Here is a 55,913-nt window from a genome sequence, read left to right as displayed (position 1 = left end):
GGTCACCGATCAAGGCCCCGGCCAACAACTCGATCATCGCCGCCAGGGCCGAGCCTTTGTGCCCGCCAAAGGTCTGCATCGCCCCTTGCAAGGCCGCCTTGGCGTCGGTGGTGGGCAGCCCCTCTGCATCAATGGCCCAGTGGCTGGGAATCGGCTTGCCCTGGCGCGCATGCAGTTCGATATCACCGCGGGCAATGGCGCTGGTGGCGAAGTCGAAGACAAAAGGGTTGCCCGCCGGTCGTGGCCAGGCAAAGGCCAGGGGGTTGGTGCCGAATACCGGGTGGCGTCCCCCGGCCGGTGCCACCCAACTGTGACTGGGGTTCATCGCCAGGCCCACCAGGCCGGCGGCGGCAATTGCCTCGACCTCTGGCCACAGGGCAGAAAAATGGAAGCAGCGCTTGATCACCATGGCGGCGATCCCCTGGCTGCGAGCCTTCTCCAGCAGGATCGGCAAACCGGTGTGAAAGCCCAGCAAGGAGTAGCCGTAGTGAGCGTCCACTTCGAGCACGCCCGGGGAAATGTGGCGCAGGCTGGGCTCGGCCCGCGGATCGATCTTGCCTTCGCGCACCGAGCGCACGCAGCCCAACAGGCGGTACACACCGTGGGAGTGACACTCGTCACGCTGTCCCTGGGTGATGACATCGGCAATTGCCTGGCTGTGGGCTTCGGACAAGCCGTGCCGGGTAAGGACCTGGAACGAAAGGCTGCGGACTTCGTCCAGTGACAGGGTGATGTATTCAGACATGATGAGACCTTTATGGCTGTTGGGTAACGCTCCTGCGGGAGAGTTTCGGGGGAATGACGGTAAGGTCAGGGAAAGGCGGCTTGGGTACGCTGGCGGCAGCACCCGCTACCCCCTGGAAAAATTGAATATCACGTCGGCGAGGCCTTTCGACGCTTGCAGCACTGCTGCCTGGGCAGTGCGATTGTGCTGTTCCGAAATCGCCTTATAGGCCGACCTTCGGCAGGCTTGGGCGAGTGGCCAAGGCCTTGGCGCGAAAATCTGCGGCGGCCTCTTGGGGCTTGGCCGAGTACACCAAGGGTCGCCTTTTATCCCCGCCGCAGCTTGAGGCTTTTCCCCCATAAAGAGACGAAATCGGCACACTCGCCCGCACGCTTCGCCACCCTGGCTGGAGCCCCTGGTGATCATCTGCCTGGACCAGCAAGCATGGGAAGTGACCAGCGGCCTCAGTGTCGCCGTCGCCGTGGCGGGCAGTGGCGACCCGCGCACCCGCACCTCCCGCAGCGGTCGCCCGAGAACGCCGTTCTGCGGCAGGGGCATCTACCAGGAATGCCGCATGACCAGCGACGGTCGCCACCAGTTGGCCTGACATACCCTGTACCGGGTCTTTGTCGCGGACGAATGCACCGGCATCGGCGGCAGCGAGCTGGCCTTGCTCGAAGGCAAGATCGCCGGCTGTGTCGCCAGCGGCCAGCTGGACCGGGCCGCCGCGCTGATCCACTCGCGCCACCACTGGCAGCGCTTTGCCGAGCAACTGCGCGATAGCCTCGAGCTGCAAGCGGAGATTCTCAAACTGGCCCGAACTGATACTCTGCTGTGCCGTTGCGAGGATGTCCCTTAGGCCGCCGTAGCGGCTGCGCCCGACTGGCCAACGGCCAGGTTGCAGAGCCGTCGCGACATGGGTGGCCTGCCAAGGCTGGCGCGCCCCTGATGCTCGACAGCACACCGCAACAGCCTGAAAGCTGACGACCAGCCAGCGCCGGGCTGGCGCACTGGGCCCGGCCCCGGAAACACAACTGCCAACTGTTTCGACACTGATCCATCCCCCAGCCCCACAGAGAGGCCGACGATGATCGATAGCGCACAGCTCCACCGCTTGCCCGGGGCCATCGCCGCCCACGCTCCCCGGGACATCAACAGCCTGCTGGCCAACATAGCTCCACTCACACCGCTGCTGGACTGCATCCCCAACGCCGTGTTCTTCATCAAGGACCTGCAGGCACGCTACCTGATTGCCAACCTGACCCTGGCCCAGCGCTGTGGTTTCAAGAGCATCCGGCCGCTGCTGGGCAAGACCTCCGCCGAAGTCTTCCCGGCGGTGCTCGGCCCGGTCTACACCGAGCAGGACCAGCGCGTGCTATGCCAGGGCATCACCATCAAGGGCCAATTGGAGCTGCACCTGTACGGCAGTCGCGAACCCGGCTGGTGCCTGACCCACAAATTGCCATTGCACGGACGTGACGGGCAGATCATCGGCATGGCCGGTATCTCCCTCGACCTGCAGGCCCCCCAGGACACCCATCCGGCCTATGAACGCCTGGCGGCGGTGGACCAGCACATCCGCGAGCACTACAGCGAAGCGATTCGCCTGGAGGACCTGACCCGCATCGCCAACCTGTCCACCGCCCAACTGGAGCGCTACTGCAAGCGGATCTTCCACCTGACGCCCCGGCAGATGATCCACAAGGCGCGCCTGGAACAGGCCTCGCGCTTGCTGGTGACCGACGAGCCGATCACCGAAGTGGCACTGCGATGCGGCTATACCGATCACAGCGCCTTCAGCCGGCAGTTCAAGGCACTGACCGGACTCAGCCCGCGCCAGTTCCGCCAGAACGCCACACGCTAGCGGCGCATCATTGCTGGCAAAAAGTGCGGTAGTCGAACAGGCGACTGAAGCCGGCCTTGCGGTAGATCGACAGGCCATCGAAGGAAGCTTCGAGCACGCAGGTCCTTGCGCCCTGCGCCTGGGCGAACCTCAACACCGAATGGATCAGCGCCGTGGCATAGCCGCGCCCCTGGCATTCCTGCAGAGTGCCGATGTCATCCAGTCGCGCCACTCCCGGCCCCAGGGACAAGGTCAAGGCACTCACCGGACGCTGCTCCACATACAGGGTGAAATGGCGCAAGGCCCTGCCGGCCAGCAACGCCGCCCGATGCCGCGCCAAGTACTGCTCGATCGCCGCACCTTGCGACTCGAATGCGCTTGCCACGGGCTGCGCCCAATCCTCCAGGCGCTCGTCGGTGCAACGGATATCCGCCAGTTGCAGCGGCAGTTCCCGGGGCTCATAGGTCGCCATATCGAGGACCATGCAAGTGGTCTTGTCCGCCGGCAACAGTTGCTGCTGTTGCAACTGCTCGCACACCTGCGGCACTTGGGTGTCTGGCACCACCACACAGAACGGCATGCCGGTGCGCTGCACAAAGGCCACGCCTGCGGCCAACTGCAGCGCACTGTCGGTGCTGTAGCCCTTCATCATCAACAGATTCAGGCTACTGGCCTCGACCCCAGTGCAATAGGCACTGAGCTCGGTACCAAAACGTCGATAGAACTGGGAGATGGACACGAAGAAATAATCTTCTGCCCGGTGATACAGATCGATCACCGCAGCATTGGCTGAATCCGTCACCTGCAGCCTCCTTGAGCCTCGCGGCGCCCCATGCGCCACCCGACCCGGGTCACGTTAAGCTCGGAGCCCCCAGGGTTCCAGCCGCTTGCTGTTTTATTCTGCGAAGAAGTGTTTTCAGGTGTAAGCGCGGAGTGGGAAAAAGCGCTTTCGACACAGCAACGATGTCTGACATTCCGTCACCTACTCGATAAGGAATACGGCCATGAAGTTCTCGAAGACCTCGCAATCGCTGTCGAAGTGAACCGGCAGCCCGAAACCTTTCTGGGAGCCTTGCTGTTGATCGTGATCTGGGGGTTCAGCGGTCCGTTGTTTCATTTCAACGACACCTGGCAACTGATCATCAACACGTCCACCACCATCATCACTTTCCTGATGGTGTTCCTGCTCCAGAACAGCCAGAACCGCGACACTGACGTCCTGCACATCAAGATCGACGAGTTGCCGCGGGCCACCCTGGATGCTCACAACGCGACATTCAGCCTGGATGGGCTGGACCTCATGCAGCTGGAAAAACTGTGCAGCGAGTACCGTGCGATCGGTCAAGGCAGCAACGCTTCGGGTCCGTCGGCTTGGTCCTGCGAGCACTCGCTCAAGACCAACCTCAATCAATGTTGAAGCGTTCACACACAGCACCGCGCGCCCAAGGGCAAAGCCTGCGGTGACTCAACCGTCCTGGCGCGCGGGCTGGCGGCCGGCCTGCAGGGCCCTGGCTATCTGCAGGTGGTTTTCCAGCTTGGGCAGGGTTTCCTCGGCAAAGGCCTTGAGCTCCGGTACCTCGCTGGCTTGTGCCTGCTCCTGGATCTGCCGGATCGCCTCTTCGGTGGCCTGGACCTGGCTCGCGGCGTAGGCACGGTCGAAATCCTCGCCCTCGGGCACTGGCGGTATCAGGCGCTTGGCCTGGTCCATCATCTGCTCCCGGGACGCCACTGGCAGGTCCAGTTGCCGGGCGATTTTCGCCAGGTGTTGATTGGCCGTGGTGCGATCATTGATCACCTGGATGGCGTATTCCTTGACCGCCCTGGATGAGGTCTGCCGGTGCGCCAGCCGGCTGGCTTCGATATCGGCCATGCCCTTGGCCGAGGCATCGTCGATAAAAGCGCTGGGGGACTGGGCCAGGGCGCTGGTCGCACCAAGCCCCAGCAGCAGCGCCAGGCCGGCGCTGCGCATGACAGTGGCCATGGTGTTCATGGTGTGGCTCTCCTGTTGCAAATGAATCCGGCGGGAGCCACAGCCCCCGCCTGCATTGGGAAAAGCCAGAACGACAAAGGTTTAGAAAAAACTCGCCCGAACGACGAACGGCGAGTGAAAAAAACGCCCGAAGCGGGCCTCACAACATCCGCACAAGCACTGTCCGCTCAAGCGCTGGAACGGCTTTTATGCGCTCGCTTGACCGCGTACATCGCCTCATCGGCATGCTTGAACAGCTGTTTTTCTTCCAGGCCATGCTCGGGGTACAAGCCAATACCGATGCTCGACAAAATGCTCAACGAATGGCCGTCCAGGCGTAGCGGTTCGTTCAAGGCGCGACGGATCTTGTCCGCCACTCGCTGGGCATCTTCGGAGTGCTGCACGTTCTCCAGCAGGATCACGAACTCATCACCGCCGATGCGGGCCACGGTGTCGGTTTCTCGCACGCAGCCCTTGAGGCGGTTGGCCACTGCCTGCAACATCATGTCGCCCACTGCATGCCCACAGGTGTCGTTGACCTCCTTGAACTTGTCCAGGTCGACATACAGCAAGGCCATGCGTCCCGACTCGCGCCGGGCCCGGGCCAGGGCCGACTTGAGCCGCTCGCGCAGCAGTTCGCGGTTGGGCAGATGAGTCAGTTGGTCGTACTCGGCCATGTAGTGCAGCCGGGCGTGCAGTTGCTTGCGTTCGATGGCCGCGGCCAGTTGCGCGCTGACGTACTGCAACAGCTCCTGGTCCTGCTCGCCGTAGCCTTCGGTGCCGGGCGCGCTCTTGACCATCAGCACGCCGATGGTGCCCTTCTGCGCATTCAATGGCACCCCCAACCAGCAGCGCGGGCCCTGGATAGCCGCAAACTCGCGCCAAAGGGCCTGGGTCAGTGGGCATTCCGGCGCCAGTAACAAGGGTTGGCCGCGCAAGAGTACCTGGGCGCAAAAACGCCCGATCAGGGTCCCGGGCAGTTCCGGGCTGCGTTCACAGTCATCGACGTGGTAGGGAAAACTCAAGCTCTCGGCGCGCTCGTCATATAGCGCCAGGGAACAATTGAGCGCCGGCAACCACTCGCCGATGATCCGATGCACGTGCTTGAACAGCACCAGCAGATCCTCCGTGGCATGGGCCGCCTCGGAGATCGCATACAGCGCCGCCTGTTTCGATTCCGCTTGCTTGCGCTCGGTAATGTCCCGGGCCACGGCGATGCGCAGTTGGTCCACTTCCGACCAGCGCGCCGACCAGAGGATATGCGCCACACGCCCGTCCTTGCGCAGGTAGCGGTTCTCGAAATTGGGCTTGGGCACGCCGCCCATGATTTCCCGGGCGGCCTGCAGGGTGCGCTCGCGGTCGGCCGGGTGCACCAGCTCGATCATCGAGCGGCCGATCAGTTCATCGGCGGTATAACCGAAGATCCGCTCGCAGGCAGCGCTGACAAATACAAAGCGACCCTCGACATCCACCGCACACACGGCGTCCAGGAGCAGATCGATGAAGCTGGCCAGAGGCTCGGAGTTGTTGGTTGCCATCAGAGAAAGCTACTACCCATGAAAAATGCACTGAGTACCCATCCCTTGAGCCTGGTCAGCCGGTGGTGCCCACCGACTGCACGCCGTCGCAATCCGCGAGCGGCGTTATGCCTTGTTGCCGATCAATCCCGGCACCGCGTGCAACAGGGCATTGATCGCAAAACCGATGAACATCACACCGCAGACCCGGGTGATCGCCAGTTCGTGACGCTGATACCAACCGCGAACCTGACGTGCCCCGACAATGCCGATGAGAATAGCGTATGCACCGAGTCCGCCGAGGAAGCTCAGGGCAATCAGGCCAGGGAGCATCGACCAGGTGAGCAGCTCGGCACGGCTGGACAGCAGCGCAGTGAAGGTTGCCACCGCCACCGGATAAGCCTTGGGGTTGGTCAGGCCGAAGACAATCCCATGCCAGAACGGATTGCGCGCCGGCCCTTGGGGCGCATCGCCATTGCTACCACGGCTGCGGATCGCCCGCAGCCCCAGCCAGAACAGGTACAGGCCACTGAGCACGCCCAGGATGTTGAACGCATCACTGCCGATTTCCCGGGCGCCGACGATGGCGATCAGCGCGGTGCTGCACCAGAGCACATCCCCGAGCATATGCCCGCAGAGAAACCCGGCGCCGGCCTGTCGTCCACGGGAGGCGCCGATGCCGAACACCGCCAGCACCCCAGGTCCGGGGGTAATCGCGTAAATGAAACCCGAGGCGATAACGGCTAGCAACAGCGATGAGGTCATCAGCAAGACTCCAGAACGATGCACCTCACGGGAACGCCAGGCACAGGATCAACCTCGCGGATTCTGCACGATCAAGGCCCCTTGCCACCAGCGGCTTTCGTCAGCTGAAAAGCGCGACGCACAGCGTCAATCGTCTGGGTAGAAGCGCATTCCCGGGTAAGGAAGCTGGCGACAGGCTAGTAATCGCGAGGCCAAATCACCGACATGGGCCTCGAGTTGATGCCCGTCGGGGTCGAGGAAATAGAACGAGGCGCCTTCGCTGCGATTGTCGCGCCACTCCCGGACTCCCGCGTCGCGCAGGCGCTGGACGAAAGGGGCAAAATCGGCAGCGACGAGGCTGAAGGCATAATGGGTGTAGTCGGCTGCCGCCGACACATCCCGCTGCGGATCCAGGGACAGGCACAGCCACAAGCCAGGCAAGGACAGGTAGGCGCCGGCGTCCCAACTGGCTTCCAGGCGCAACTGCAACAGTGAGTGATAGAACCCCAGGCTGCGCGGCAAGTCACTGACCGCCAGGGTCAGGTGATTAAGGCCGGTGAGCATGCTTCACACTCCTTACGGGGACTTGGCCAGCGGGTAGCGCCGGCCATCATAGTGCAGGGTCACCACACCGAGCTTGGGCGGCAGGTCGCGACTCTCACAGCCATCCCGGCCCTGGAAATGATCGACTCCGAGCTCCCGGCTGCGGACAATCAGGTCGGCATAACCGTGGCGCTGGCGAGTACCGACCTCCAGGGTCCGATGCACGGTCCGGGAATGCCCCCCGCACTGGCCGTCCCAGCCGAACTCGCCAGAACTTTCATCCATCACCAGCCCCTCCAGCAGCGGCAGGATTTCCTTGCCATCGCGCTGGTACAAGGTCAGCACGCTCTTCTCATAGGGAATGGCGCTGGAGCCGTGGTGGTAAAGGACTCGCAGGCCAAAGGCCCGCACCTCTTCATTCAACCTGTAGCGTGCAGTGTCGATCTCCATCCCCTGCAGGGCCACGGCATCGGAAAACAGTGCCGATTCCTGGTAATTGCTGGCCACGGCCAGGCCTGGGTCGTCATACAGCAGCGCCACATCCAGGCTGTAGCTACGTGTATCGTCACTGTCATTCCCGGGCATCGGGATCGCCCGAGCACTGATGCTCATCCCCGGCTCCGCTGGCCAGGATTTACAAACGTGAAGCTCCCCGGGAATATCCACGCTGCTGTCACACTCCGCCTGCACTGCCGTAGCGACACCCAGCAAAGCGCACAGCAGCAGTGCATGGCCCCCTTGTTCAAATGACTTCATCAAGGCGCCTTCAGATACCGCTGAAACCATTGGGCAGCACATACCGCTGGCCGTCGTAATGCAGAGTCGTGAATACCGGTTTGGCGGTCACGGAACGGGACTGGCATTGCTCGCCCTGGCCTTCGCTGCGGGTGTCGATGCTCACCGAACGCACGATCAGGTCGGCATAGCCGTGGCTGCGGGTCTTGGCGATATCCAGGGTGCGGGTGGTTTCGCTGCGCTCCCCGGCGCACTGGCCATCCCACTCGCCACTGTAGGAATACGCCAGGAACTTCTCCATCACCGGACGCAACTGGCTGCCTTCGCGCACGTAGAGGCTGAGCCACACCTCATTCAGCGGATTGACCCGCGAGGAACCCTGGAAGGAGGCCCTGACCCCGAACGCCCGCACCTGCGGCGCCAACTGGAAGCGCCCGGTATCGAGCGTCACACTCTCCAGGCGGAACGCATCGGAGACAAAGGCCCGGGCCTGCTGATAGGAAGCCAGCGTCTGCCCGGTCGTGCGGTTCAACACTGCCAGTTGCAGGTTGTAGGTACCTTCTGCGAAGGCTACGGGGCTGCCAGAGTCCGGCGTCAGTTCGGACAGCAAGCTGATGCTCTGGTCGGCAAAGGCCGGCCAGTCCTTGCACAGGGAAAAGCCCGGCACGTCCGCGTTACGCGGGGGCGGCAGGCATTGGCCGAGGGCCGAGGCAGTGCCCAGCAGCAGCGCAAGGCTGCCCAGAGCGGCAATCAGCGAGGATGGACGGATCATTCACGGTTCCTTGTGACAGACAGGTGCGGCGTCATTCAAGGCCGCACTATCCTCCCCTACGCAAGGGCTTTCAACGCCGGCAGTCCTAGCCGGAATGGGCCTTGGTTGGGAACACCCCCCAGCCAGACGAATGGCCTGTCCTGCGCCACGGTGTTGCGAATGTTCCACTCTTGCCGCCTGCCCCCAGAAAACGCTTGAGCCATTTAACCTTGGAGCTGATTTGCCAGCGAAGGCAGCCCAGCCCCCCTGCCCTTTTTAGAACGCGTTGCGAAAGATCTCCTCGATCTGCCGCTGCTCCGCCGGACGCGGGTTGGTCAGGCCGCAGGCATCTTTCAGGGCATTGGCCGCGAGCAGCGGAATGTCCTGCAGCTTGGCGCCCAGTTCACGCAAACCGCCAGGAATTTCCACATCGCGGGCCAACGTGCGAATCGCGGCAATCGCGGACTGGGCGCCCTCTTCCGGGCTGAAACCACGAATGTCTGCTCCCAGGGCGTGGGCCACATCGGTCAGGCGCTCGGCGCAGACACTGGCATTGAAGCTCTGCACATGGGGCAGCAGCACCGCGTTGCACACACCATGGGGCAGGTCGTAGAAACCGCCCAGTTGGTGGGCCATGGCATGCACGAATCCCAGGGAAGCGTTGTTGAAGGCCATGCCGGCAAGGAACTGCGCATAGGCCATGTTCTCCCGCGCCAGCAAGTCGCTGCCATCGTGCACGGCCTGGCGCAGGTTGCTGCTGATCATACTGATGGCCTTCAACGCGCAGGCGTCAGTGATCGGGTTCGCCGCGGTGGAGACATAAGCCTCGACGGCGTGGGTCAGGGCATCCATGCCGGTAGCGGCCGTCAGGGCCTTGGGCATTGCCACCATCAGCGCCGGGTCGTTGACCGACAGCAGCGGCGTGACGTTGCGGTCGACGATGGCCATTTTCACGTGGCGCGACTCGTCGGTGATGATGCAGAAGCGGGTCATCTCACTGGCGGTACCGGCAGTGGTGTTGATGGCGACCAGCGGCAGTTGCGGCTTGGCCGACTGGTCGACCCCTTCGTAATCACGAATGTGCCCGCCGTTGGTCGCGCACAGGGCAATGCCCTTGGCGCAGTCGTGAGGCGAGCCACCCCCCAGGGAGATGACGAAGTCACACCGGTGCTCTTGCAACTGCACCAGCCCCTGTTCGACGTTGGCGATGCTCGGATTGGGCTTGGCGCCGTCGAAGATCACCGAGTCGATGTCCTGCATGGCCAGCTTCTCGGCGATCATGCTGGCCACTCCAGCCTTGGCCAGACCGGCATCGGTGACGATCAGCGCCTTGCGAAAAGCATAATTGCGAATGGCGCTCATGGCCTCGTCAAGACAGTCAGTGCCCATGATGTTGACGGCCGGAATAAAAAAGGTGCTGCTCATGAGGAGGTCTCCAGGCGAATGCCGATTGCACGGTGTCGATTCAATGTTTGTGAAACAGGATCGACCGATCGGTCACTGGCGATCTTGATCTGGCTCAAGGGTCGGTCGTGATAAAGTCGGCGCCCTGAATACCTTCTGCCTTGAGACCGATGACCGCGATGATGGATTTCCAGGAATTTGACGCCGAACTTGAAGACTGGAACGCCCTGGGCGCAAGCATTCCATTCACCGGCCTGTTGATCGGCAATGGCGCCAGCCGCGCCGTGTGGGAAGACTTTGCCTACGACTCGCTGTTCGAAAATGCTCGCACAGTGGAAGAAAAACCCCTCAGCCAATCCGAGCTCAGCGTGTTCGAGGCCTTGCAGACCCGCAGCTTCGAACAGGTGCTCGGCGCCCTGAAAACCACTAGCCGGGTCAACAAGGCCCTGGCGGTCAGTTCGGCGGCACCGCGCAATCGCCACTACGCGATCAAGGAAGCGCTGATCAACACCGTGCACGCGGTGCACATCCCTTGGCGCCTGGTGCAGGAGCCAAGCCTGGTAGCGATCAACCAGGAACTGCGGCGCTATCCCACGGTATTCACCAGCAACTACGACCTGCTCAACTACTGGGCGGTGCAACAGGATGCAGAAGGCCTCAGCGACCTGTTCCAGGGCGCTGACCCGACCTTCGAACTGAGCGCCGACAACACCGTGCAAACGCGCATTCTCTATCTGCACGGAGGCCTGCACCTGGTGCGCAACCTGGACGGCAGCGCGCGCAAGCTGACCTCCACCGAAGGCACCCTGCTGGGCAGCTTCGCCATCAACAACACCCTCAAGACCCTGGACGACGTGCCGCTATTCGTCAGCGAAGGGCCATTGGCGGACAAACTCAAGACCATCCGCAGCTCGGATTACCTGTCGTTCTGCTACCAGCAACTGTTGGACCACAGCGGTGCCTTGTGCATCTTCGGGCACAACCTCGGGCCCCAGGACAACCACCTGGTCCAGGCGATCCGCCAGTCGGCGGCGAAGACCCTGGCGATCTCCATTTTTCCGCGCAGCGCGGCGTTCATCCAGCACCAGAAGCGCCACTACAGCAAGCTGTTCGAAGGACTGGACCTGAGCCTGCGTTTCTTCAATGCCAAGACCCACGCCCTGGGCAACCCGGCCCTGTCAGTCCCCGTGGAACACTGATCAGCCCCGCAGATCTCACGACTGGCGTAGGAGCTGGCTTGCCAGCGAAGGCGGCCGCAGAAGCAACACAAGACTCCACCGCCGGCTGGCTCCTACAGCAGATGAATGCCTTCAGTCCTCGCTGCTGTGCACCACCACTAGCAACTGCGCCTGCTGATCCCCCAGGGAACGAATGCGGTGGGGTTTCTGTGCATTGAAATGCAGCGCGTCGCCCCGGTTGAGAATCACCCGTTCGTTGACAAAATCCACTTCCACCTGGCCTTCATGGACAAACAGGAACTCCTCCCCCAGGTGCTCCTTGAAGGTCTTGTCACTGAACTCCCTGGCCGGGTAGATGATGAACGGCAGCAGGTTGCGCTCGCTGACCTGGTGGGCCAGCACCGCATAACCCGGAGTCTGGTCGTTGGCCGCCAGTGACTGGCGCTCGTCGCTGCGCACCAGGCTGTAGCCATCGAGGTTGATGCTGTCCTCGGCGAACAATTCCTCGACCTTGACGTTCAGAGCCTTGGCCAGCTTCAAGGCCGCGGCAATCGACGGGGTGTTCAACCCACGCTCGACTTTCGACAGGTAACTCTTGGTCATCCCGGATTTTTCGGCCAGGGCCTCCAGGGTCACGCCCAGTTTTTTTCTCAGTAATTTCAAACGGATAGACATGTAGAGCGGTTAATCCATCTAGAAAGAAACGATTGGCGCTTGCCAATGACACAATGTGTCATATAGCCTCTTTAGTGTCATCAGCGCTCACCCAACGACCTCGCAAGCAGCAGGTGAGCCGCAGACCCGACGTCCATTGCACCTCTCAAAGGACCCCGATATGGCCAAGACATTAGCATTGCCCAAAGACCAACTGGTCAAGCAAGCCCTGACCCAGATGCACAATACCCTGGCGGATAATACGTGGACCGACCGGCAAAAGCTGGCCTTGACCTGCCGCATTCTGTTCGAGAACGGTCATGACTCCGGCCTCGCCGGGCAGATCACCGCCCGCGGCCCGCAGCCCGGCACCTATTACACCCAGCAACTGGGCCTGGGTTTCGATGAAATCAGCGCCAGCAACCTGCTGCTGGTCAACGAGGACCTGGAAGTCCTGGAAGGCCATGGCATGCCCAACCCGGCCAACCGCTTCCACAGCTGGGTGTACCGCGCCCGGCCGGACGTGAACTGCATCATCCATACCCACCCGACCCACGTCGCCGCATTGTCGATGCTCGAAGTGCCGCTGACGATCTCGCACATGGACCTCTGCCCATTGTATGAGGACTGCGCCTTTCTCGAAGCCTGGCCGGGAGTGCCGGTGGGCAACGAAGAAGGTGAAATCATCGCCGCGGCCCTGGGCGACAAGCGCGCGATCCTGCTCTCCCACCACGGCCAGCTGTCCACCGGGGCGAGCATCGAGGAAGCCTGCGTGATCGCCCAACTGATCGAGCGCGCGGCCAAGCTGCAACTGTTGGCCATGGCCGCCGGCAGCATCAAGCCGATCCTCCCCGAGCTGGGCCGCGAAGCCCACGACTGGATCTCCAAGCCCAAGCGCCACGGCGCCGCCTTCAACTACTACGCTCGGCAAAACCTCAAACAACACGCCGACTGCCTGAACTGATCTCCCCTCTTATGCCTTGCAGGAGTTACCCCATGTCCACACCCAAGATCCACGGCATCATCGGCTACACCGTCACTCCGTTCAGCAGTCACGGCGAAGGCCTGGACCTGGACGCCCTCGGGCGCTCCATCGACCGTATGATCGACGCTGGCGTCCACGCCATCGCGCCGCTGGGCAGCACCGGCGAAGGCGCCTACCTGAGCGACGCCGAATGGGATCAGGTCAGCGAATTCAGCATCCGCCACGTCGCCCGGCGCGTGCCGACCATCGTCAGCGTGTCCGACCTGACCACCGCCAAGGCCATCCGCCGCGCCCGTTTCGCCGAGGCCAAGGGCGCCGATGTGGTGATGGTGCTGCCCGCCTCCTACTGGAAACTCAGCGAAGCCGAGATCCTCGCCCACTACCAGGCCATCGGCGCCAGCATCGGCGTGCCGATCATGCTCTACAACAACCCGGCCACCAGCGGCACCGACATGTCGGTGGAGTTGATCCTGAAGATTTTCCACAGCGTGGAGAACGTCACCCTGGTCAAGGAAAGCACGGGGGATATCCAGCGCATGCACAAGCTGCAGCAACTGGGCGAAGGCCAGGTGCCGTTCTACAACGGCTGCAACCCCCTGGCCCTGGAAGCGTTCGCCGCCGGCGCCAGCGGCTGGTGCACAGCTGCGGCGAACCTGATTCCACAGCTCAATATCGACCTCTACCAAGCAGTCCTGGCCAACGATCTGCAGCGCGCCCGGGCACTCTTCTACCAGCAGTTGCCACTGCTGGACTTCATCCTCAAGGGCGGTTTGCCAGCCACGGTCAAGGCGGGGCTGGCACTCACCGGGCTGGCCACCGGCGAACCGCGCCGGCCGGTGTTCCCCCTGGCGGAGGCCGGGCGCGAGCAACTGCAGAAGCTGTTACAGACACTGAGTTGATCCCCTGCTGAAAGCACCAAGCCCGAACGCTGTACGCCGTTCGGGCTTGGTGCTTTCGCCGGCCTGCGGAGCAACACCTAGAGCGACGTCAGGTCCTTGATGTTATGGGTCGGACCATTAGCCTTGACGCTGGCAATGCCCTTCTCCCGGGCCGCGTCCGCCGAATAGGTTTCGCTGCTACCGATGATCTGGTGATTGGCCGCCTTCAGGTTGAAATAGGGCTTGCCATCCTTGGCGCTCTTGCGCTCGTAGCGCTCCTCCAGAGGACTATTGGCCTGCACCGAGGCAATCCCGTTCTCTGCCGCAACGCGCGTGGTGTATAGCTCACTGGTGAGAATGATCTCGGCATTGGCCGCCTTGAGCACGAAGCGGAACTGACCATTGCTGCTTTTCTTCAACTCATACCATCCGGACATGTTGTTGCTCCTTGGGTGATCGATGGGCGTTGCGCTTTGAGAGTAAAGACCGTTACGGCGATTCAGCCATTGCCCCGGTGACTGGAAAAAAGATATTCCACCAGGGCCTGCTTTAGGTGTTCACGCAGGCTGCGTCTGAGGATGCGGCCAACAGCCGGCGTGATCCCCGGGAAGATTTTCAACTGCCCGGCATGGCCAGCGGCATGGGGAAGTCATTCCTTGAGCCCGGGATAAAAGTCCTTGGACTGATACCGGCCGGACGCAGCCAACTGCACGCCCAGCTCCATTCCTGGGTTGAATCCAGAGCACAAAAAAGCCCGGGCGGATAACCTCGCCCAGGCTTTGAAATAGAGCATTTTTCAGCCGTCGATCAGCGGGGGTTCGACGCCACTGGGGCCTTGGGCTTGAAGATCGGGTCCCGGAGCATCTGCGCGATAAAGTCATCGGTGATGCGCTGCACATGCTGGTATTGGCCGCCATCGAGATTGACCCAGCCGCGCCATGAGCGGGTGTGGTTGCTCACCAGGTACTTGGCCACTGGCTGCTCGCCACGGCTGACATGGAAGATCACCCGGCTGTCCCAGGTGGCCGGGGCCGGCACGATAAACAGGGTCAACGCACTGAGCAGCCCCAGGGGAATATTCTGCCAGCCAAAATAATCACTGTTAGCCACCACGATCACGTTGTAGCCGTCGGCACTGTAGCCATCCAACACCTGCTCGAAGGTGCCACGGCGGCGCAACTCATTGCGGATCAGCCCCCCGGGGATGGGCCCGATCACACTGACCTTGATCGCTGGCAACGACTGCTGATAATCCACCTCGGCCGGTTTCAGGCTATGGCTGGTCTGGCAACCGCCGAGCCCCAGCATCAGGACCATCAGCAACAAGAGTCTGGTACGCATTACAGGTCTCCCGAAAGCATGGCTTTGAGCATCGAAGCCTTGGGTCCCTGCTCCTTGACGATCAACGCGGTGGTCTCTTCCATTTTCTCCAGATCGACCCGCTGCAGGTTCGGCACCTGCGGGTATTTGGCACGGACCAGGGCGGCGTCGCGCTCCAGGTGATCACTGTGCAGGAAGATGCACTTGGCCCCAGACGCCGACAGGCAGCCGGCACGGAAATCGCCAAGGTAATAAGCCTTGCCGGCTTCCAGTTCCAGGGGAATGGAGAAGTCTTCACGACTCCAGGAAGTGGCATTGCCGCGGTCGAAATGCAGGTTGTAGATCTCGTAGCGCCCAGGTTTGAGCGGCATCACGAACAGGCTGCCGATGCCGTGCCAAGTCTCACGCACATCACGCGGGGTGCGGGCATAGAACTGGTTGTACAAGCGCGCCGAGGCGAACCCGTCGCCACCCCGTGGACGAATCAGCAGCATCTGCTCGTCGGCGGTGTGCACCGCCTGCGGCCAGATACCCACCACACCCACTACATAGGCCACTCCCGACTGCGGGTCAGGGCTCATGCTGTCGGAGATTTTCGTGGCGGGCAGGCTATAGCAACCGCTCAGGGCCAGCAGCGCGGCGAGTATTACGAGAGGACGAATCATGAGGTCGCAGGTCCCTTGGACGATGATCAGTAACGTCAACCAGGGTGTCAGGCATCCCCACCTCCCTGTGACGGGCGCGGAGCATAAAGCAAGTGATGGCACTTCGCCAGAATTCAGTCGTCAATCCACCGGCGCCTCCACGCGGATAGGGCCAGGGCCCGCCGTCACCGCGGGTGACGCGCCTCAGCCGGGCAAGGATCAGCGCGCTGGTGCGATCTGATCCTTGATTCGGCAGCCGGGGCTCTTGTCTAGCCGCCCGACTCCTCAGCCACGGCTCTGCCCTCTTGCACGGCTCCCCGGGCGAGTGCTGGCGACTTACGCAGCAACACACTCACCACCGCCCAGACCGCCAGGGTCACGCCCGCTAAAAACACCATCACCACGCGATAGCCGTTAAGAAACGCGCCCTGGGTATCGTCCAGCGGCGTCGCGGAAAAATGGTGGAACAGCCCCACCCCCAGCGCCAGCCCGATACCACCGCCGACATTGTGCAAGGTCATCAGCGAGCCCATGGCCACCGAGCCCACTTCCTGGGGTACCGAGGAAATGCCCAGCACCGTCGACGGCCCGAGAATGCTTGCCCAGCCCAAGCCCATGATGACGAAGGCGCCCAGCAGATACGGCAGTGAAGTCTGCCGGTCGAAACCGGCCTGCAACAGCGCCGACAGCACAAGCAGCAGCAGCCCGGCCTTGATCAACAGCGCCGGCCCTCTGCGATCCACCAGCCGCCCCACCAGCGGCGACAGCAGCGCCACCCCGAGGGTGGTGGGCAGCAACAACAGGCCGCTGGCCTGCAAGGTTTCACCACGGATTTGCGCCAGGTACAGCGGCATGACGAAAAACGCCACGCAGTAGAACAGCGCCAGGCCGAAACTCGCCGCCACGGCGGCGACAAAGCGTCGATTAGCGAACAGTTGGAGGTCGATGATCGGCGCGGCAACGCGTTTCTCCAGCACCAGGAAAGCCCCCAAAGCCAGCACCGTCACGGCGATCAGGCTCAGGGTCAGGCTCGAACCCCAGCCTCCACCCTGGACGATCACCAGCACCAGGCTCGGCAAACCGATCAGCAACAGCAACGCGCCCCATACATCCAACCGCGCATCGACCTCGGTCGAACGCGACTCCTGCACGCTGAAACTGCAAATGGCCAGGCTCAACAGCACAAAGGGCACATTGATCAGGAAGATCCACTGCCAGCCAAAGCCACTGGTGATCAGCCCACCCAGCACCGGCCCGACCGCCAGCCCCACGCCATTGACCCCGAACAGCACGCCAAAGGCCTTGCCCTGCTCGGTGCTGTCGAAGGTACTGGAGACAATCGCCCCCGACGCGGTATAGAGCACCGCACAGGCCAGGCCCTGCAGCACCCGAGCGCCGATCAGGGTCTCGATCTGCCCCGCCAGCCCCGCCGCCAGTGACGCCAGGCCAAACACGCTCAGGCCGATAAACAGCACCCGCTTGCGTCCCTGCAAGTCGGCCAGGCGCCCCACCAGCACCATGAAGCTCGACAGCGCCAGGATGAAACCGTTGATTACCCACTGCAGGCTGTCCAGCGACGCCCCGAGATCGGCCTGCAGCGCCGGCAGCGCGGTATTGACGATGGTGAAATCCACACAGCCGAGAAAACTGGCGATGCTCACCCCGAGCAATGCCCACCATTTGCGTTGCTGTTGCGCAAAAACGCCCATGGAAACTCCTTGTCAGTCATAAAAAAACAGCACTGCAGGAGCCTCCGCTTGCCGGCGAACAGGCCCTTGAGCCCAGCACTGCCGGCAAGGACGCCTTCGCTGGCAAGCCAGCTCCCACGTAGGTCAGCGAAAACCACGCGCCCGGGCGGCTCAGATGGCGATGGCGCCACTGGTCCAGTTCGGGTGAATGGCCCCGGGCAAAGTGAACGGGATCGGAATCCCGCGTTTCTTGAACTTCAGCGGCAACCAGCGCACCCGGTCCGGGCTGTGGGGTTCGATCAACAACTCGCGACTGATGGCCATGGCCGTGGTCATCTGCTGCGGATAGAGCACGTAGTGATAACCCTCATCGGCCCACAACGGCAGGATGATGGGGATCTCCTCAAGGATGTATTCACGGCACTGGGCCGCGGCCCGTTCGATATCCGCGTCTTCGTCTCGCAGGCGCAAGCGCTCGGTGAACACACCGATGGTGCTGTCGATGGCCTCGCGCAATTCGGCCCGCTGCTGATAGATCAGGTTCAACTGCTGGCGCAATTCGGCATAGCGGTCGCTGGCCAGTTCCTGGTTCCAGCGGGTGATGTGATAGGGCACCCGCAGGCCATCGAGAATGTCCTGGTTGCGCGCCAGCCAGGCGTCACCGTCACGGATCGAGGCCGACAGCGCCTCCCCCGGGGACTTACCGTGCTTGTTGTGGCGTTGCAGGGTGTCGGCCACCACCACCTTGACGTGGCTGAAGCCGGATTGGTTGATCAGGTGAATGGTCGAGCGCAGCTTCTGGTCTTCGTGATATTCCTGGCCGACGCTGACCGCCAGCACCACTCGCTTGCCATCGAATGCGTGTTCCTCGCCGCCCTTGTTGAAGTAGGCCTTGAGGTTGATTTCCTGCACCTTGCTCATGTGTTCAGCTCCAGTAGGCCAAAGGCTGTTGTTCGCCGTAGTAACCGATAAAGACCCCGAGGGTGACCCGGGTGCTGCTGGCCGAAGGGCGTACCGCGTGGATCAGCCGTGGGTTGAGCAGGATCAGATCGCCGGGCTCGGGCTTGATCACGAAGTCCGGCGGCGGTAGCAGGTGGCGCTCGATGCCATAGGCCCGTTCGCCACGCAGGCGGTTGTACTCCTGCTCATCCGGCTCGATGCCCCAGATCTCCAGCTCTCCGCCGTCCTCGGGGAGTTCCAGGTAAATGTTGCTGGACAGCTGGGTCAGCAACGGCGGGCTGTGGCCCTCGGGGGCATTGCGTTCGAGCTTGTCGGTGTGGGGGGTGAGATCAACTCCGGCCCCCTGGAAACGGGCGATGCCGACAAAGCACTTCTGCCCGTCCACCTGCAGCAACTGCGCGCCCTGGGGCCAGACCTCGTCCAGCAGCAGGCGCAACTCGTCAATGGGTGAGGCCAGCGGGCGGAACAGATTGCGGATCTTGCGGATATTCGGCAGTGCCAGGGCGTGGTACTCGGCCCGGCTCTGTTCATCCTGGATCTCGATGTAGGCCTTGCCGACACGGACGAACTCCTGCTGTTGGCTGAAGGCACTGCGCAGCTCCTGCTGATACAGATGGTCGCGCGCCACCTGCAAGGTGTCCGGCGGGCAAAAGCCTTTGAGCTGGACGCCGTAGGAACGTTTTTCGACGACATCGATAATATGCCGCGCTTCAAGTTTGTCGGCCGTAGTTACTGTGAACATGCAAGCTCCCTTATTCCCTGGAAGTAGCGTTGAAGTGCATCTTTGGTGGAGCGTAATAATTTGTTTCAGAGCCACCTTAGGCAGTTGCGAAAGCCTTGTGAAATACCCTTTATCTCTAATATCCAAACTTAAAAACGTATCGAAAATCAGACAAATAGCCGCCACGAGAGACACTTACAAGCGACTGCTCGAGGATTATTAAATTTACTGATAGTTAACTTAAACAACGGACATTATTGATGCTTTATTTGCTCACCACTCCCGAGCTTAATTAATGAAAATGCCATGTATTCATTCAACTTCGTTAAACCGGGCATCCATGTAATCCGAGGCATTGAACGACTTCTGAATAATCCCTTCCTCGCGATAAAGATCAGCCGTGTGCTGCACGTCATCGACTACCGAGGGGCCTACGGCAATGCGCCGGGGCACGGAGTAGCGATTGGAGCGCTCATGGATCGCCACCGGCAGGCCGCTGTAGCCGGCCTGGATCCGCGAATACTCGGCTTGATGCTGATTGGCCCAGGCATAGGCGCGGTCCAGGCGCCGAAGGAAATCGCCGATCTGCAGCGGCTTGTCTCGGATCGCCTGGTCATTGGCCACCAGCAACATATGCCCAGCGAACAGCCCCTCGCCGCTGACCAGTACCCGGGTTGTGCCCTCCATCTGCACCATGCTGGTGTACGGGTCCCAGGTCGACCAGGCATCGGCCTGGCCGTTGCTCAACAGGCTGCGGGACTCGGCCGGCTGGAGAAAGATGAACTGCGCATCCGAGCCGTGCAGGCCCACGGAGCGCAAGGCCGCCAGGGCCAGGAAGTGGCCGATGGAGCCCCGCGTGGTGGTGATGCGCCGGCCCTGGAGGCTGGCGGCATCGTGCAGCGGTGAGTCGTCCTTGACCACAATCGCCACCGCCGTCGGTGTGACCTTGAGTTTGATCACCCCCACGGTCTTGATCGGTGCTCCGGCTGCCGCGGCGAACACGAACGGCGCATCGCCCAGGCTGCCGATGTCCACCGCTCCGGCTGCCAGGGCCTCGGCGGTAGGCGCTGCCGCGGCGAAGGAGGCGAACTCGATGGGATACGGCACCTGCTCCAGTTCGCCGGCGGCTTGCAGCAGGATCTTCAGCGACTGCTTCTGGCTGGAGACCCTCAATGCCGGCTGCGCCAGCGCACTGCCCAGCCACAAACACAACACCGCTCCTTGTAGGAGCCGGCTTGCCGGCGAATGGCCTCTGAACCCTGCACTGGTCATGCGGCCGCCTTCGCTGGCAAGCCAGCTCCTACGAGATAGATACCGCTCATGCTCAGAACGCCAGGCTGACGCGGCTGCTGTAGGAGCCAGCTTGCTGGCGAATGGCCCCGAAACCCTGCACTGGTCATGCGGCCGCCTTCGCTGGCAAGCCAGCTCCTACGAGATAGATACCGCTCATGTTCAGAACACCAGGCTGACGCGTCTGCTGTAGGAGCCGGCTTGCCGGCGAATGGCCTCTGAACCCTGCACTGGTCATGTGGCCGCCTTCGCTGGCAAGCCAGCTCCTACGAGATAGATACCGCTCATGTTCAGAACACCAGGCTGACGCGGCTGCTGTAGGAGCCGGCTTGCCGGCGAATGGCCTCTGAACCCTGCACTGGTCATGCCGCCGCCTTCGCTGGCAAGCCAGCTCCTACGAGAGTGATCGTGGTCATGCTCAGAACGCCAGGCTGACGCGGCTGTAGTAATAACCACCGCCCAGGCCATAAGGCGAGAACATGCCGTATTCATAAGTCCCCGCCCAGGCCTTGAGGCCGATCTTGTCCGGGTACACGTCGAACAGGTTGTTGGCCCCCACCGCCACGGTGAGGTTCTGCGTCACGTCGTAGGCCACGTCCAGATCGGTGATCCACTTGGCGCTGTAGGTGCGGTCGTTGGCCGCAATGTTCGAGCCTTCGGTGTACTCGCCAAAGCGGGTCAACTGCAGGTTGGTGGTCCAGTCACCGACCTTGTAGTTGGTGGAGAGAATCCATTTGTCCTTGGGCGTGGATTGGGTCAGGTCGATCTGCTGCTGGCGGTCGAACAGCACATAGCCGGCCCCCAGGCGCGACAGGGCCGCCGGGGTGTCTGCCAGGTCGCGGATGGTGGTCTTGTTGTGGTTGTAGGCAACGCTCCACTTCGCCGTGCCGTATTCGCCGAACGACTGGCGATAGTCCGCCACCAGGTCCACGCCCTTGGTCCGGGTGTCCGCGGCGTTGGTGTAGTACTGCCCGGCGAGGTTCGGCGACAGGCCGTTTTCCACCAGGATCTGCGACACCGCCGGGCCCTTGAGGATGCCGGTCTGAAGGATCCGCTTGTCGATATCGATCAGGTAGAAGTCGGCGGTCAGGCGCAGGCGCTCGGTGGGTTCGGCGGTGAACCCCAGGCTGTAGTTGCGCGAGGTTTCCGGCTCCAGGTCCTTGGCCCCCAGGGCGATGGCTTCCGGCGAGTTGGGGCGCATCTGCTTGGTGCGCACCGAGCTGGTGGTGCCGCCGGCGCCGAACTGGGTCACGGTGCTGGTGGTGGAGAACACGCTCTGGGCCAGGGACGGTGCGCGAAAGCCGTTGCTCACCGCCGCCCGCACCGCATAGCCGGGGAGGAACTCGTAGCGGGTGGTGAGCTTGCCACTGGTGGTGTCGCCCACGCCGAGGTTGTACTTCTCGTAGCGCGCGGCAGCCCCCACGTACCAGTTGGGGGTGATGTTCAGGCCCAGATCCACATAGGCGGCTTCGCTGTGGCGCTTGAGGCTGTAGGCATCTTCCGGGGTGGTGCCGTTGACCGAGAACAACCCGGGGTCGGGCACCACACCGGCAAAGGGGCCCGTGGCAGGCATGTAGCTGCCCTGGTTATAGGCGTTGGGTTCACCCTCCTCCAGCGCATATTTCTCCCAGCGGTATTCCACGCCGAAAGAGGTTTGCAGCGGGCTGCTCCAACCGATGTCCAAGGCCCGGGAGAAATCCAGGTTGTTGGTCCACTGGTCGAACACCAGGTTGCCCAGGTGGAAGTCGTGCTGGCCGTAGGGCCCGTTGGAAATGTTCAGGTTGTTGGCGGTATCGAGCACCCCGCGATCCTTGCCATAGGTGCTCGACAGGTCCCAGTCCCAGCCACCGGCCAGGCCCTTGGCACCACCGGCGACCTGGAAATCGGTCTCGCGGATCTCCCGCCGCGCCTGGCCGCCGTTGGGGTACGGCGCATTGGGTACGCCTGCCAGGCTGGTGATATCGGTGGGCTTGCGGTGCCCCAGGTTCTTGTTGCTGTTGCGATAGCTCAGGGTCGAGAACGAATACAGCTTGAGGTCGTCGGCCAGGGGCAGCTCGGCGTTGTAGGCCAGGCTGCTGGTGCGGTCACGGCCCAGGCCGTATTCGGTCCCCCAGCCCTGGCGATTGCCTTCCCGAGGGTCTGGCGAGCCGTCGGGCTGCTTGAAATACAGTTGCCCGCTGGCGGCGCTGGAGCGCTCATAGGGCTCCTGGATCTTGGCATCCCAGGATAGGTTGAAGAAGCCGCCGGCCTCCCCCAGCTTGCTGCCCCAGTTGAAGGCTTCGTGGCCGGTGGTGCCGTCACCGTCGTAGTACTGGCCCAGGCTGGTGTCGGAGGTCAGGCCCTCGGCGTTGCGCTTGAGGATGATGTTGATCACCCCGGCGATAGCGTCCGAACCGTACTGCGCTGCCGCACCATCGCGCAGTACTTCGATGCGCTCGATGGCGGCGGTGGGAATCAGGTCCAGGTCCACCGGCACCGAGGCATTGCCGACTCGCGCACCGTTGTTGATCAACGCCGAGTTGTGCCGCCGCTTGCCGTTGATCAGCACCAGCACCTGGTCGCCCCCCAGGCCGCGCATGCTCACCCCGCGCACCAGAAAGGCGGTGCCGCCGCCATTGATGGTCGGTACGTTGAACGACGGCAGCAGCCGCCCGAGCATTTCTTTCAAGCCGTTCTGGCCAATGCTGCGCAGTTGCTCGCTGTCGATCACATCGATCGGCGCAGGGCTGTTGGTGACGGTGCGCTGCTGACTGCCACGGACCCCGGTGACCACCACCGTGCCCAGGGTTTCATCCGCGGCCAGCAGTTCCACAGGGGTTGCCAGGCCCAACAGACCAAGGCTCAGGGGGGCGGCGCCGAGAACGATTTTATGCAAGGAAATACCCATGACTTCAGATCCTTATCAATGGCGCTCAGCGCGACCGGGCGGCGACGGTTTCAACTTCGATCAGCGCACCGGGTAGTACCAGACCCGCCACTTGCACCGTGGTCCGGGCCGGTTTCACCGGCTGTTTCTCGCTGCCGAAGAACTCGCGAAAGGCCACTTGCAGGCCGTCGAAATCCAGCTTGCCGCCCAGGGCAGGGTCCCCTACCAGGTAGATCCGCAACTGCACCACGTCGGCCAGGCCCAGGCCCTGGCTGGCAAGAATCGACTCGACCTTGCGCAGCACCACCCGGGTCTGTGCCTCGGTGTTGCCCACAGCGTGCACCTGCTCCTTGGACGCCTTGGGATCAACCGGGTCCGGCAGCAGGCCGGAGAGGTAAGTCAGCTCGCTGTTGGCGGGCAGGGTCACCGATTGCAGGATCGGCGAGTTGGGATAGGTGGACGGAACCCGCTGAATACCAGCGGCCCAGCTGCTGCTGGCGGCAATCAGCAGCCCCAGCCCCACGGCGGTGTGTTTTATCGACATGCAAAGACGCTCCAAGGTTATGAATGCCAGCCTCGGAGGTCCGCTACCCGGCAGGGTGACTGCTTATTGAATGCTCGGCTTTTTCAGGCCGTTTGCTGCAGCGACGAGCCTTGCGCCCGCTCGAAAAGATGCCGCACCACTCGCCGTGCCGCGCCGGCGGCGGCCTCCTGCCAGATGCCCACGCCGCTGTGGGCCAGGCCGTCGCTGGTCAGGTAGACCCGGCCCTGGGGCTGGTTGAGCAGGCTGTAGTCCGGCTCGGCCACTTCGTGGTTGATCCAGGGGCCGAAGTTGTAGGGGATCTTGCTCCAGGCAATCACCAGGGGATTGCGCAATTCATGGCTGTGGCCAGGGTGCAGCAGCTCCACCGCCTGGCGGGAAATCTCGATCTGTTGGGCCAGGGTTTTCTCACCGAACTGGCGTGCGGTTTCACCGTTGTTGTAGGCCGCTACCAACACCCCTTCGGCCTGGTTGAAGCCACCGCTGGGGTACCACAGCCCGGACGCTTCCTGGTTGATGAAGGACAGCCCGCCATAGATCTGGTACTGGCTTTCCCAGAAGCGCCGGGACTGCCAGGCAACCTTGTTGGCGTAGCCGAACTGCACGCTGTCGATGGCCTGGCGTACCGGGGCGCTGAAGTTGTTCGCGACCTTGGCCAGCAGCGGCAGGGGCAAGGAGCTGATCACATAGTCGGCCTTCAGGTGCTGGGTACGGCCACTGCGCCGATCCAGGTACACCACCTCGGCGTGGTCGCCATGATTGGTGATCGAGCGCACCTCGCTGTGCAGCCGCAGTGGCCCTTGCAGGCGCCGGGCAAAGGCCTGGGGTATGCGGTCCATGCCGCCCACCGGCTGGAACATGGTGGGCGAGAACTCCGGGTACTCATCGATCATCAGCGCAGTGGTCAGTGCCGGGTTGAGCAGGGTCTGCAGCGGCAGCGGATCGTTCTTCTGCGCCAACTGGTCGCCAGCCCCAGGCCAGACCTTGTAGCCGGAACGGGCCGAACCCAGGTACTCCAGCTTGTCCGAGAGATCGCCCCAGGTCTTGAGGAAACTCAGCAGGTTGCTGCGGTCGGCGACACTCAGTTCCTGATCCAGGGCATGGCGATTGACCGCTTTGGCCAGCAGCTCGGAGAAATGCCCGCGACTGTCGTTGACCGCCTGGCGGATCTGCAGCGCTGGCTGGTTCAGGTCCGGGCGCACCAGGGCATTGCGACTGGTGTTGACCAGCACTTCCAGCTCCACCCCCAGCTCACGGCAATAGCCGAGCATCAGTTGATGGTGACTGGGCAAGCGACCGGCCCCGGCGTTGAGATAGAAGCCATCATCGAATTGTGCGAGCTGCACACTGCCATCGCTGTACTCCACCCGATCACCGCGACGCACTGTCCAGTTGCGCCCGCCGACCCGGTCGCGGGCTTCCAGCAGAGTGACCTTGAACCCGGCCTTTTGCAGCTCGTAGGCGCTGACCAGACCACCAATTCCGGCACCGATCACCACCACGCTGGCGCCCTTGCCCACTGCTGCTGTGGGCAGCGAAGCATAGTTCTCCTCGAAGGCCTCGGCGTTGCCCGAGGCGCCAAACAGGCCCATGACCGCGCTCGCCGCCTGGACCCCGCCGACAGCGGCGATACGGGCGATCAATTGTCTTCTGGTCAGCGGCATGCCAGCGCTCCCTGCTGCGGATGGATAGTGCGTTCGGTTATAGCCCACGAATTTATGCAGTCACTTGGGTCTATGGGAAGCCATCCTAGGGGCGCTCATTTAATAAGAGAAATACATTTTAAGCATATGCAAATATTACTTTGTTTCATATTCAAGCCAAAAGATTCTGCGTCCTGCGCATAGCCCTGCGCCTAGCCTCGCCACCCTCGCCCCGCCAGTGGCTGGCTTGCCAGCGAAGAGGCCCCACAGCCCGCGCAGGCATCAGCGCCCCTTCGCCGGCAAGCCGGCTCCTACGACCTGGGCGGTGTCGAGGACGCGCAACAAGTTGCCGCCCCAGATCTTCTCCAGGTCCGCTTCGCTATAGCCTGCCGCCAGCAGTCGTTCGGTGATCTGCGGCAATTGCGTCACGTCCTCCAGCCCCTGCACGCCACCGCCGCCGTCCCAATCGGCACCTATGCCCACATGCTCGGGGCCGACCACGTCGAGGATGTGCAGCAGGTGGCGCATGTAGTCGTCCAGGCTGGCGCGGGGCTGCGGGTAGCGGGCCTCGACCTGGCGAATGCGCCCGGCCAGGTCTGCCACCTGTGCCGGGCTCAGGCTGGCGGCCAGGCGAAACTCGCGGTACAGCGGGCCCAGGGCCTTGTCCCGTTCGGGATTGGGCGCAAGGTTGATCAGGTCACTGGGAAAGCTGTTGACCTGCACCACCCCGCCCTTGGCCGCCAGTTGCCGCAAGCGCTGGTCATCCAGGTTGCGTGGGTGATGGGTGACCGCCCTACTGCTGGAGTGCGAAGCAATGATCGGCGCCGTGGACAGTGCCAGCACCTGGTCAAACACCTGATCCGAGGCATGGGACACATCCAGCAAGATACCCAGGCGATTGGCCTCGACCAGCAGCTCGCGGCCTGCCGGGCTCAGGCCCTGCCATTGCGGCAGGGCCGTGGCCGAGTCGGCGAAATCGTTGTTGGCCGAATGCACCAGGCCGAGCATGCGCAGGCCCTGGCGATAGTAGGTGTGCAAGCGTGCAGGATCAGCGGCCAGGGGCTCGGCGTTTTCCATGCTGATGAACACCACCCGCTGGCCTGCGGCGACGATAGCCGGCACATCGGCAGCGCTCAGGGCCAGGGCGAAGTCCTTGGGGTGGGCTGCGACCAGGTCGAGAATCCGCCCGAGCACCGCCAGGCCGTGCTCGCTGGCCAGGGTCCGGCCTTCGGCGGTGAGCGGCCCCTGAGGGGTGAAGATGGCCCAGAAACCACCGTCCAGACCGCCCTCTTTCATGCGCGGCAGATCGACCTGGGACAGGTCGTCGCGGTAGCCATGGCGCTGGGTGATGTCCCAACCGGGGCGGGCCAGTTGCATGGGGGTATCGAGGTGGCTATCGAGCACCGTAAGGCGCTGGTGCAGGGCTTGGGCTGGGCTGTCGGCCAAGGCCCAGGGGCTGGCCAGCGCCAGGCACAGCAAGGTTCGGGTAAACATGCGGCCTCCTGGCCAATGAAAGAAATCTCCCCTTCGGATGGTAGGAGCTGGCTGGCCAGCGAAGGCGTCCTCCGGGGCCGTGCATGGCTTGAGGGACTATTCGCCGGCAAGCCGGCTCCTACATGGGGTGTCGGGTGTTCTGTAGGAGCTGGCTTGCCAGCGAAGGCGCCCTCCGGGGCCGTGCATGGCTTGAGGGACTATTCGCCGGCAAGCCGGCTCCTACATGGGTGTCGGGTGTTCTGTAGGAGCTGGCTTGCCAGCGAAGGCGCCCTCCGGGGCCGTGCATGGCTTGAGGGCCTCTTCGCCGGCAAGCCGGCTCCTACATGGGGTGTCGGGTGTTCTGTAGGAGCTGGCCTGCCAGCGAAGGCGTTCTCCGGGGCCGTGCATGGCTTGAGGGACTATTCGCCGGCAAGCCGGCTCCTACATGGGTGTCGGGTGTTCTGTAGGAGCTGGCTTGCCAGCGAAGGCGTTCTCCGGGGCCGTGCATGGCTTGAGGGACTATTCGCCGGCAAGCCGGCTCCTACAGTCAGGTCCAGTGGAAGCTGCGGTCCCACAGGCCGGAAACGTCCAGCGGCTGGGGCAGCACCCCGGCCTCGAAGAACAGGTCGGCCACGTCCTGCTGGGATTTCACCGCCGCGTCGTCCACCGGTTGCAGCAGGCGCGGGCCGCTCTGGGCCCGGTACTGGGCGAGAAACACTTCCCGGGGCATGCCGAGGATCTTCGCACTCTTGCTCGCCCACTCTTCGGGATGGCTGGCGATCCATTGCCAAGAGCGGTACTCGCGCAGGATGTAGTCGGTGATCGCCGCATGCTTCAGCGGGTCGGCAATGCTCTGCTGGTTGGCAGCAATCACGTAGTTGCCGGACAGGTAGCCCTGGCCGGTCTTCAGTACCCGGGCGCCGGCCCGCAGCTCGGCCAACTGAATGAAGTAGCCAAAGCTGACCCAGGCATCCAGGGCACCGTTCTGCAGCGCGGCAAAACCGTCCTGGGGGCTCAGCGCCATGGGCACGATGTCGGCAAAACCCAGCCCCTGTTCCTTCAATGCCTTGAGCAAAAAGTAATGCGAGCTGGTGGAGCGGATATAGCCGATGCGCTTGCCCTTGAGCTCGGCCACCGACTGCACCGTGGAGCCCTTGGGCAGGATAAAGGCCTGGTTGTTGACGTCGCCGGTGAGCACCGCGATGAGCTTCACCGGCGCGTGATTCTTGATCCCGAAAATCGGCGGGATCTCGCTCATCGGTGAAATATCCAGGGTGCCACTGACCAGGGCCTCGAAGCTCAGGTTGCCGCCGCTGAACTCGGCGTACTTGACCTGGTAAGGCGGCGCTTCGATGCCGGCCTCGGTAAAGAAGCTCGGCGCCGCGCCCTTGTAGGTGGCGACACTCAGGGTCACCCCGGCCAGCTCCGAAGAGGCTCCCAGGCCCAGTTGCGGCAAGGCGCCGGCGAGACCGGCCAGGGCCGAGAGTTGCAGAAAACGACGACGTTGCATGGCGGCTTGTCCTTAATCGAGAAAGTCCGGTTCTTCGCGCACGATCCGCTCGCGGTAAGGCTGGAAACTGAACCAGCCGCCGAATTCGCTGCCCACCTGGCGCGCGGTGTGGCGCGCCACAGCATGGGGAATCAGTCGCGGGGTGCCGGCCGCTTCCGCCAGCAGTTGGGTCTGGGCGGCATTGTCCATGGCAATGAAACGCCAGGCCGCCGCCTCGACGGTTTCACCAACGGTGAGCAAGCCGTGGTTCTGCAGGATCAATGCCTTGTGGCCCTGCAGCGCCGTGGCGATCCGCGCACCTTCACTGGCTTCCAGCACCACCCCGGAGAAGTTGTCGAACAGCCCGTGCCTTTCATAGAAGGCGCAGGCGTCTTGGGTCAGCGGGTCCAGCAAGCGGCCCAGGCTCGACCAGGCCTTGCCATGCAGCGAGTGGGCATGGGCGGCGGCCACCACCTGCGGATGGGCTTGATGCAGCGCCGCATGGATGGCGAAGGCCGCCAGATTGAGGGCGCCTTCGCCTTCGACAATGGCCCCATCGGGGTCCACCAGCAGCAGGTCGGACACCCGGACATGGCCGAAATACACCCCCACCGGGTTGACCCAGAAATGCTCCGGGCGCCCCGGGTCACGCACCGTGATATGCCCAGCGCCGCCCATGTCGAAACCCAGCCGGGCGAATACCCGGAAGGCCGCGGCGAGGCTTTGCTTGCGCTGCAAGCGCTCCAGTTCGACGCTGGCTTGCTGCGGCGGCTGCTCCCAGCGAAACACCGTGTGGCCGTCGCGGGGCAAGTCATACACCGCGGGACGAAAATGCGCCGTCATGGCTGCTCTCCTTCAAATCGGCTGTCGGAAAAATGGATCACAAGGCTAATAACCACGCGCGATCTCCACCGGGTTTTCCAAGGGCAGACCGTCGCGCTGACGCTGGATATTACGCTCCAGCAAACGGGCAATGTTCAGGTAGACCCGAGGTGAATTGGCCGAGGTGTGAGGCGACAGGCGAATGCCTGGATGGCGGTAGAAAGGGTGACCTTCAGGCAGCGGCTCAGGATCGGCCACGTCCAGGCTGGCAAGGCCGATACGTCCGGTATCCAGGGCTTGCAACAGGGCCGGCTGATCGATCAGCGCACCCCGGGCGATGTTGATCAGGTGCAACCCCGGCTTGGCCACGGCCAATACCTCGGCGCCGATGATGTGCCGGGTCTGCTCGGTCAGCGGCAGCGCCAGCAGTAGATGATCGCTACGGGCGAACAACTCATGCAGGTCGGCTACGGCCTCCACTCCAGCCACCGCGAAAGGCTCGCGCGAACGCCGCAGAGCCAGCACCTGCATGCCCAAGGCCTGGGCCTTGGGTGCCAGTTCGCGGGCAATGCTGCCAAACCCAAGCAGCCCCAAGGTACTGCCGGCCACCGCCGCCAACGGCCGTTGCCGCCAGTCACCTGGGGCATCGATCCACACCTGGGGCAGGTCCTTGGCGGCGGCAAAGATCGCCGCCAGAGCAAACTCGGCAATGCTCTCAGCGGTGCAACCACGGGCGCTGGCCACCGGTACGCCGTGGAACAGCCAGCGGGGAAAATAATCCAGGCCCGAGCTCACCAGTTGCACCCAACGCAGGCCGAAGGGCCAGCCCGGCGGCGGCGCGGGTGCGTCCCGAAAATCGGCATGGGGCGCGGCCAGCAGCACCTCGACGTCCCCAGGCAGATCCATCGGCAGGCCCCGGGGCAGGCTCAGCACCTCGACACCCGGCAGCCACTGGCGCAACTGCTGGTTGAAGGTATCGTCGAGCTGGCTGGCGACCCGTGTCATGCCTGGGCTCCGCGGCTGGGCAAGGCAAAGGCGGCACGCCCGGCGGCGCCGAGAATCGCATCGTTCTGTGGCGTGTGAATACGGCTGCACAACACATCGCGGTAATGCCGTTCGATGGGATTGCCCCGGGCCAGCCCGGGGTTGCCGATGGCTTCGATGCCCAACTCCACGGCGCTGATGGCATTGCTGGTGACCAGGTACTTGATCTGGGTCGCTTCCCCCGGGGCGATCCGCCCTTCGGCGGCGGCATCCAGCAACAGGCGATTGTTCAGCAGCAAGGCGTCGATCCGCCCGAGCAGTTCCTGGAAACGCGGCAGGCTCGACAACGGCGCGCCGAGGTTGGCCGGAGTGCGCTGGGCCAGCCAGCCCAGCAGCCAGTCGCGGGCAGCACGGGCCACGCCGTCATAGATCGCCGACAGCAGCACCGCCAGCCAGAGCACGCCCTGGCTGTCCAGCTCCGAGGGGCGCGGGAGGTTGGCCGGCTGGATATCCACTGCCTGCTCTGCGGGCACGAACACCTCATCGAAGATCACATCGTGGCTGCCGGTGGCGCGCATGCCCAGGTGGTCCCAGGTGTCCTCGATCACGATCCCCGGGCTGTCACGGTGCACCAGCCAGGTACCCACTTGCGGTTCGGGGTCATCGCTGCGGGCCCAGACCGAGAGCCAGGTCAGCCCGGGAATGCCGGTGGAGTAGATCTTGCGCCCGCTCAGGCGCCAGCCGCCTTCGACCCGCCGTGCCAGGGTCGCCGGTAAACCGCCCCGGGCCGGAGTACCCAGGTCTGGCTCGACCCGCAACGCGTTGATCAAGGCGCCCTGCTGCACCGCTTCACGCGCCAGTTGCTGGCGCAGGTGCAGCGGCCAGGCGCTGTTCTGTTGCAGGCGTGTGTGCTGCAAATACTGCATCACCAGCACCAGCGCGGTTGAAGGTTCGCCCCGGGCCACGGCACCGATCACCCGGCGTGCCTGGGCCAGGCTCGCCTCGCTGCCGCCCAGGGCCCGAGGCACCGTCAGGGCCAACAGGCCATGCTCATGCAAACGCTGCAGGTTGGCGTGGGGAAACTCGCTGTGGCGGTCGTAGTGAGCTGCGGTGACGGCGAACTCCTCGCTCAATTGCTGCAGCAGATCAGCGAACTCGGCAGAGTCCAGGTCATGGCTGGCGCAGGACACGGACGAGGACGCTTGCACACTGGAAAGGCTCATCGGCTGGCACTCCTGTTCAAGGGTGGGGGGACGTTGACGGCCGCTTCGGCCTCGGTTTCAACCCCCAGCAGTTGCAGCAGCCGCGTGCGCAGTTGCTGGAACCCGGGGGTGCTTGCCTGTCGCGGACGCGGCAGGCGGATCGGCAGTTGCTCGGCAATGCTGCCGTTGGCCAGCACCAGTACCCGGTCGGCCAGCAGCAGCGCCTCGTCGACATCGTGGGTCACCAGCAGCACCGCCGGGGTATGCACCCGCCACAGACGGATGATCAATTGATGCATGCGAATCCGGGTCAAGGCATCAAGGGCAGCGAAGGGCTCATCCAGCAGTAGCAATTGCGGCGCGCGTACCAGGGCCCGAGCCAGGGCCACGCGCTGGGCCTCGCCACCGGACAGGGTGGCGGGCCAGGCGCCAAGCCGATGCCCCAGGCCCACCTCTGCCAATGCCGCCAGGGCCCGTTCACGCACCTGGGCCCCGCGCACGCCCAGCGCAACGTTGCGCCACACCCGCTTCCAGGGCATCAACCGCGGCTCCTGGAACACCGCCGCCATGGCCGTCGGCACCTGCAGCTGGCCAGCATCTATGGGCTCCAGCCCGGCCAGGGCTCGCAGCAAAGTGGTCTTGCCCGAACCGCTGCTGCCCAGCAGGGCAACGAACTCCCCGGGAGCGATGTCCAGGTCCAGGCCATCGAGCACTGCCTGCCCGGCAAAACGCCGAGTGACCCGGCGGCATTCGACAGCCGCGCGCATGCGGGCAGGCTGGGGTAATAACACGCTCATGATCAGTTCCTGATGAAAGTCGGCCGCCAGGCCAGGGCAAACCGTTCGAGGCCCCGTACCAGCCCGTCAATGCCCAGGCCGAGCACGCTGTAGACCAGCAGGCAGATGACGATCACGTCGGTACGCATGAAGTCGCGAGCGTCATTGACCAGGTAACCGATGCCGGCACTGGCGTTGATCTGCTCGACCACCACCAACCCCAGCCAGCTGATGCCGAAGGCATAGCGCAAGCCGACGAAGAACGCCGGCAAGGCGCCGGGCAGGATGACGTGAACGATCAACTCCCAACGCTTGAGGCCGAGCAGAGTCGCGGCTTCCACCAGCTTGGGGTCGAGGCTGCGGATCCCGGAGAACAGCGTGAGGTAGATGGGAAAGGTGGTGCCCAGGGCAATCAGGGCGATCTTCGGCGTCTCGCCAACGCCGAACCAGAGAATGAACAACGGCACGATGGCCAGAAACGGCAAGGTGCGCAGCATCTGCATGGGTGAGTCGATGGCGATTTCGCCACGTCGGGACAGACCGGACACCAGCGCCAGGAGCGTGCCGAGGCTGACACCGATCGCCAAGCCACTGAGGGCACGCTTGAGAGACACCCACAGGTGCCCGCCCAATTCACCGCTGCCGAGCATCTGCCACAGGGTGTCGCCGATGGTGCTGGGCGCGGCGATGATCCGCGTCGGCAACAACCCGGTACGAGAAGCCAGTTCCCAGAAGAGCAGGAGCAACAGCGGGCTGAGCAGACGTAGCAGCAGATGGCCCAGGAGCTTGAATCCGGGATGCCCGGTGCAGCGGGAGGACAAGGTGAGCGGGGCTTGCGCAGGCATTTCAACATCCCTATTTCAGCGCGTTCGAGCCCCATGCTAACTACATAAAAAACGTCCGTGAAATTCGTTTTGGTTCTAACTTAATATACAAAAAATGCATTCAGCAGACGCAACGACATGCAAATCAATGATGAACAAACATCTGTAGGAGCCGCCTTTTCGGCTCCTGCACAACCCGCACCTAGCCGACGCGGGCGGCAACCATGTCGCCGAACATGCTCACCGGTTCCTGGAGGTTGCCCAGGAAACGCGGATGGATCAGCCACAAATCGATCACCGGTTTGAAGTCACTGACCGGCACCACTTCCAGTTTGTCCCGATGGCTGCTGTTCTCCAGCAACGGCAGCGGCACCAGGCCGTACCCCAGGCCGTTGGCGATCAGCCCCAGTTGCAACTCGGTGCCAAAGGTCTCCAGGTTGATCTGCAGCGACAGCCCCTGAGCGCTCAAGGCCCGCTGCAGGCCGGCGCGAAAGCCACAGCCGTCGGGGTTCAACACCCAGCCGCGCTGGTAACAGTCAGCCAGTTTGCAGGAACGCTTGCGCACCTCGCCCTTGGCCGCCACTACCACCAGTTTCATGCTGCCCAGAGAGCGCCCGACCACGCCTTCCGGGAACACCTTGCCGGCAGGAAACAGCGCAGCCACCACGTCCAGCTCAGCGTTCTCGACCTTGCTCAACAGGTGACTGCCCCAGCCCGTGGCCACCGAGGTCTGCAACTGCGGGTAGAGCGCCTTCAACTGGCTCAGGGCATCCAGCAGCACCACGTCGCCGATGGTCTGTGGCACACCAATGCGCAAGGCTCCGCTGGGGGCGCCATCATTGGCCACCAGCTCATTCAGGGCATCGATGCTGCGCAGCACTTCCAGGCACTGGCCATAGACCCGCAAGCCCATGCTGGTGGGCTTGAGCGGCTTGGTATTGCGGTCCAGCAACTCCACTCCGAGGGCTTCCTCGAAATTCTGCACCCGACGGGTGATGGCTGGCTGGGTCAACTGCAGGGCATCGGCCGCCTGGCTGATGGTCTGACAACGGATCACCGCTACGAACGCGTTCAGATCATCTATCTTCATTCTTTTTTCGCATAATAAATGACTGGAAAAATGTTCGAGAAGAATAATACCTTTTAGCTCGCCGGTGTAGTTCGCGTCACTTGTCCAGTGTCCACGGAGGGAGCCCATGCCCCACAACGCCTCAATCGTTTCCATCGAATCAGCCAACTTCGCCCGCTTGCGAGATTTCATCGCGGCCCTGGCCGAGCTGCTGGACAGCAACCCCGATGAAGCCCGGGTGCTGGACCAGGGTGCTGCGCTATTGCACAGCCTGGTGAGCCAGGACGACTGGCTGCCCGACGCCTTCGCCCAGCCGGACCCGCAGCGCTATCAGCAATTTCTGCTGCACGCCGACTCGCGCCAGCGCTTCTCCATCGTCAGCTTTGTCTGGGGCCCCGGGCAACGCACGCCGATCCACGATCACCGGGTCTGGGGATTGATTGGCATGCTCCGCGGTGCCGAGGACTCCCAGGGGTTCGAGCGCCTGGCCGATGGCCGCCTGCAACCTGCTGCAGAGGCGATACGCCTGGTGCCGGGCCAGGTGGAAGCGCTGTCGCCACGCATCGGTGACATCCATCAGGTGAGCAATGCCTACGCCGACCGGGTGTCCATCAGCATCCATGTGTACGGCGCCAATATCGGCGCGGTGCAGCGCGCCGTGTATGACCTGGATGGCCAGGAAAAACCCTTTGTCTCCGGTTACTCCAACCGTTTGCTGCCTAACCTCTGGGACTTGTCGAAGGAGCCCCTGCAATGACCGATTTCCCCACTCGCAGCCCGGCGCAGATTCGCCAGGCCCTGCTCGACCGCCAGGAACTGGCCTTGATCGATGTGCGTGAAGAGGCGCCCTTCGCCGAGGCCCACCCCCTGTTTGCGGCCAACATCCCGCTGTCGAAACTGGAGTTGGAGGTGTACCCGCGCATCCCCCGGCTCGATACCCCCGTCACCCTGTATGACCAGGGCGAGGGGCTGGCCCTGCGCGCCGCGACCCGCCTGCAGCAACTGGGCTACAGCGATGTCGCCCTGCTGCAGGGCGGCCTCGATGGCTGGCGCGACGCAGGCGGCGAGCTGTTCAAGGACGTCAACGTGCCGAGCAAGGCCTTTGGCGAACTGCTGGAGGCCGAGCGCCAGACCCCGTCACTGGCCGCCGAAGAACTCCAGGCGCTGATCGACCAGCAGGCCGACCTGGTGGTGCTGGATGCCCGGCGTTTCGACGAATACCAAACCATGAGCATTCCCGGCAGCACCAGCGTGCCCGGCGCCGAGCTGGTGCTGCGGGTGCGCGAACTGGCCCCCGATCCGCAGACCCGGGTAGTGGTCAACTGCGCAGGACGTACCCGCAGCATCATTGGCACCCAGTCCCTGGTGAACGCCGGGATTCCCAACCCGGTGGCGGCCCTGCGCAATGGCACCATCGGCTGGACCCTGGCCGGCCAGAAGCTGCAACACGGCCAGAGCCGACGCTTCCAACCGGTCAACCCGGCCGGGCTGGCAGAAGCCCAGGCCAGCGCCCGGGCCGTGGCAGACCGGGCCGACGTGACCCGCATCGACCTGGCTCAGTGGCGTCGCTGGCAGGCCGATCCCAAGCGCACCAGCTACCTGTTCGATGTGCGTACCCCGGAGGAATATGCCGCCGGCCACCTGCCCGGCGCCCGTTCCACACCCGGGGGCCAGTTGGTGCAGGAAACCGATCACTTCGCCAGCGTTCGCGGGGCGCGCCTGGTACTGGTGGACAACGACGGCGTACGGGCCAACATGAGCGCCTCCTGGCTGGCGCAGATGGGCTGGCAGGTAGCCGTGCTCGACGGCCTGCGCGACAACGACTTCAGCGTCCACGGTGCCTGGCAGGCGCCGCTGCCCCAGGCCCCGGCGGCTGAAGAGATCAGCCCACGGACCCTCGCCTGCTGGCTGCAGGAGCCCGGCACCCTGGTGCTGGACTTCACCGCCAGTGCCCATTATGTGCAGCGGCATATCCCCGGTGCCTGGTGGGTGCTGCGCAGCCAGTTGCGCGAATCCCTGGCCCGGTTGCCACAGCCCGAGCGCTTTGTCCTGACCTGCGGCAGCAGCCTGCTGGCGCGCTTTGTGGTGCCGCAACTGCAGGCCCTGACCCAGCGTCCGGTGTTCCTCCTCAGCGGCGGCACTGCGGCCTGGATCGACGCCGGCCTGCCCCTGGAAGAGAGCCGGCAGCAACTGGCCTCACCGCGGATCGACCGCTACCGGCGCCCCTATGAAGGCACCGACAACCCCAAGGAAGCCATGCAGGGTTACCTGGACTGGGAATTCGGCCTGGTGGAGCAGTTGCGACGCGACGCCAGTCATGGCTTTTTCACCATCTGAGACGGCCCGGTAAACCGCCCTCGGGAGCTCTTCGCGGGTCAAGAGTCGACTTGCCGGCGAAGAGTCCTTGAGCCTTGCATCACCTTCAAGGGCACCTTCACTGGCAAGCCGATGCCTTGAGGGCTTTTGGCGATCTGGCTGCGCCTAGAGGCCATTAATCACTCAAGATTACAATTGGTAATAATTCTCGATATCATTCTCGACCTTGTGCTCGCTGCGTCGTCAAGAAGGATATCCATGTCTCGCTCCAAACCCGACTCTGCATCGGTGGACTCTGTTCGCGGGTTCTATGCGGACATCCTGCATTTCCTGCGTAAACGCACGGATAACGCCAGCGACGCGGCGGACATGACCCAGGATGTGTTCACCCAATGGCTCGACTACCGTGACCGGGCCCAGGTCGAGCAACCCCGTGCCTTTCTGTTCCAGATGGCGCGCAATCTGCTGCGTGATCACTGGCGGCGCCAGCAGGTGCGCCACAAGGTCCACCAGGAAGCGCAGCACCAGGAAACCTTCGACAACGAGCCCATGGCCGATGAACAGCACGAGCCGCTGCCCGCCGCCCAGCGCCTGCAACGCCTGGAGCAGTTGAAAGAAGTCCTCGCCCAGCTCTCGCCGCGCCGCCGCGAAGCCCTTATGCTGCACCGCTTCGAAGGGCTGAGCCAGGCGCAGATTGCCGAACGCATGGGCATTTCCGTGAGCATGGTGGAGAAACACATCGCCTTTGCCCTGTTGCACTGCAAGCAGCACCTACAACGAGAAAATGGCAAGGAGCAGCCTGAATGACCCACTTTTCCGGCCCCCACGACGACCTCGACAGCGAACAGATCGATACCCAGGCCGCCAGTTGGTTCGCCCGTAATCGCAATGACCCGGACCGCGCCGCCCGCAAGGCCTTCGACGCCTGGATCAGCGACCCGGCCCATGCCCGGGCCTACGCGCAATTCGAGCAATTGTGGGTCGATCTGGCGCAGCTGCAGCAACTCAGTCGGCCGATACCGCTGCCCCGACGCCAGCCCCCGCGCTGGCGCCCGGCCCTGGCGGTGGCCGCAGCCGTGCTGTGCGCGGTGCAGGCGGCCAACCTGGGCACCTCGCAGGCGCCCTACATTCAACAGGTCGCGGCCCAGGAAAAAGGCGCACGAGCCTTCAAGCTGCCCGATGGCAGCACCTTGTACGTGAATGCCAATACCCAGGTGAAAGTCGACTTCAGTGCCCAGCAGCGGGATATCTACCTGCAGCAGGGTCAGCTGTACCTGGAGGTTGCCGCCGACAAGGAGAGCCCACTGTGGGTGCACAGCGGTGCGGCCCAGGTGCGGGTAGTCGGCACGGCCTTCGACGTGCGTCGCGGCCAGCGCCAGTTGGTGGTCAGTGTCGCCCACGGCCAGGTGGCCTTCAGCCCGGACGGCAAGCCTGGGGAGATGACCCTGCTGGGCGCCCGGCAACAGGCCACCTATGACCTGCAAAAAGGCACCCTGCGCCAACAAAACCTGGACAGCGATCAGGTCGCGGACTGGCGCAGCGGTCACCTGGCCTTTCGCAACCGCGAACTGGCCAGCCTGGTGGACGAGTTGAACCTCTACCGCCATCAGCCGGTGCAGCTAGCCGAAGGTTCCCTGGGCGCCTACAAGGTTTCGGGCAACCTGGATGTCAACGATCCGGATGCCCTGGTCAAGGCCCTGCCCGCCCTGATCCCGGTGAAAACCGTGACCCAGGCCAACGGTCAGTTGAAGATCGAAGCCCGCTGATCGATACATATGAGAATATTTTTCATTCGCATATGAGGTTTTTTTTCACTGTCGCGTCTTCCTCCTGTCTGCGATCTGTCTGCAGCGCTTTTCTGGCCTTTAAGCCGCCCTGGGGGAAGTCATGTTTCGCGCGCTCTTGCCTGTTCCGTTAGTCCGTACCCGCCCGACCCTGCTCGCCGCCTGCCTGGCGTTCAGCCTGCAGGCCCATGCCGCTCCGATCCATTTTCAGTTGCCGGCGCAGCCCCTGGCGGCGTCCCTGAGCCAGATCGCCCAGCAGGCGAAAATCCAGCTGTTGTTCGATGAGCAACTGCTGCGCAATGCCAAGGCACCCACCCTGCAAGGCGACTACAGCCCGGAAGAGGCGATTCGCCGACTGCTGCAGGACGGCCGGTTCACCCTGATGAAGGTCGACAACACCTACATCGTCCGTCCCGCCGAGACCAGCACCAGCACCAGCAGCGGTTCGGCCTTGCAGTTGGGGGCCATGAGCGTGATCGGCAACGGCACAGAGGTCGACTCCACCAGCGTTGGCCGTTCGACCCTGAACCAGGAGGAGATCGACCGTCACCAAGCCACCAACGTCGCCAGCCTGATCGACACCCTGCCCGGCGTCAGCCTGGGCGGTTCGCTGAAGCCCGGCGGCCAGACCATCAACATCTGGGGCCTGGGCGATGCCGAAGACGTGCCTCTGAGCGTCGATGGCGCCACCAAGAGTGGCTTCGAGCGCTACCAGCAGGGTTCGATCTTCATCGAACCGGAAATGATCAAGCGCATCGTGGTGGAAAAGGGCCCGCACTCGCCCGAGACCGGCAACGGCGGTTTCGGCGGCACCGTGCACATGGAGACCAAGGACGCCCCGGACCTGCTGCAGGAAGGCCGCAACACCGGCGCCATGCTCAAGTACAGCTACAGCAGCAACAGCCATGAACAGGGCTACACCGGCGCGGTGTACGGCCGTACCGACGACCAGCGCTTCGACGCCCTGGCCTACTGGACCAAGCGCGACGGCGATGACATGAAGCTGGCCAGTGCCCAACCGGACCCGCGCAATGAGTACCCGGTCAACCCCAAGCGCCTGCCCAATACCGCCCAGGGCCTGGAAGGCGAGCTGTTCAAACTGAACATGCAGTTGACCGACGAACATCGCCTGGGCTTCACCTACATGCGCTCTGACAGCAATATCTGGGCGCCCTTCTCGGCCAAGAGCTACCCGACGCCGCCAAAACGAAGCGACATCAAGACCTTCGGTTATGACGTTGCCACCCAGCGCTACCTGGCCCAGCGCAACACCATCGACACCACCTGGCTGACCAAATATCAGTACACGCCAGTGGACAACCCGTGGATCGACTTCGAAGCCCAGTACTCCGACTCCATCACCGACCAGACCGATGAGCGTGGCCCGAACTCTTACGCCCAGCCCACCTCCGGTGGACGCAAGATCACCGTAGGCTACGAGGACCGCATCCTTACCCTGAAAAACACCAGCCGCTTCAGCACCGGCCCGCTGGAACACGCCCTGACCAATGGCATCCAGATCCGCAAGCACACCCGCGAAGTGGATATGTGGATTCCGGGCAAGACCTATGGCACAGCCAAGTACAACTACGGCTACTACCAGCCGGGCTTCATGCCCCACGGCAAGGTCGACAACAACGCCTTCTACATCCAGGACGCCATTACCCTGGGCGACTTCACCCTGACCCCGTCCCTGCGCTACGACTATGTACGCAATCGAGGGGAGAAAAACGACGCGCCGATCTACAACAGCCCTAACCCGGTGGTCGGTCACGACTATCGCGACAAGACCTACACCGGCTGGTCGCCAAGGCTGTCGGCATTCTGGACAGTGACCCCGCAATTCGCCCTGTTTGCCGATTACAGCAAGACCTGGCGCGCGCCGGTGATCGACGAGCAATACGAAGTCCAGTCGGCCGGCACCACCCGCTCCGCCACCAGCCGCGACCTTGATCCGGAAAGCATCACTGCCTTGCGCGCCGGTAACATCACCAGCTTCTCCGATGTCTTGAGCAAAACCGACAGCGTGCAGATCCGTACCACGGTGTTCCGCAACGACATCAAAAACGAAATCATGAAGAACCTGGGGATCGGCTGCGCCGAGCAGTTGACCACCGGCAAGAGCATCGGCGAGGTGTGCAACCAGCCAACGATCGGGGTCTACCGTAATATCGGCGACCTGACCATCAAGGGCTTCGAAGTCGAGAGTTTCTACGATTCGACCTACCTGTTCGGCTCGCTGTCCTACTCCTGGATCACCGGCAAGCACGAAGGTGCCTACACCAATCCCTGGGGACCGAACGTCTGGGCCCGGGACATCCCGCCACGCAAATGGGTCGCCACCCTGGGGGTGAAAATCCCGCAATGGGATGCGCAAGTGGGCTGGCAGGGCCAGTGGGTACGCCAGACCGACCGGGTGCCCAGCGACATCTACGCGGGCGGCCTGCTCAGTGCCTCGGGCGACTCCGCCTGGGACCAGTACGAGAACGACCGCTACAACGTGCACGGCCTGTTCGCCAACTGGAAACCACAGCAGGCGTACCTCAAGGGTACTGAAGTCAGCTTCACCCTGGATAACATGTTCAACCGCGACTACCGCCCGCCGCTGAGCGGCGAAAACGCCTCGAGCCTGGGCCGTAACGCCAAGGTCAGCGTCACCCGGTTCTTCTGATCGACACCCGCCTGCGGTGCAGTCGATGCACCGCGGCGTCTACCCACCGGCTAATGCTCCCCGTGCCGACGCGGAGCTCATTGCCTGGTGTCCGCAACACCCTGGCCCGCAGATCGCAAGCGAGCCTCACGCCCGATGCTGGCCACTGCAGATGTATTGCAAGCCTTTAGCCAAGCCTTCCTGCCCGCCGCTACCGGGCTAAGATCGACCTCCCCCTGAAAACCACTGAGATGCCTTCGGGCGCTTTCAGTCGATTACCCATTGATCTCGTACGAAAATTGTCGTACAAACAGTGGGCATCATGGACAGAGGCTTCAAGCAGGCCAAGCGGGACCTGATCAGCGCGCTGCAGACGGGCAACTATCTGCACGCGGCCCGTGGTTCGATCGAGATCAAGAACCTGCTGGCCACCGGCGAGGTCTGGGCCCGGCAATTGATCGAGGTCATCGGCGCTTGCAAGGGCACGAACCACAGTTGCAGCGCCCATCACAGCGTCCCGGGCATCGTGGTCCATGTGCTGAAACAGGCGGGCTGGTACATCAAGTTCTACTTTATCGAGCCAGATACGTGGTTCATCAGCGTTCACCGATGAGGGCAACCCATGAAACTCTTTCTGCAAGGCGACCAGGGCAAGGCGCTCTGTGAGCATTGCCAGCAAGTGGTAGGCATCACCTACACCCGTCGCGATGTTCCCTTCAGTGATGGCCATGGCCAGGCCAGAGAGATCCTGGTGGGGGTCTGCGACCACTGCGCCACCATCGTGGCCATCCCGCCCCAGTCGACACCGGCGATCAAGGAAGCGCGCAAGCAGCAACTGACCGCCATCGAGGCACGGCTGCCGGCGGTCTACCTCGACGTGCTGGACGCCGCCATGCACTCAGTGGCCGCAGACGCCGGAGTGCAGATGCGCAAACTGTTTTTCAGCTACTACTTCAGTGCCCAGGCCGAGCCTGGGGCGCAGGACGCTCCATGCCTGGAGCGGGTTCATCGCGGTTTCGTCGCGTACCTGGCGGAGCAAGCCAAAGTCCGCCAGCTACCGGCCGCGCATTTGATGAAACGCCTGTCGCTGAAAGTGAACCACTATGTGGCCGAGGATCTCGCCCGCCTCTTGGAGGCAACCCGGATGACCCAGACCGAACTGCTGAAATCGCTGATCGCGCAGATACGCGAGGATGTGCTCGAAGGCGGCAACCCGACGGTGATCGCCGACCTGCGCAGACTGGCGCGCCTGGCCCTGTAGCCGCTCAGCCCTTGCCTCGGCCCGCCACCCGGCCCGCCCGGAGGAAATCCCCCCAGCGCCGCACCAGGTAGTTGTGCTCGTCCATCACCGAGTTCCACACCGCGATATGCCCCATGCGCTGCGGGTAGGAACCGCCATCGCGGGTTTCGCCGATATCGATCAGCGGCTGGCCATCGCTGCCCGGCAACTCCTCCCGCGCAGGCAAGCCTGCGTACCAGTAGTCCCACTCGGCGCTGCTCAGGTAATCACGACTGCGGGCCGGGTTGCCGATGTAGTAGCCCTGGCGCGCCATCACCGCACCGGGCCAGCCCGACAGCCACCAGTTGAGGTAGGCATAGGCCGCATCCAGCACTGCGCCCTTGGCATGGCGCGACAGTGACAGGCCGCCGAACCAGGCGCGATAACCCTCGCGGGGTACCGCCAGGCGATATTTGACCCCGGCCCGATGCAGGCGCATCAGGGTCGGCGACCACAAGCTCTGGATATCGATGCGCGGGCTGAGCATCAGTTGCGCGGCCTCTTCATCGTCCGACCAGAACGCAGCGAAATGCCCTTCGCGCTGCTTGCGCACCAGGATGTCCGCCAGTTGGTCGATCTCTTCGATGCTCAGGTTGCCGATGTCCTTGAACGAGGCCAGGCCACACCCCTGGATCGCCAAAGCAGCATCCAGGGCGCCAATCGCCGCGTCGCTTTGCAAGGCGATGCGCCCGCTCCAGGCCGGCTCCAGCAACCAGCCCCAGCTTTCGTTGGCACTGGAGAAACCCGCCGGCAGGCGCTCCGGGCGGTAAGCGAAACTGTCGGCGTTGTGGGTCAGCGGCAGCATGCTGATACGCTCGCTGACGGTGCTACCGAGGCTGCCGTCGTGCTGCACATACAGTCGCTCGCTGGGCACACTGCCGCTGCCCAGTCGATCGCCCGGGGACAGCCGTCCGCGCTTGGGCAGGTCATTGATCTCGTGCCACAAAGCAATGCGCCGGGTGTCGATGGGCTGGATCGCCTGGGCCGGCCAGACGAAGTCGACGTTATGAAACCACTGGTCATAGAGGTCGTAGCTGTCCGGTTGCATCACCGCGATGCGTTGGGCCTGCTCCACATCGTGCACCTGGTACACCAGGCGAATGCCCAGGTCCTGTTCAGCGCGAACCCGCAAGGATTCCAGCAAGGTCACCGAGGTGCCCAGCACCCGCAGGGTGATCGGTTGCGTCGCCGCCATCAGGCACACTCCCCGGCAGCCGGGGCGAAGCTATGGGCGAACACCTCGAACGAGCGCTGCAACAGCGCTGGCTCCAACCCCCGCAGGATAAACACCAGCCGCGAGCGGCGATCTTCGCCGGGCCAACGGGACAGGTGCACGGGTGCATGCAGGCAATGCTGCACACCATGAATGACGATGGGGGCCTGGCTGGCGTTGACGTTGAGCAATCCTTTCACCCGCAGAATTCGTTCGCCGTGGCATCTTAGCAGCATCGACAGCCAGACCCCGAAGCCCACCCAATCCAGCGGCCGCTCGAACTCCAGGCAGCAGACCTGGGCCGCGCCATGCTGCGCCACGCCCGCCGTCACCGGGCGCCGCAACTGCCAACGCGCCACCTCCTGCTCCGCCATCGCGCCGCGCACGCCCTCCCCCAGCAGCAACTGATCGCCGCTGTGGATTTCTGCTGTCAGCAGCAACGGCGCTCCCGGGTTGAGCCGCTGCAAATGCTTGCGCAGGGCGCACTGGCTGGCCTCGTCGACACAGTCGGTCTTGCTCAACAGCAAACGGTCAGCGGCCGCCACCTGAGCCAGCCACTCCGGGTGAATGCGCTCCTGCAGCGCCGCGTGGCTGGCATCCACCAGGGTCACCAGCAGGCCGATGTGCACCCGCCCACGCAACTGCGGATCGTTGTTCAGCGTCGCCAGGATCGGTGCCGGGTCCGCCAGCCCGGTGGTCTCCAGCAATATCCGGCGAAAGGCCGGTATCTCACCCCGGCTGCGCCGCGCCAGCAATCCCAATAGCGCCTCTTTCAGCTCGCCGCGAATCGAGCAGCAGACGCAGCCGCTGGGCAGCAGCACGGTGTCCGGCGCCACCTCTTCCACCAGCAGGTGATCGATGCCGACGTCGCCGAACTCGTTGATCAACAGCGCCGTGTCCCCCAGGCTTTCGCCCTGCAACAGGCGGTTGAGCAAGGTGGTCTTGCCGCTGCCGAGAAACCCGGTGATGACGTTCAGGGCAATGCTCATGGTTATGACTCCAGCAAGCTCAAGGCTGTTGCTCCAGATGGTCGAGCACCAGCGGATCCAGAGGATCCAGCGGGCGCCCGAGCATGGCTTGCGCCAAGGCCCACAGTTGTTCCAGGCCGTTGGCCAGTTCCTGGCGTCCGGTGGCCCCCAACAATAGGTAGGCCGAGCCCTGGAAATCCTCGACCTTGAGCCGGAACGGCGCCAGCACTCGGTTGATCGCGGCGATCCGGCGCAAGCGCTCGCGGCGCCGGGGCAACTCGTCCCCCAGCGGATCGCTCCAGTGCACATCCTCTCCCAGCAGCCCGCAAAGCCCGCACATTTTCAGCCCTCCTTCATGGCATGACGTCGCCGGAATTCGGCCCCAGGGTCTGGCCCACAAACAGATTGCCCCCCGGCTCGCTGGCCAGCAGCACCGCCGTCGGCGCCACTTCATCCGCCTGCCCGAAACGCCCCAGGGGCAGCTCGGCGGCCTTGGCGGTTTTCCAGGCACTGCTGATACCGGACACCAGCGGCGTCTCGATCGGACCCGGGGCAATGGCGTTGACCAGCACATTGTCCTTGGCCACTTCCAGGGCCAGGGACTTGGTGAAACCGATGACCCCAGCCTTGGCCGCGGCGTAATGAGTCAACTCGGCACCGCCCTTGATCCCCAGTTGCGAGGCAACGTTGATGATCCGTCCCCAACGCTGGGCCAGCATGTGCGGCAAGGCCCGCTGGCTGGCGACGAAGACGCTGGTGAGGTCGACCCGCAGCATGTCGTTCCACATCTCGATACTCAGGTCCACGCAACGGGCCTGGGTCAGCATGCCGGCGTTGTTGACCAGGATATCGATGCCGCCGAAGTGCTCGACGCAGGCATCGACCCCGGCCTGGGCACCTTCGACGCTGCCAACATCGGCCACGCATTCGAAGACTTCGGCCCCCAGTTCACGGCAGGCCTGGGCGCTCTCGGCCAGGCGCACGGGGTCGCGGTCGGCCAGCAGCAGGCGCGCACCTTCAAGGGCATAAGCCCGGGCGATGGCGGCACCGATGCCGCTGCCAGCGCCGGTGATCACGGCGCGGCGGTTGTGCAGGTGTTGCATGGGACTTTCTCCTTCAAGGGTGTGCGGTTCGCTGGCAAGCCAGCTCCTACGCAGGCGCTGACCTGCATGCAGGAGCCGGCTGGCTGGCGAAGCGCTTCAATCCGGCCAGCGCACCGTCAGGCCGCCATCGATGACGATGCTCTGCCCGGTCAGGTAACTGGACTCGTCACTGGTGAGAAAACGCACCAGGGACGCCACCTCATCCGCCCGACCGACCCGGCCCAGGGGAATGGCCCTGGCCGCCCTGGCCAGGCCTTCCGGCCCCAGGGAGTTCTGGCTGTCGAGGGATTGCGGGGTCTCGATCAACCCCGGGATCACCGCATTGCAACGAATGCCCTTACCTGCCAGCTCCACCGCCAGCGACCGGCACAGCCCTGGCACCCCTGCCTTGGCCGCAGCGTAGTGGGCATGGTCCTGCCAGCCATAGACGCCGCCGGCAATCGAGGAAATCGCCACCAGGGCGCCGCCCTCGTTCATGTGCCGTACCGCCGCACGGAAGGTGCGCATCACCCCCGTAAGGTCGACGTCAAGCATGCTGTTCCAGGCCGCATCGGTCATTTCCAGCAAGGGCGCGCGGCGCAGCAGTCCAGCGTTGGCCACGGCGTAATCGAGGCGGCCGAACTGCGCCACTGCCTGCTGGGCCAGGGCGTCCACCGAACCGCTGTCGGTCACATCCAGGGGCAGCATCAGGCACTGCCCACCCGCGTCTGCCACCAGGTCCCGAGTGGTTTGCGGATCATGCGGGTCAGCCGGGAAATACCCGCCAACCACCGCTACGCCACGCTGGGCATAAGCCACGGCCAGGGCCTGGCCGATGCCGCTGGCGGCACCGGTAATCAAAGCGACTTTAAGGGTCATGACAAACAGTCCTTATTTCACGGTTTCAGGGCGCACGTGGCGTGCAGCAAACATCAAGGCGCCGGAGAGGAAGCAAGGCAGCGCGCCGAAATACAGCGCCGAGGTCTGCCAGTCCCCACCGGCGGACAACACCTGGGTCGCACCGAAACCGGCCACCACCGCACCGATCGGGCCCATGGCATGGATGATCGCGCCGCCGGTGGCGCGGATGCTGGTGGGAAAGCTTTCGCTGATGAAGAACAGTGCCGCTGAGTAGGGACCGATCAGGAAGAACAGGCCCAGGCTGTAGAGCCCGACCACCATCGGCATGTTGCTCGGGCCGTAGAGCATCCCGGCAAACGACAGGCCGCCAAGCATCCAGCCTAGGCCAATGACGTTGCGCCGGCCGATCTTGTCGCCCATCCAGCCATGGCACAGGTAGCCGCAGTAACCCACCAGGTTGGACAGCACCAGGATGATCAGCGAGTTCTCGAACGAAATGTGGTGCACGCTGACGATCACCGAGGTACCCAGCACACTGAACACCTGGATCGCCGCCCAGTTGAGCAGGATCGCCGCGCCGATCACCAGGGTCGCGCGCCGCGAACTGCCGCGAAACGCCGCGGCCAGGCCGGCCTTGCTGTGTTCGTCGTAGTCCACGCCGTAGGTCGCGGCGACGGCCTGGGCCTCGCTGACCGAGCCGCTCTTGCGCAGTTGGTTGATGCGTTGGTGAATCTGGAACTGCGGGCTCTCCTTGAGCTTGCGCGCCATGATTGCGATCACGATGGCCGGGATCGCGGCGAAGATGAAGCAACCCTGCCAGCCGATGATCGGCAGCAGCACTGCGGTCAGGCCCGCGGCGATCAACGCCCCCACCGGCCAGCCACCCTGCACCAGGCTGTAGATAAAGCCCCGGCGCTTGGCCAGTTTCGGGTCATCGGAAGCCGCATACAGCTCGCTGAGGTAGGTGGCGTTCACCGTCTCCTCGGCATAACCCAGGCCGCCCAGGGAGCGGATCAGGATCAGCGGCGACTTGCCCCAGGAACCACCGATGGCGGTCAACGCCGAACAGATGGCCGAGCCACTGACGGTGAAGATGATGCCCATGCGCCGGCCCAGCTTATCCACCAGCGGGCCGATGGCCAGGGCCACCACTGCGGTGCCCACGGCCACCCAGGTGGCGATCTCCGCTTGTTCGACCTCGCCCCAGCCAAAGTGGCGACCGATCTCCGGCAACAGGGTGCCGAACAGAATGAAGTCGTACACGGCGAAGACCCAGGCGAAGAACGCGATCCAGGTGGCGAAGCGCACTTGGGCCGGGGTCAGTTGCTGGGGTTTCCAGCCAGTCAGGTCGAGCTTGTTATAGATAGACATCGATCACGCCTCGATGAAGTCGCCGGGATCAGCGGTTACGGGGGTTGCGGCGGATAAAGTCGTCGGCGATCTCGTCGAAGGTGACGAAGCGCACGCCGGCATGGCTCTGGATGTGTTCGATCAGGCGTTCGAGCATCAGCAGCACTTGCGGGCGGCCAGACACGTCGGGGTGGATAGTCATGGTGAACACCGCGTGCTCATGCTCGCGGTAGACCCAGTCGAACTGGTCGCGCCACATTTCTTCCAGGTGCCGCGGGTTGACGAAACCGTGGCTGTTGGGGGCTTTCTTGATGAACATCATGGGCGGCAGGTCGTCCAGGTACCAGTTGGCCGGGATCTCCACCAGGTCGGTTTCCTCGCCGCGCACCAGGGGTTTCATCCAGGTGTCGGGGTGCTGGCTGTAGTCGATCTTGGTCCAGCTGTCGCCGACCCGCACGTAGTAGGGATGGAAGTCGTTGTGCATCAGGCTGTGGTCGTACTTGATGCCCTTTTTCAGCAGCAGCTCGTTGGTCACCTTGCTGAATTCCCACCAGGGCGCGACGTAGCCGGTGGGGCGCTTGCCGGTGACCTGGGTGATCAGTTCGATGGACTTGTCGAGGACGATCTCCTCCTGTTCCGCGGTCATGGCGATGGGGTTTTCATGGCTGTAGCCGTGCACGCCGATTTCATGGCCGGCTTCGGCCACGGCCTTCATCTGCTCGGGGAAGGTTTCCATCGAGTGCCCGGGAATGAACCAGGTGGTGCGCAGGCCGTAGCGCTCGAACAGCTTGAGCAGGCGTGGCGCGCCGACCTCGCCGGCGAACAGGCCGCGGGAGATGTCGTCCGGCGAATCCTCGCCGCCGTAAGAGCCGAGCCAGCCGGCCACCGCGTCCACATCGACACCAAATGCACAGAGAATTTCTTTAGCCATGAGTGGCCTCCAGTGTTTGCTTGTTGTTGGAAAAGGGGCTCAGCGGCGTAGCACCGCTTCCACCGCCAGGGCCGTGGCCAGCAGTTGCGCGTCCTCACCCTGGGGCAGGCTCAGCAGCAAGCTGGTGGGCAGGCCCTGGGCGTCGCGGCCGCTGGGCAGGGCCACGCCGGGCATGTCGAGAAAACTCCCGGGCATGGTCAGGCGCAGGGTCGCCAGGTTGGTGCGGGCGAACAGTTCGTCGTCGGCCTCCAGGGGTGCCAGGGGCGGTGCCACGCGGGCCACGGTCGGGGTGATCAGTACCGCGCCATCCAGCTCGTCGCGCAGTTCGCGCTGCAACTGGCGTCGCGCTTCATACAGCCGCAGCAACTGGCTGGCGGGCATCTGCCGGGCACTTTCCAGACGCCGGCGTACCCGTGGATCGAGCTGCTCGGCGTACTCGCTGTCGAGCAGCGGCTGGTGCAGGGCAAAGGCCTCGGCGGCGCCGAGCCAGCCCTGCTCCTGAATCAGTTGCAGAGTGGCTTGCAGGCTGTGCAACGGACGCAGCTCCACCCGCGCTCCGGCCTGTTGCAGGCGGCCGATGGCGTCCAGCAGATTGGCCCTGACCGCAGGTTCGGTGCGCTTGTCGTCCAGCACCTGTTGATCGGCCCAGAAACGTTGCCCAGCCAGAGTCCGCGGCACCGGCAGCGACCGTGGATCAGCGCCGCGCAGCAGTTCATCGATAACCCAGGCATCGCGCACGCTACGGGTCAGCGGGCCGAGGCTGTCGAGGCTCTGGGCCAGGGGGAAGACGCCGTCACGGTTGTAGCGCTGGCAACTGCCGCGATAGCCCACCAGGCCGTTGAAGGCGGCGGGAATGCGGATTGAACCGGCGGTGTCGGTGCCCATGGCGATGGGCACGATGCCAGCGGCCACGGCCACCGCCGACCCCGCCGAGGAGCCCCCGGGAATCCGAGGCTGGGCATCGCTGCAGGGGTTGATCGGGGTGCCGAAATGCGGGTTCAGGCCGAGCCCGGAATAGGCGAATTCGCTGAGGTTGGTCTTGCCCAGGCTGAGCATCCCGGCACGGCATAGACGGCCGACGCTGGGGGCATCCGTAAGTGCCGGCGGTGCCTCGCGACGCACCTGGGCGGCCGCGGTGGTGACGCTGCCGGCCACATCGAACAGGTCCTTCCAGGCCAGGGGCACGCCGTCGAACAGGCTCAGGGGCTGCTGGTCGCGCCAGCGTGCAGCGGCGGCCTCGGCCTCGCGCCGGGCCCGGGACGGGCACAGGGAAATGAACACATGGGATGAACCCTCTGCCAGTTCCAGGGCCTGCTCCAGTGCCTGCACCGGGTCGTTGCGGCCTTGGGCGAAGGCTTCGGCCAGGGCCGTGGCATCGTTCAGTGATTCAGGGATCATGGCGCACTCCGCAGAAGCATAAAAATGTACTAATTATTAAAATATACATTTTTAACAGAGCAGGTTCCGTGCCACTTCAACCCAACCTCACAGCCGCCCAGCCCACTGAAAGTCCTCGCATCGCCCAGCAATACCGAGCCAGAGTGCTTCGATGGTCGAAGCGGGTCAGCGACCGACGGAAAAAAGCTTGGGCGATAGGCGGCGAATTAAATAATGTATCTTCTATTAAAAAGTACATTTTAGTGCAGAAAGGTAACAATCCCACGAATACGGCCCCAGGACAGGGCAGCAAACGTGGCACTCAGTGACACTGGGCAACTGTGAGAGAATCCCCGGCCGTCACCAGAACGGCAGCAGACCCTAGAGGAACCGATGAAAGCAGTGTCAGCAGAGGACCCGCGCACCGCATCGCGCTACGCCATGATTCGTCAGGTATTGCGTGACGCCATCCTCCAGGGCACCGCCCTGCAGGGCCTGGTGCTGCTGGAAGCGCCCCTGGCGGAACTGTTCGGCACCAGCCGGGTGCCGGTGCGCAAGGCTCTGGACCTGCTGCACAGCGAAGGCCTGATCAGCCGCTTCGATGGCCGCGGCTACCTGATCAACCCCCAGGGCCTGGAGATCGAACCGCTGCGCCTGCCCCTGAGCCACGCCCACCTGGGCCTGGCCAGCGACGAAGAACTGGTGGACACCCGGCCCCTGGGGGAACGGATCTACGAGGAAATCGGCAGCGCCCTGTCCACCTGCATCGCCTTCGGCCATTTCCGCCTCGACGAACAGGCCGCCGCTGAGCATTACGGCGTCAGCCGCGCAGTGGTGCGCGAAGCGCTGATGCGCCTGCGCGATCGCGGGCTGGTGGAAAAAGAGCCTTATTCACAATGGCTGGCCGGGCCGCTGACCGCCCGGGAAGTCACCGAAGACTACGAACTGCGCGCCTGCCTGGAGCCCGAGGCCCTGCGCCAGAGCGCCCCGGGACTGAGCCGCGAACAATTGGAGCAGATGCTGGAGCGGGTGACCCAGGCGCAGCAGGCCGAGCATTGCGGCCTGGAAGTGCTTGAGCGCCTGGAAGAAGACCTGCACCAGCACTGCCTCGGCGGCTTGCAGAATCGCAAGATGGCCGCGCTGATCCGCCAGGCCCAAAGCCCGATGATCATCAACCGGATCTTCTACCGCCTGCTGGGCATCGGTGCCGACCCGGCGATGCTCGCCGAACACCGGCTGATTCTCGAACTGCTACTGCACGGTGCCTTCGACGCTGCCGCCCTGAACCTCAAGGAACACCTGCAACGAGCCCGCCAGCGCATGCTGCAACGCTTGAAAGTGTTGTCGGTATTGCCCGAGCAGGAGCTGCCCGGGTTCCTCAGCAAGCTCAGTTGAAACCGCTCCAACCCAGGCTGCGATCAGCACCGCAGGGGCCGCCAACCTGACCTCGCAGTCTGTCGCTCGATCATGGATATCGCACTTCGTTGTTCGCGGTCTGCCGCCACAGAAAGCCGTTTTGTCAGGGAACGCTGCCGAGTGGTAAAGAGGTTTCGCTTTGTTTTGTAAGGCATATCCGAGAGAATCCCCAACGCCTTTGAGCGCCTTGTCCCCCTCAGTCCGATCAGGCAGTCTCGCTGGGTCGCTGCAAAATCAGCGGCCCGGATGTGGAAGTCCGGAGCTAGGGGCGTGCAGTCGCTTCATTCGAACACCACTACCGACTCGGTAGGGGTGGCCTCGATTTATGGCGGCTGTGCGTAGGGCATCTTCGGGTGCGCCGGTTCCTTTAGCCCGGTCTTCCACACCTGCGCACGGCTGCCACCCTCTCATGTGGAAGTGAGATCTGGCGGTTTCCTAAACGCTAAAGGAACCAGTCTCATGAAAAAGCTTGTCCCCGATCCACCTCTGCAATCCCCACGCAAACTCCGCGACCCGGAACTGGACCGCGCCAACGCCAGCCTGCTTGCCGCCCTGCAAGGTACTCGCCGTCGCCCCTTCGGCCTGCGCGATGGCCAGGGCCATCCACTGTTCGCCGTACAACCGGGAGTGAATGCCGAAGACGCCCTGATGCACGTCTCGCTGCTGCTCAAATGCGCCGAAGAGGTGTCCGATGAAATCACCGAACGCGCCAGCGGCATCGAACGCGGGCTGATCTGGTCCATGGTGCATTCCGTGGAAATGGCCCGGGCGGTGGTGGATGCCTTGCTCGATGACAGCCGCCCAGCGCCTTGACCTGAAACGAGCCCTGTAACCGCTGTCGCTGGCTCGGCAGCGGCTACAGGGATTTTGCGTTGCCGCGCACCAGGCTCAGGTCGGGCGCGCCACTGCGGCGCTGGCTCAGGTAGCGGGTGCAACTGACCCGCAGGAAGGAGGCGAAATTCACCACTTCGCCGCGATAGTCCATGACCTCTTCATACAGCTTGGCGATCAGCTGGTTGGTGGTCATGCCGTCCACCTCGGCGATCTCGCGGAGGATGTCCCAGAACTGGTTTTCCAGGCGCAGGGTGGTGACCACGCCACAGATGCGCAGCGAGCGCGAACGCGACTCGTAGAGAATCGGATCGGCCTTGACGTACAACTCGCACATGACGTGGTCCTCGTTTACAGCGTGATCCGGGTGCCCAGCAGCCCGAGGAAACCCGCCAGCCAGCTAGGGTGTGCCGGCCACGCCGGGGCAGTGGCCAGATTGCCTTGAACGTGGCCTTCCGTCACCGGGATATCGATATAAGTACCGCCCGCCAGGCGCACTTCCGGGGCACAGGCCGGGTAGGCGCTGCATTCGCGGCCCTCAAGAATCCCCGCCGCCGCCAGCAACTGCGCGCCGTGGCACACCGCAGCAATCGGCTTGCCGGCCTGATCGAATTCCCTGACCAGTAGCAGGACTTTTTCGTTCAACCGCAGGTACTCCGGTGCCCGTCCGCCCGGGATCAGCAGCGCGTCGTAATCAGCGGACTGGACCTTGGCAAAATCGAAGTTCAAGGCAAACAGATGGCCCGGCTTTTCGCTGTAGGTCTGGTCGCCCTCGAAATCGTGGATCGCCGTGCGCACCGTCTGCCCGGCGTTCTTGTCCGGGCACACCGCGTGCACCGTATGACCGACCATCAACAGCGCCTGGAACGGCACCATCACTTCGTAGTCTTCGACGTAATCGCCGACCAGCATGAGGATCTTTTTCGCGGCCATGGAGTGGACTCCTTTCAAGAACAGACGTGGGCAGAAGAAGTATTCAAGGTAGTCCTAATCCACAGCCACAGGTAATAGCCAGGTACTACAGCGGCAAACGGCAAGTGCTCAGCCACAAGCTACCCGCCCAGCTCGACGCCACCTTGCAGTTGACCGCTTGAAACTTGCCGCTGCCCTTAACTGTTAGGTGAAGTCTGTCCCTAGCTGTAGCAGTGCCTCGGCGGTGCTTTATGGCTAGATGGCTGTACCTGTGTCCACGTACGAATTCTGGTAACCCTTATGTCTTCCCGCGAAAATACCGGCATGGCCCTGGGCCTGCTGGGTGTGGTGATTTTCAGCCTGACCCTGCCCTTCACTCGCATCGTGGTGGAAGAAATCCATCCATTGCTCAACGGTTTGGGCCGTGCGTTGGTCGCGGCGATTCCGGCGGCCCTGTTGTTGCTCTGGCGCCGGGAAAAGTGGCCGAGCTGGAAGCAGGTCAAGGGCCTGAGCCTGGTGATTCTCGGGGTGATCCTCGGTTTCCCGGTGCTCTCAGCCTGGGCCATGCAAACCCTGCCCGCCTCCCATGGCGCCCTGGTCAATGGCCTGCAGCCGCTGTGCGTGGCGCTGTATGCGGCCTGGCTGTCCCATGAGCGACCGTCAAAAGCCTTCTGGGCCTGCGCCGCCCTGGGCAGTGCATTGGTGCTGGGGTATGCGCTGATCAGCGGTGCCGGGAGCATCCAGGCCGGTGACTTGCTGATGCTCGGGGCGATTGCCGTGGGCGGCCTGGGCTATGCCGAAGGCGGCCGGCTGGCCAGGGAGATGGGCGGCTGGCAGGTGATCTGCTGGGCACTGGTACTGTCGACGCCGCTGCTGATCGGGCCGGTGTGGTACCTGGCGGCGCAGCATCAGGGGATGATTTCCAGCAAGACCTGGTGGGCCTTTGGTTATGTGGCGCTGTTCTCGCAGTTCCTCGGCTTCTTCGCCTGGTACGCCGGCCTGGCCATGGGCGGCATCGCCCGGGTCAGCCAGGTGCAGCTGCTGCAGATCTTCTTCACCATCGCCTTTTCCGCGCTGTTCTTCGGTGAACAGGTGGAACCCATTACCTGGGTGTTCGCGGTGGGGGTGATCCTTACGGTGATGCTCGGGCGCAAGACCGCAGTGCAGCCGGCGGTGCCGGCGCAGCTAAAGGAGACTCAGCTCAAGTAACCGTCGGCCTTGAGCAGGGTTTCCAGGCAGTGTTCGCTGATCTGGTAGAAGGCCTTGAGCTCTTCGATCCTGGCCAGCAGTTGCTGTGGGTCCACGGGCTCGGCGCGTTTGACCGCGAGGATCATCTTGTTCTTGTTGGTGTGTTCCAGGGAGATGAATTCGAAAACCTTGGTTTCATAACCACAGGCTTCGAGGAACAGCGCCCGCAAGCTGTCGGTGACCATTTCCGCCTGCTGCCCCAGGTGCAGGCCGTATTGCAGCATCGGCTTGAGCAGCGCCGGGCTCTGGATCTGCAGGCGGATCTGTTTGTGGCAGCACGGCGAGCACATGATGATCGCGGCGCCGGAGCGGATACCGGTGTGGATTGCATAGTCGGTGGCAATGTCGCAGGCATGCAGGGCGATCATCACTTCCAGCTGGCTGGGGGCCACGCTGCGCACGTCGCCACATTTGAACTCCAGGCCCTGATGGTCGAGGCGCGCCGCCGCGGCGTTGCACAGGCTCACCATGTCTTCGCGCAGTTCCACGCCCGTCACTTGCCCCTGCGCCTGCAAGGTGTTGCACAGGTAGTCGTGGATGGCGAAAGTCAGGTAGCCCTTGCCGGAGCCGAAGTCGGCGACCCGCACCGGCTGGTCGAGCTTGATCGGCGAGTTGCTCAGGGCATGGCTGAAGACTTCGATGAACTTGTTGATCTGCTTCCACTTGCGCGACATCGCCGGAATCAGCTCGTGCTGCTTGTTGGTCACCCCAAGATCAGCGAGGAACGGCCGGCCCAGGTCGAGGAAGCGGTTCTTCTCGCGGTTGTGTTCGGCGGACGGCACCTCGCGCTGCTGTTGCGGCTTGCCCTTGAACAGCGAGCTCTTGCCCTTCTTGCTGTACTCCAGCTGCACTTCATCGCTCAGGGTCAACAGGTGGGCGTTCTTGAACGACGCCGGCAGCAGCTCGGCGATCAATGCCACGCCTTCGGCCAGGGGGAAGTTCTTGGTGATGTCGCGGGTCTTGTAGCGGTAGACCAGGGACAGGCACGGCTGCTCCTTGACCGTCAGCTGCTTGATGATCAGGCGTTGCAGGTCCGCCTCGCTGCCCACGTACTTGGCCAGTACCAGCTTGATAAAGGCGTTCTGCGTGAGGCTGGTGTCGAGCAATTGCAGGAACTGAGCGTGATGATCCGGCGCGGAGAGAGCGGAAGGTGCGGTAACAGACATGGGAGCAGGAGCCTCGGGCGATGCGCGGTGTCGATCAGGGAATGGCGGGTATTTTAGGGAGCAAGCCCCGTCGGGGCACGAAGTTATTCACCCGACGGTAAAAAATCGTCGCCCGAAGGCGGTGCAAGGCTCAGGGGCCATGCGCCGGCAAGCCGGCTCCTGCATGAACAACACCGATATCGCGCCAGCCGTAGGAGCTGGCTTGCCAGCGAAGGCGTCCTCAAGGACGGTGCAAGACTCAGGGGCCTCTTCGCCGGCAAGCCGGCTCCTACAAGAACAACACCGATATCGC

The 55,913-nt window shown here is 63.5% G+C and carries 55 protein-coding genes and 1 pseudogene (1 of these 56 running past the window's edge); 17 read left to right on the top strand and 39 right to left on the bottom strand.

What is annotated here, in order from left to right; all coding sequences use genetic code 11:
* On the bottom strand, window positions 1–745 hold the 5' portion of the coding sequence (locus GV818_RS18760) for an Ldh family oxidoreductase (RefSeq protein WP_161757666.1). It extends 266 nt beyond the left edge of the window; 745 of the gene's 1,011 nt are visible here — the first part of the coding sequence; it begins with the start codon at window positions 743–745; its stop codon lies beyond the left edge, outside the window.
* A 397-nt stretch (window positions 746–1,142) separates the two neighbouring features.
* Here GV818_RS18760 and GV818_RS18755 point away from each other — a divergent pair, with 397 nt between their 5' ends.
* From GV818_RS18755 to GV818_RS18745, 3 genes are all read left to right on the top strand, one after another.
* Window positions 1,143–1,331 (top strand): 2Fe-2S iron-sulfur cluster-binding protein, encoded by a 189-nt coding sequence (locus tag GV818_RS18755; protein ID WP_161777194.1) that lies wholly within the window; start codon window positions 1,143–1,145, stop codon window positions 1,329–1,331.
* A gap of 63 nt (window positions 1,332–1,394) precedes the next feature.
* Window positions 1,395–1,583, top strand: a complete 189-nt coding sequence (locus GV818_RS34500) for a hypothetical protein (RefSeq protein WP_256679489.1) — start codon at window positions 1,395–1,397, stop codon at window positions 1,581–1,583.
* 228 nt (window positions 1,584–1,811) lie between these two features.
* Window positions 1,812–2,588, top strand: a complete 777-nt coding sequence (locus tag GV818_RS18745; RefSeq protein ID WP_161777193.1) for an AraC family transcriptional regulator — start codon at window positions 1,812–1,814, stop codon at window positions 2,586–2,588.
* Window positions 2,589–2,595: 7 nt separating this feature from the next.
* On the opposite strand, the gene GV818_RS18740 is transcribed toward GV818_RS18745, so the two are convergent.
* Window positions 2,596–3,369 (bottom strand): GNAT family N-acetyltransferase, encoded by a 774-nt coding sequence (locus tag GV818_RS18740; RefSeq protein ID WP_161777192.1) that lies wholly within the window; start codon window positions 3,367–3,369, stop codon window positions 2,596–2,598.
* Window positions 3,370–3,571: 202 nt separating this feature from the next.
* On the opposite strand from GV818_RS18740, the pseudogene GV818_RS18735 reads away from it, so the two are divergent.
* Window positions 3,572–3,984: pseudogene (locus GV818_RS18735) on the top strand (low affinity iron permease family protein).
* A 48-nt stretch (window positions 3,985–4,032) separates the two neighbouring features.
* Here the strand turns inward: GV818_RS18735 and GV818_RS18730 are convergent.
* The 7 genes from GV818_RS18730 to yiaY form a co-directional block, all read right to left on the bottom strand.
* Complete coding sequence (locus GV818_RS18730; RefSeq protein ID WP_161757671.1) at window positions 4,033–4,557, bottom strand: DUF4142 domain-containing protein; 525 nt, start codon at window positions 4,555–4,557, stop codon at window positions 4,033–4,035.
* A gap of 167 nt (window positions 4,558–4,724) precedes the next feature.
* A complete protein-coding gene (locus GV818_RS18725; RefSeq protein WP_161777191.1) occupies window positions 4,725–6,074 on the bottom strand; it encodes a diguanylate cyclase domain-containing protein in 1,350 nt (449 codons plus the stop codon).
* A gap of 105 nt (window positions 6,075–6,179) precedes the next feature.
* On the bottom strand, window positions 6,180–6,818 hold the full coding sequence (locus tag GV818_RS18720; protein ID WP_161757673.1) for a LysE family translocator: 639 nt from the start codon (window positions 6,816–6,818) through the stop codon (window positions 6,180–6,182).
* A 126-nt stretch (window positions 6,819–6,944) separates the two neighbouring features.
* The gene (gene fos / locus GV818_RS18715; protein ID WP_161757674.1) at window positions 6,945–7,361 is read right to left on the bottom strand and encodes a fosfomycin resistance glutathione transferase; all 417 of its coding nucleotides are present in this window, start codon (window positions 7,359–7,361) and stop codon (window positions 6,945–6,947) included.
* A gap of 12 nt (window positions 7,362–7,373) precedes the next feature.
* On the bottom strand, window positions 7,374–8,096 hold the full coding sequence (locus tag GV818_RS18710) for a hypothetical protein (protein WP_161757675.1): 723 nt from the start codon (window positions 8,094–8,096) through the stop codon (window positions 7,374–7,376).
* Between the two features lie 10 nt (window positions 8,097–8,106).
* The gene (locus GV818_RS18705; protein ID WP_161757676.1) at window positions 8,107–8,847 is read right to left on the bottom strand and encodes a hypothetical protein; all 741 of its coding nucleotides are present in this window, start codon (window positions 8,845–8,847) and stop codon (window positions 8,107–8,109) included.
* 255 nt (window positions 8,848–9,102) lie between these two features.
* Entirely contained in the window at window positions 9,103–10,251 is a 1,149-nt protein-coding gene (gene yiaY / locus GV818_RS18700; protein WP_161757677.1) for an L-threonine dehydrogenase, read from the bottom strand.
* Window positions 10,252–10,409: 158 nt separating this feature from the next.
* Between yiaY and GV818_RS18695 the strand changes: the two genes are divergently transcribed.
* The gene (locus GV818_RS18695; RefSeq protein WP_161777234.1) at window positions 10,410–11,429 is read left to right on the top strand and encodes a DUF4917 family protein; all 1,020 of its coding nucleotides are present in this window, start codon (window positions 10,410–10,412) and stop codon (window positions 11,427–11,429) included.
* Between the two features lie 111 nt (window positions 11,430–11,540).
* Here the strand turns inward: GV818_RS18695 and GV818_RS18690 are convergent, their stop codons facing one another.
* A complete protein-coding gene (locus tag GV818_RS18690) occupies window positions 11,541–12,083 on the bottom strand; it encodes a helix-turn-helix domain-containing protein (RefSeq protein ID WP_161757678.1) in 543 nt (180 codons plus the stop codon).
* 160 nt (window positions 12,084–12,243) lie between these two features.
* Between GV818_RS18690 and GV818_RS18685 the strand changes: the two genes are divergently transcribed.
* Together GV818_RS18685 and GV818_RS18680 are read left to right on the top strand one after the other, a co-directional pair.
* A complete protein-coding gene (locus GV818_RS18685) occupies window positions 12,244–13,026 on the top strand; it encodes an aldolase (protein ID WP_161757679.1) in 783 nt (260 codons plus the stop codon).
* Between the two features lie 32 nt (window positions 13,027–13,058).
* Entirely contained in the window at window positions 13,059–13,946 is an 888-nt protein-coding gene (locus GV818_RS18680; protein ID WP_161757680.1) for a dihydrodipicolinate synthase family protein, read from the top strand.
* Between the two features lie 77 nt (window positions 13,947–14,023).
* Here the strand turns inward: GV818_RS18680 and GV818_RS18675 are convergent, their stop codons facing one another.
* From GV818_RS18675 to GV818_RS18590, 18 genes are all read right to left on the bottom strand, one after another.
* On the bottom strand, window positions 14,024–14,362 hold the full coding sequence (locus GV818_RS18675; protein WP_161757681.1) for a YegP family protein: 339 nt from the start codon (window positions 14,360–14,362) through the stop codon (window positions 14,024–14,026).
* Window positions 14,363–14,732: 370 nt separating this feature from the next.
* Window positions 14,733–15,266, bottom strand: a complete 534-nt coding sequence (locus GV818_RS18670) for a hypothetical protein (protein WP_161777190.1) — start codon at window positions 15,264–15,266, stop codon at window positions 14,733–14,735.
* The gene (locus GV818_RS18665) at window positions 15,266–15,910 is read right to left on the bottom strand and encodes a hypothetical protein (RefSeq protein ID WP_161757684.1); all 645 of its coding nucleotides are present in this window, start codon (window positions 15,908–15,910) and stop codon (window positions 15,266–15,268) included. Before GV818_RS18665 ends, GV818_RS18670 begins: the two co-directional genes overlap by 1 nt.
* A 248-nt stretch (window positions 15,911–16,158) precedes the next feature.
* Window positions 16,159–17,598 (bottom strand): MFS transporter, encoded by a 1,440-nt coding sequence (locus tag GV818_RS18660; RefSeq protein WP_161777189.1) that lies wholly within the window; start codon window positions 17,596–17,598, stop codon window positions 16,159–16,161.
* 150 nt (window positions 17,599–17,748) lie between these two features.
* The gene (locus GV818_RS18655; protein WP_161757686.1) at window positions 17,749–18,498 is read right to left on the bottom strand and encodes a tRNA-dependent cyclodipeptide synthase; all 750 of its coding nucleotides are present in this window, start codon (window positions 18,496–18,498) and stop codon (window positions 17,749–17,751) included.
* Between the two features lie 4 nt (window positions 18,499–18,502).
* The gene (locus GV818_RS18650) at window positions 18,503–19,279 is read right to left on the bottom strand and encodes a 2OG-Fe(II) oxygenase (RefSeq protein WP_161777188.1); all 777 of its coding nucleotides are present in this window, start codon (window positions 19,277–19,279) and stop codon (window positions 18,503–18,505) included.
* A gap of 291 nt (window positions 19,280–19,570) precedes the next feature.
* Complete coding sequence (locus GV818_RS18645; protein ID WP_372242101.1) at window positions 19,571–20,473, bottom strand: aliphatic sulfonate ABC transporter substrate-binding protein; 903 nt, start codon at window positions 20,471–20,473, stop codon at window positions 19,571–19,573.
* Window positions 20,474–20,966: 493 nt separating this feature from the next.
* Window positions 20,967–23,435 carry a TonB-dependent receptor plug domain-containing protein gene (locus tag GV818_RS18640; RefSeq protein WP_161777187.1) on the bottom strand — a complete coding sequence of 823 codons (2,469 nt, stop codon included), beginning with the start codon at window positions 23,433–23,435 and terminating at the stop codon, window positions 20,967–20,969.
* 25 nt (window positions 23,436–23,460) lie between these two features.
* A complete protein-coding gene (locus GV818_RS18635) occupies window positions 23,461–23,958 on the bottom strand; it encodes a RidA family protein (RefSeq protein ID WP_161777186.1) in 498 nt (165 codons plus the stop codon).
* An 83-nt stretch (window positions 23,959–24,041) separates the two neighbouring features.
* Window positions 24,042–25,619, bottom strand: coding sequence for a flavin monoamine oxidase family protein (locus GV818_RS18630; protein ID WP_161777185.1), 1,578 nt, complete (start codon window positions 25,617–25,619; stop codon window positions 24,042–24,044).
* A gap of 261 nt (window positions 25,620–25,880) precedes the next feature.
* Window positions 25,881–27,092, bottom strand: coding sequence for a dipeptidase (locus GV818_RS18625; protein WP_161777184.1), 1,212 nt, complete (start codon window positions 27,090–27,092; stop codon window positions 25,881–25,883).
* A 526-nt stretch (window positions 27,093–27,618) separates the two neighbouring features.
* Entirely contained in the window at window positions 27,619–28,581 is a 963-nt protein-coding gene (locus tag GV818_RS18620; RefSeq protein WP_161757693.1) for an ABC transporter substrate-binding protein, read from the bottom strand.
* A 12-nt stretch (window positions 28,582–28,593) separates the two neighbouring features.
* Window positions 28,594–29,403 (bottom strand): class II aldolase/adducin family protein, encoded by an 810-nt coding sequence (locus GV818_RS18615; protein WP_161757694.1) that lies wholly within the window; start codon window positions 29,401–29,403, stop codon window positions 28,594–28,596.
* Window positions 29,404–29,448: 45 nt separating this feature from the next.
* Entirely contained in the window at window positions 29,449–30,387 is a 939-nt protein-coding gene (locus GV818_RS18610) for a D-isomer specific 2-hydroxyacid dehydrogenase family protein (protein WP_161777183.1), read from the bottom strand.
* Window positions 30,384–31,589 (bottom strand): acyl-CoA dehydrogenase family protein, encoded by a 1,206-nt coding sequence (locus GV818_RS18605; protein ID WP_161777182.1) that lies wholly within the window; start codon window positions 31,587–31,589, stop codon window positions 30,384–30,386. The genes GV818_RS18610 and GV818_RS18605 overlap by 4 nt, the downstream gene beginning before the upstream one ends.
* Window positions 31,586–32,365, bottom strand: coding sequence for an ABC transporter ATP-binding protein (locus GV818_RS18600; RefSeq protein ID WP_161777181.1), 780 nt, complete (start codon window positions 32,363–32,365; stop codon window positions 31,586–31,588). The genes GV818_RS18605 and GV818_RS18600 overlap by 4 nt, the downstream gene beginning before the upstream one ends.
* 2 nt (window positions 32,366–32,367) lie before the next feature.
* Window positions 32,368–33,189 carry an ABC transporter permease gene (locus tag GV818_RS18595; protein WP_161757698.1) on the bottom strand — a complete coding sequence of 274 codons (822 nt, stop codon included), beginning with the start codon at window positions 33,187–33,189 and terminating at the stop codon, window positions 32,368–32,370.
* 181 nt (window positions 33,190–33,370) lie between these two features.
* A complete protein-coding gene (locus GV818_RS18590) occupies window positions 33,371–34,258 on the bottom strand; it encodes a LysR family transcriptional regulator (protein WP_161757699.1) in 888 nt (295 codons plus the stop codon).
* 106 nt (window positions 34,259–34,364) lie between these two features.
* Here GV818_RS18590 and GV818_RS18585 point away from each other — a divergent pair, with 106 nt between their 5' ends.
* The 7 genes from GV818_RS18585 to GV818_RS18555 all read left to right on the top strand — a co-directional run bounded on the left by GV818_RS18585 (window position 34,365) and on the right by GV818_RS18555 (window position 42,248).
* Entirely contained in the window at window positions 34,365–34,994 is a 630-nt protein-coding gene (locus GV818_RS18585) for a cysteine dioxygenase (protein WP_161757700.1), read from the top strand.
* Window positions 34,991–36,574 (top strand): rhodanese-related sulfurtransferase, encoded by a 1,584-nt coding sequence (locus GV818_RS18580; RefSeq protein ID WP_161777180.1) that lies wholly within the window; start codon window positions 34,991–34,993, stop codon window positions 36,572–36,574. The genes GV818_RS18585 and GV818_RS18580 overlap by 4 nt, the downstream gene beginning before the upstream one ends.
* Before the next feature lie 237 nt (window positions 36,575–36,811).
* Window positions 36,812–37,360, top strand: a complete 549-nt coding sequence (locus GV818_RS18575; RefSeq protein WP_161757702.1) for an RNA polymerase sigma factor — start codon at window positions 36,812–36,814, stop codon at window positions 37,358–37,360.
* Window positions 37,357–38,319, top strand: a complete 963-nt coding sequence (locus GV818_RS18570; protein ID WP_161757703.1) for a FecR family protein — start codon at window positions 37,357–37,359, stop codon at window positions 38,317–38,319. The genes GV818_RS18575 and GV818_RS18570 overlap by 4 nt, the downstream gene beginning before the upstream one ends.
* Before the next feature lie 121 nt (window positions 38,320–38,440).
* The gene (locus GV818_RS18565; protein WP_161777179.1) at window positions 38,441–41,008 is read left to right on the top strand and encodes a TonB-dependent receptor; all 2,568 of its coding nucleotides are present in this window, start codon (window positions 38,441–38,443) and stop codon (window positions 41,006–41,008) included.
* Between the two features lie 301 nt (window positions 41,009–41,309).
* Window positions 41,310–41,600 carry a hypothetical protein gene (locus GV818_RS18560; RefSeq protein ID WP_178124990.1) on the top strand — a complete coding sequence of 97 codons (291 nt, stop codon included), beginning with the start codon at window positions 41,310–41,312 and terminating at the stop codon, window positions 41,598–41,600.
* Window positions 41,601–41,609: 9 nt separating this feature from the next.
* Window positions 41,610–42,248: a hypothetical protein gene (locus tag GV818_RS18555; RefSeq protein WP_161777178.1), complete on the top strand. Its 639-nt coding sequence runs from the start codon at window positions 41,610–41,612 to the stop codon at window positions 42,246–42,248.
* A gap of 4 nt (window positions 42,249–42,252) precedes the next feature.
* Here the strand turns inward: GV818_RS18555 and GV818_RS18550 are convergent, their stop codons facing one another.
* The 8 genes from GV818_RS18550 to GV818_RS18515 form a co-directional block, all read right to left on the bottom strand.
* Window positions 42,253–43,461 (bottom strand): ABC transporter substrate-binding protein, encoded by a 1,209-nt coding sequence (locus GV818_RS18550; protein WP_161757707.1) that lies wholly within the window; start codon window positions 43,459–43,461, stop codon window positions 42,253–42,255.
* A complete protein-coding gene (locus GV818_RS18545; protein ID WP_161777177.1) occupies window positions 43,461–44,468 on the bottom strand; it encodes a CobW family GTP-binding protein in 1,008 nt (335 codons plus the stop codon). Before GV818_RS18545 ends, GV818_RS18550 begins: the two co-directional genes overlap by 1 nt.
* Before the next feature lie 19 nt (window positions 44,469–44,487).
* Complete coding sequence (locus GV818_RS18540) at window positions 44,488–44,787, bottom strand: hypothetical protein (RefSeq protein ID WP_161777176.1); 300 nt, start codon at window positions 44,785–44,787, stop codon at window positions 44,488–44,490.
* 13 nt (window positions 44,788–44,800) lie between these two features.
* Window positions 44,801–45,550 (bottom strand): SDR family NAD(P)-dependent oxidoreductase, encoded by a 750-nt coding sequence (locus GV818_RS18535; RefSeq protein WP_161777175.1) that lies wholly within the window; start codon window positions 45,548–45,550, stop codon window positions 44,801–44,803.
* 96 nt (window positions 45,551–45,646) lie between these two features.
* Window positions 45,647–46,408, bottom strand: a complete 762-nt coding sequence (locus GV818_RS18530; RefSeq protein WP_161777174.1) for an SDR family NAD(P)-dependent oxidoreductase — start codon at window positions 46,406–46,408, stop codon at window positions 45,647–45,649.
* Window positions 46,409–46,420: 12 nt separating this feature from the next.
* A complete protein-coding gene (locus tag GV818_RS18525) occupies window positions 46,421–47,761 on the bottom strand; it encodes an MFS transporter (protein WP_161757712.1) in 1,341 nt (446 codons plus the stop codon).
* A 28-nt stretch (window positions 47,762–47,789) separates the two neighbouring features.
* On the bottom strand, window positions 47,790–48,671 hold the full coding sequence (locus GV818_RS18520) for a polysaccharide deacetylase family protein (RefSeq protein ID WP_161757713.1): 882 nt from the start codon (window positions 48,669–48,671) through the stop codon (window positions 47,790–47,792).
* A 39-nt stretch (window positions 48,672–48,710) separates the two neighbouring features.
* A complete protein-coding gene (locus tag GV818_RS18515) occupies window positions 48,711–50,069 on the bottom strand; it encodes an amidase (protein ID WP_161777173.1) in 1,359 nt (452 codons plus the stop codon).
* Between the two features lie 372 nt (window positions 50,070–50,441).
* On the opposite strand from GV818_RS18515, the gene GV818_RS18510 reads away from it, so the two are divergent.
* A complete protein-coding gene (locus GV818_RS18510; RefSeq protein ID WP_161777172.1) occupies window positions 50,442–51,443 on the top strand; it encodes a GntR family transcriptional regulator in 1,002 nt (333 codons plus the stop codon).
* A gap of 480 nt (window positions 51,444–51,923) precedes the next feature.
* On the top strand, window positions 51,924–52,277 hold the full coding sequence (locus GV818_RS18505) for a DUF6124 family protein (protein WP_161777171.1): 354 nt from the start codon (window positions 51,924–51,926) through the stop codon (window positions 52,275–52,277).
* 43 nt (window positions 52,278–52,320) lie between these two features.
* Here GV818_RS18505 and GV818_RS18500 read toward each other — a convergent pair whose 3' ends face one another.
* Window positions 52,321–52,632, bottom strand: a complete 312-nt coding sequence (locus tag GV818_RS18500) for a ribbon-helix-helix domain-containing protein (RefSeq protein ID WP_161757717.1) — start codon at window positions 52,630–52,632, stop codon at window positions 52,321–52,323.
* A gap of 14 nt (window positions 52,633–52,646) precedes the next feature.
* On the bottom strand, window positions 52,647–53,228 hold the full coding sequence (locus GV818_RS18495) for a DJ-1/PfpI family protein (RefSeq protein ID WP_161757718.1): 582 nt from the start codon (window positions 53,226–53,228) through the stop codon (window positions 52,647–52,649).
* Between the two features lie 279 nt (window positions 53,229–53,507).
* Here GV818_RS18495 and GV818_RS18490 point away from each other — a divergent pair, with 279 nt between their 5' ends.
* The gene (locus GV818_RS18490; protein ID WP_161777170.1) at window positions 53,508–54,416 is read left to right on the top strand and encodes a DMT family transporter; all 909 of its coding nucleotides are present in this window, start codon (window positions 53,508–53,510) and stop codon (window positions 54,414–54,416) included.
* On the opposite strand, the gene GV818_RS18485 is transcribed toward GV818_RS18490, so the two are convergent.
* Window positions 54,404–55,621: a class I SAM-dependent methyltransferase gene (locus GV818_RS18485; RefSeq protein ID WP_161777169.1), complete on the bottom strand. Its 1,218-nt coding sequence runs from the start codon at window positions 55,619–55,621 to the stop codon at window positions 54,404–54,406. The two genes, GV818_RS18490 and GV818_RS18485, sit on opposite strands and share 13 nt — an antisense overlap.
* Window positions 55,622–55,913 lie beyond the last annotated feature (292 nt).

Source organism: Pseudomonas sp. Fl4BN1 (genome assembly GCF_009908285.1).
GTDB lineage: Bacteria > Pseudomonadota > Gammaproteobacteria > Pseudomonadales > Pseudomonadaceae > Aquipseudomonas.
Note: the sequence above shows the minus strand (reverse complement) of the source record. Positions and strands in the feature narration are given on the sequence as shown.

What these genes read in the sequence shown, in the direction of transcription:
- GV818_RS18745 (WP_161777193.1), top strand. Translation starts at nt 1,812, where the DNA reads ATGATCGATAGCGCACAGCTCCACCGCTTGCCCGGGGCCATCGCCGCC.
- GV818_RS18730 (WP_161757671.1), bottom strand. Translation starts at nt 4,557, where the DNA reads ATGAACACCATGGCCACTGTCATGCGCAGCGCCGGCCTGGCGCTGCTG.
- GV818_RS18725 (WP_161777191.1), bottom strand. Translation starts at nt 6,074, where the DNA reads ATGGCAACCAACAACTCCGAGCCTCTGGCCAGCTTCATCGATCTGCTC.
- GV818_RS18720 (WP_161757673.1), bottom strand. Translation starts at nt 6,818, where the DNA reads ATGACCTCATCGCTGTTGCTAGCCGTTATCGCCTCGGGTTTCATTTAC.
- fos (WP_161757674.1), bottom strand. Translation starts at nt 7,361, where the DNA reads ATGCTCACCGGCCTTAATCACCTGACCCTGGCGGTCAGTGACTTGCCG.
- GV818_RS18710 (WP_161757675.1), bottom strand. Translation starts at nt 8,096, where the DNA reads ATGAAGTCATTTGAACAAGGGGGCCATGCACTGCTGCTGTGCGCTTTG.
- GV818_RS18705 (WP_161757676.1), bottom strand. Translation starts at nt 8,847, where the DNA reads ATGATCCGTCCATCCTCGCTGATTGCCGCTCTGGGCAGCCTTGCGCTG.
- yiaY (WP_161757677.1), bottom strand. Translation starts at nt 10,251, where the DNA reads ATGAGCAGCACCTTTTTTATTCCGGCCGTCAACATCATGGGCACTGAC.
- GV818_RS18695 (WP_161777234.1), top strand. Translation starts at nt 10,410, where the DNA reads ATGATGGATTTCCAGGAATTTGACGCCGAACTTGAAGACTGGAACGCC.
- GV818_RS18690 (WP_161757678.1), bottom strand. Translation starts at nt 12,083, where the DNA reads ATGTCTATCCGTTTGAAATTACTGAGAAAAAAACTGGGCGTGACCCTG.
- GV818_RS18685 (WP_161757679.1), top strand. Translation starts at nt 12,244, where the DNA reads ATGGCCAAGACATTAGCATTGCCCAAAGACCAACTGGTCAAGCAAGCC.
- GV818_RS18680 (WP_161757680.1), top strand. Translation starts at nt 13,059, where the DNA reads ATGTCCACACCCAAGATCCACGGCATCATCGGCTACACCGTCACTCCG.
- GV818_RS18675 (WP_161757681.1), bottom strand. Translation starts at nt 14,362, where the DNA reads ATGTCCGGATGGTATGAGTTGAAGAAAAGCAGCAATGGTCAGTTCCGC.
- GV818_RS18670 (WP_161777190.1), bottom strand. Translation starts at nt 15,266, where the DNA reads ATGCGTACCAGACTCTTGTTGCTGATGGTCCTGATGCTGGGGCTCGGC.
- GV818_RS18665 (WP_161757684.1), bottom strand. Translation starts at nt 15,910, where the DNA reads ATGATTCGTCCTCTCGTAATACTCGCCGCGCTGCTGGCCCTGAGCGGT.
- GV818_RS18660 (WP_161777189.1), bottom strand. Translation starts at nt 17,598, where the DNA reads ATGGGCGTTTTTGCGCAACAGCAACGCAAATGGTGGGCATTGCTCGGG.
- GV818_RS18655 (WP_161757686.1), bottom strand. Translation starts at nt 18,498, where the DNA reads ATGAGCAAGGTGCAGGAAATCAACCTCAAGGCCTACTTCAACAAGGGC.
- GV818_RS18650 (WP_161777188.1), bottom strand. Translation starts at nt 19,279, where the DNA reads ATGTTCACAGTAACTACGGCCGACAAACTTGAAGCGCGGCATATTATC.
- GV818_RS18640 (WP_161777187.1), bottom strand. Translation starts at nt 23,435, where the DNA reads ATGGGTATTTCCTTGCATAAAATCGTTCTCGGCGCCGCCCCCCTGAGC.
- GV818_RS18635 (WP_161777186.1), bottom strand. Translation starts at nt 23,958, where the DNA reads ATGTCGATAAAACACACCGCCGTGGGGCTGGGGCTGCTGATTGCCGCC.
- GV818_RS18630 (WP_161777185.1), bottom strand. Translation starts at nt 25,619, where the DNA reads ATGCCGCTGACCAGAAGACAATTGATCGCCCGTATCGCCGCTGTCGGC.
- GV818_RS18625 (WP_161777184.1), bottom strand. Translation starts at nt 27,092, where the DNA reads ATGTTTACCCGAACCTTGCTGTGCCTGGCGCTGGCCAGCCCCTGGGCC.
- GV818_RS18620 (WP_161757693.1), bottom strand. Translation starts at nt 28,581, where the DNA reads ATGCAACGTCGTCGTTTTCTGCAACTCTCGGCCCTGGCCGGTCTCGCC.
- GV818_RS18615 (WP_161757694.1), bottom strand. Translation starts at nt 29,403, where the DNA reads ATGACGGCGCATTTTCGTCCCGCGGTGTATGACTTGCCCCGCGACGGC.
- GV818_RS18610 (WP_161777183.1), bottom strand. Translation starts at nt 30,387, where the DNA reads ATGACACGGGTCGCCAGCCAGCTCGACGATACCTTCAACCAGCAGTTG.
- GV818_RS18605 (WP_161777182.1), bottom strand. Translation starts at nt 31,589, where the DNA reads ATGAGCCTTTCCAGTGTGCAAGCGTCCTCGTCCGTGTCCTGCGCCAGC.
- GV818_RS18600 (WP_161777181.1), bottom strand. Translation starts at nt 32,365, where the DNA reads ATGAGCGTGTTATTACCCCAGCCTGCCCGCATGCGCGCGGCTGTCGAA.
- GV818_RS18595 (WP_161757698.1), bottom strand. Translation starts at nt 33,189, where the DNA reads ATGCCTGCGCAAGCCCCGCTCACCTTGTCCTCCCGCTGCACCGGGCAT.
- GV818_RS18590 (WP_161757699.1), bottom strand. Translation starts at nt 34,258, where the DNA reads ATGAAGATAGATGATCTGAACGCGTTCGTAGCGGTGATCCGTTGTCAG.
- GV818_RS18585 (WP_161757700.1), top strand. Translation starts at nt 34,365, where the DNA reads ATGCCCCACAACGCCTCAATCGTTTCCATCGAATCAGCCAACTTCGCC.
- GV818_RS18580 (WP_161777180.1), top strand. Translation starts at nt 34,991, where the DNA reads ATGACCGATTTCCCCACTCGCAGCCCGGCGCAGATTCGCCAGGCCCTG.
- GV818_RS18575 (WP_161757702.1), top strand. Translation starts at nt 36,812, where the DNA reads ATGTCTCGCTCCAAACCCGACTCTGCATCGGTGGACTCTGTTCGCGGG.
- GV818_RS18570 (WP_161757703.1), top strand. Translation starts at nt 37,357, where the DNA reads ATGACCCACTTTTCCGGCCCCCACGACGACCTCGACAGCGAACAGATC.
- GV818_RS18565 (WP_161777179.1), top strand. Translation starts at nt 38,441, where the DNA reads ATGTTTCGCGCGCTCTTGCCTGTTCCGTTAGTCCGTACCCGCCCGACC.
- GV818_RS18560 (WP_178124990.1), top strand. Translation starts at nt 41,310, where the DNA reads ATGGACAGAGGCTTCAAGCAGGCCAAGCGGGACCTGATCAGCGCGCTG.
- GV818_RS18555 (WP_161777178.1), top strand. Translation starts at nt 41,610, where the DNA reads ATGAAACTCTTTCTGCAAGGCGACCAGGGCAAGGCGCTCTGTGAGCAT.
- GV818_RS18550 (WP_161757707.1), bottom strand. Translation starts at nt 43,461, where the DNA reads ATGGCGGCGACGCAACCGATCACCCTGCGGGTGCTGGGCACCTCGGTG.
- GV818_RS18545 (WP_161777177.1), bottom strand. Translation starts at nt 44,468, where the DNA reads ATGAGCATTGCCCTGAACGTCATCACCGGGTTTCTCGGCAGCGGCAAG.
- GV818_RS18540 (WP_161777176.1), bottom strand. Translation starts at nt 44,787, where the DNA reads ATGTGCGGGCTTTGCGGGCTGCTGGGAGAGGATGTGCACTGGAGCGAT.
- GV818_RS18535 (WP_161777175.1), bottom strand. Translation starts at nt 45,550, where the DNA reads ATGCAACACCTGCACAACCGCCGCGCCGTGATCACCGGCGCTGGCAGC.
- GV818_RS18530 (WP_161777174.1), bottom strand. Translation starts at nt 46,408, where the DNA reads ATGACCCTTAAAGTCGCTTTGATTACCGGTGCCGCCAGCGGCATCGGC.
- GV818_RS18525 (WP_161757712.1), bottom strand. Translation starts at nt 47,761, where the DNA reads ATGTCTATCTATAACAAGCTCGACCTGACTGGCTGGAAACCCCAGCAA.
- GV818_RS18520 (WP_161757713.1), bottom strand. Translation starts at nt 48,671, where the DNA reads ATGGCTAAAGAAATTCTCTGTGCATTTGGTGTCGATGTGGACGCGGTG.
- GV818_RS18515 (WP_161777173.1), bottom strand. Translation starts at nt 50,069, where the DNA reads ATGATCCCTGAATCACTGAACGATGCCACGGCCCTGGCCGAAGCCTTC.
- GV818_RS18510 (WP_161777172.1), top strand. Translation starts at nt 50,442, where the DNA reads ATGAAAGCAGTGTCAGCAGAGGACCCGCGCACCGCATCGCGCTACGCC.
- GV818_RS18505 (WP_161777171.1), top strand. Translation starts at nt 51,924, where the DNA reads ATGAAAAAGCTTGTCCCCGATCCACCTCTGCAATCCCCACGCAAACTC.
- GV818_RS18500 (WP_161757717.1), bottom strand. Translation starts at nt 52,632, where the DNA reads ATGTGCGAGTTGTACGTCAAGGCCGATCCGATTCTCTACGAGTCGCGT.
- GV818_RS18495 (WP_161757718.1), bottom strand. Translation starts at nt 53,228, where the DNA reads ATGGCCGCGAAAAAGATCCTCATGCTGGTCGGCGATTACGTCGAAGAC.
- GV818_RS18490 (WP_161777170.1), top strand. Translation starts at nt 53,508, where the DNA reads ATGTCTTCCCGCGAAAATACCGGCATGGCCCTGGGCCTGCTGGGTGTG.
- GV818_RS18485 (WP_161777169.1), bottom strand. Translation starts at nt 55,621, where the DNA reads ATGTCTGTTACCGCACCTTCCGCTCTCTCCGCGCCGGATCATCACGCT.